The following is a 55,469-nucleotide window of genomic DNA, read 5'->3' on the forward strand; positions in this document are numbered from 1 at the left end:
GGGCCGAACATGCCACTTTACATGCAGGTGTCGCGCTCCGGCTTGCAGCTCCACCTCTCCGAGCATCACGGCGATGCCAGCCCTGGCTCGACCGTCTTCGTCTGGATGGAAGGTGTGGATTTCTTTCATGGGGAGCTGATCGGCAAGCGTTATGCGTATTCCAGGCCGGGCATCGAGGAGGACGGGCCCGGCGGCCGGACTCTCGAAGTGCCCGACCCGTTCGGCAACAGAATCCGCTTCTGCGAGAAACGCGACTAAATCCTAGCCGGCGCATGATCTTTCGCCGCTGACCCGTTCACGGTCGGGCGTGGATCGGCCTTGCAAAAAAATGCGGCTCCGGGTGCACAAAACACTTGTGATCCGGATTCGTCATCCGTATATCGCGTTCACCCAATTCGCACGTGCCTGTGGCCGCGTGCTGGTCGGTGGGCATCCGGACAAGAGGCCGGACAGCCGCCAGGGGTTGGAGGACGGATGGAGGGGATGGACATCCCTCGAATCACGCCTCCCAGTCTCCGCAAGGAGATTGTTCCCCGACAACGACCGGCAGCCGGAGGCGAAACCGGCGAACCCCGCATCTCCACGGGGGACGCAGCTTAAAGCAACGACGGAGCGGGCTTTTTTGGTCTCGCCGGCTTTCCACAGGCCGGCACCGAAGAGGCTTGTCCTTCATTGCCGGCCGTGCGGGGGCTTCCCCAATCGAACGGTGTTTCGGGTCCGGACGGTTCGTCCGCTGTCGCAAGCGTCTCCACAGCGCCTCGCGAATGCGACGACTCTTCCGGCGATGCATCGCACCGACGCCGCTTGCGTCGTAGGGGAGTCGCGCCGATGACCGAGCGCATCCGTGAGTTTCTTCGTGCCCGCCGTGAAGACGGGCCCTGCGTCGTCATCGACACCGATGTCGTGCGCGAGAACTATCATGCCTTCGCCCGCGCTTTGCCGGACACCCGCGTCTTCTACGCGGTGAAGGCGAACCCGGCGACGGAGGTGCTTGCCCTGCTGGCCAAGCTCGGCTCCTGCTTCGACTGCGCTTCAGTCGTCGAGATCGAGCTCGCGCTCGCGGCCGGCGCGACGGCGGACCGTATCTCCTTCGGCAACACCATCAAGAAGGAGCGCGACGTCGTGCGTGCGATGGAGCTCGGCGTGCGCCTGTTCGCCGTCGACTGCACGGCCGAGGTCGAGAAGGTCGCCCGCTCGGCGGACAAGACCGGCACGAAGGACGCGCGCATTTTCTGCCGCATCCTGTGCGACGGTGCCGGCGCCGACTGGCCGCTTTCGCGCAAGTTCGGCTGCGTGCCCGAAATGGCCGCGGACGTGCTCGAGCACGGCCATCGCCTGGGCCTGCTGGCCTATGGCATCTCGTTCCATGTCGGCTCGCAGCAGGCGAACGTGAACGCTTGGGATTCGGCCCTGGCCTCGGCCTCGGCGATCTTCAAGGAATGCGCCACCCGCGGCATCTGCCTGTCGATGGTCAACCTCGGCGGTGGTTTCCCGGCGCGCTACCTGAAGCCGATTCCGGGCGTCCCGTCCTATGGCGACGCGATCTTCCGGGCGCTGTCGAAGCATTTTGGCAACCAGCTCCCCGAGACGATCATCGAGCCGGGCCGCGGCATGGTCGGCGAGGCCGGCCTGATCGAGGCCGAGGTCGTGCTGATCTCGAAGAAGGCCGAAACGGACGAGGTCCGCTGGGTCTATCTCGATATCGGCAAGTTCAACGGTCTCGCCGAGACCATGGACGAGGCGATCCGCTACCCCATCCGCACGACGCGCGATGGCGATGTGACCGTCCCGTCCGTGCTCGCCGGCCCGACCTGCGACTCGGTCGACGTCATGTACGAGAAGACCCCGTACATGTTGCCCCTCTCGCTGGAGATCGGCGACAAGGTGCTGATCGAGGGCACCGGCGCCTATACGACGACCTATTCGGCCGTCGCCTTCAACGGCTTCCCGCCGCTGAAGCAGTACGTCATCTGACGCGGAGGGCCGGCAGGCCCTCCCTGTTCAATCGGGTCCGGCGAAGCGCCCTGTCGCATGGCAGGCTGTCCGACGTCCGTCGGGTGGAGCGTTCGTGCCTCCAGAATGGAGGTATGGACGTGGCTCCCGCCGGACCCCCTTCCACACAACCCAATCTGCTTGTGGCCGCGTTCGCGCGGCGCCGGGAAGGTCTGCGTGAGCGCAGGCGCTCCGGCAGGAGGTGCGTCATGATCACGATCCGCGACGAGATCGCCCACGACATTCCCGGCCGCGAGGCGCTGCTCGACCGTTGCCTCGGCGAGCGCCGCACCGCCAAGTCGAGCGAGCGCCTGCGCGAGGGCCGCCTGCCGGCCAAGGGTCTGGCGCTCACCGCCGAGCGCGATGGCGAACTGCTGGCGACCGTCCGCCTCTGGCATGTCGAAGCCAATGGCGTCCCGGCGCTGCTGCTCGGTCCGCTCGCGGTCAAGCCCGAACTGCAGGGCGCGGGGCTTGGCAAGGCGATGATGCGCGAGGCGCTCTGGCGCGCGGCCTGCCGCGGGCATGGCGCCGTGATTCTGGTTGGTGATGCGCCCTACTATGCCCGGTTCGGCTTCGATCCGGCGCTGACGCGCGATCTCGCCATGCCCGGCCCGGTCGAGCGCGAGCGCTTTCTCGCGATCGAATTGCGCGAGGGTGCGCTCGACGGGGCAAGTGGTGTGCTCGCTGCCGCAGGCGCAGTCCTCCCCGTGGGCTTCGAAGTGGACGAGGTGGCGCAGGCCGCCTGACGCTTCAGAACCATCGTCATCGCGCCGTCATCGCCGGACACTTTCCATGCGCACACCCGCATGGGAGGCGTCCCAGGCGATTGACGGCGCGATTTCGCGCTCATACGACCCTTTCGACTTTTTACCCCCGGAACCCAGGAGTTACAGAGAATGACGAATTGGCCCGTCTACGGCGAGATCACCGGCCCGATCGTGATGATCGGCTTCGGCTCGATCGGCCGCGGTACGCTGCCGCTGCTCGAACGGCACTTCAAGTTCGACAAGAGCCGCTTCGTCGTCATTGCTCCCGATGATTCCAACCGTCACCTGCTCGACGAGCGCGGCATCCGCTTCATCCAGGAAGCGTTGACGCCCGCCAACTACAAGGAAATCCTGGAGCCGCTGCTGACCGCCGGCGGCGGCCAGGGCTTCTGCGTGAATCTGTCCTGCGATACCGGCTCGCGCGATCTGATGGAGTTCGCCTCCAGCCTTGGCGCGCTCTATATCGACACGGTCAACGAACCCTGGCTCGGCTTCTATTTCGACGAGAGCAAGGGTCCCGCGGAACGCTCGAACTATGCGCTGCGCGAGATGACGCTAGCGGCCAAGCGGGCGCGCCCGGCCGGCACGCCGACGGCGGTCTCCTGCTGCGGCGCCAATCCCGGCATGGTCTCCTCGCTGGTGAAGCGGGCGCTGACGAACCTCGCTGCCGATATGCGTCTCAACGCGACGCAGCCGCAGACTCGCGAGGAATGGGCGGCCCTGATGCAGCGCGTCGGCGTCAAGGGCATCCACATCGCCGAGCGCGACACGCAACGCTCGAAGAACCCCAAGCCGCCGGGCGTCTTCGTCAACACCTGGTCGGTCGAGGGTTTCATCGCCGAAGCCGTGCAGCCGGCTGAACTGGGCTGGGGTACGCACGAGAAGTGGATGCCGGCGAATGCCCATGGCCACCAGACCGGCTCGCAGGCGGCGATTTATCTGATGCAGGCGGGCGCCGAGACCAAGGTCCGGAGCTGGTGCCCGACGCCGGGCGCGCAGTACGGCTTCCTGGTCACGCATAACGAGTCGATCTCCATTGCGGATTACTTCACCGTGCGCGACGAGACCGGAAAGGCCGTCTACCGGCCGACCTGCCATTACGCCTACCATCCTGCGAACGATGCCGTGCTCTCGTTGCACGAGATGTTCGGCAATGCGGGCCAGCCGCAGGAAGAGCACCATATCCTGGAGGAGAAGGAGGTCGTCGACGGCATCGACGAACTCGGCGTTCTGCTCTACGGCCATGACAAGGGTGCGTACTGGTTCGGCTCGCAGCTCTCGACCGAGGAGGCACGTTCGCTCGCACCCTATCAGACTGCGACCGGCCTGCAGGTGACTTCTTCCGTGCTCGCCGGGATGGTCTGGGCGCTGGAGAACCCGCGGGCGGGGATCGTCGAGGTCGAGGAGCTCGATTTCGATCGCTGCCTCGAGATCCAGCGGCCTTATCTGGGGCCGGTGAAGGGCTACTATACCGACTGGACGCCGCTCGACGGCCGCCCGGGGCTGTTCCCGGAGGATATCGATACCAGTGATCCCTGGCAGTTCCGGAACATCCTGGTCCGGTGAAGCACGCTTTTTGAAGGGTGTCTTCCCGTGCACGCTGCGGCATGTGAATGCCGCTGCGCAGACACGGGACCGTTTTCCGCTAAGGGCGCCTTCTCATGCAGGGGCGCCCTTTCGCTTGAAAGGCGCCTTCTCGTCGCGCGGCCCCGCATCTGCGCAGCATCGCTGCCGGGCCGCAGCATGTGCGGGATGACACCCTAGTATTTACGGGTGGTCTTCACGCCCGCCAGCAGCGCCGCCCCCGCCAGGAAGAAGACGATCAGCACGGCGAGGCCCGCGCGCTGGCTGGCGAAGACGCTCGTCGCCAGCGCGACCAGCGTCGGCCCCAGGAAGGATGTTACCTTTCCCGATAAGGCGAACAGCCCGAAGAATTCGCCGATACGTCCCGCGGGCGCCAGTCGTGCCATCAGGCTGCGCGAAGCCGCCTGCATCGGCCCTGCCACCAGACCGATCAGCAGGCCAAGGCCCAGGTAGATCCGCTCTGGCAGCGAAGCGAAAAGGCCGTCACCGGGGGTGGGCGGGGCAGCCGGAATCACGAACAGGATATGGTCGGCGCTCAGCGAGAGGATGCCGAGGCAGGCGAAGAGCAGGCAGGCGATCGCGCCGAGCACGACAGGTTTGCCGCCAATGGCATCGTCGAGCTTGCCGCCGGCCCAGGCGCCCAGCGTGCCGGTAACCGTGAGCAGGATGCCGAAGATGCCGAGCTCGATGGTCTGCCAGCCGAAGACGCCGGCCGCATAGATGCCGCCGAAAGCGAAGAGCGCGACCAGCGCATCTTGGTAGATCATGTTGGCGAGCAGGAAGCGGCCAAGCGCGGGTAGCCTCGGCAATTCTGCCAGCGTGTCCTTCAGCCGTCCGACGCCACCCCTGGCCGCTTCCGCGAGGCTCAGGCCCGTCCTGCCGGAATCCGGGGTGAGCAGGAACATCGGTGTCACGAAAACGATGAACCAGAGTGCAGTCAGCGGACCGGAAAAGCGGTCTCCCTCACCCGCAGCGGCGTCGAGACCGAGGATCGGTGCAATGCCGGCGAGCGTCTTGCCGGTTCGCGGATCGGCTGCCAGCAGCCCCAGCGTGATCGCGAGTGCGAGAAGCCCCCCGAGATAGCCAATGGCCCAGCCGGTGCCCGAGAGCCACCCGAGCCGCTCCGGCGGCACCAGCCGCGTCATCATCGCATTGTTGAAGGTGGTGGCGAATTCGGCGCCAACAGTCGCGATGACGAAGCCGGCGAGCGCGATCGGTACCGCCGTAGCCGAGCCCGGCACGGCGAACCAGAGCATGGCGGAGCCGATGACCAAGAGCGCGCCGAAGGCAGCGATCCAGGGCTTGCGCGGCCCGGTCCGGTCCGCGATGCCGCCGAGCAGAGGGGAGAGCAGGGCGATGCACAGGCCGGCAAAGCCTGTCGCATAGCCCCAGAGCGCCTGGCCTTCGGCTGCGTCCTTCGCCAGTGCCGAGGCGAAGAAGGGCGCAAAGACGAAGGTGGTGATCAGCGTGAAGAAGGGCTGGGTCGACCAGTCGAAAAACAGCCAGGCGGTGACCGCGCGGCGGGGCGGCCAGACGGCAGGTGGCGCTTCGGCAGGCGGCGTCGCGGGGATCACTGCAGTGTCGTATCCGGGTCGCCGCCGCCGCGGGCGAGTTCGATCTCCGTGATCGCGACCAGCACTTCTGCTCGATCCTTCAGCGTCTGTGCTTCCAGCAGCGCCTGCTTCTCGCGCGGCCCGAACGGGCACATCATCGAGAGCGCATTGACCAGTGCCTCGTTCGGCGCCTCGTTGACGCCCTTCCAGTCGATCTTGAGGTCGTTGGCCTTGGCGAAGTCGCGGAGCGCCTTGAGCAGGCCCTTGCGGTCCACCTCTTCCTCGCCGGTGCGGGCGACGAAATCGGCTGCGAAGCTGTCATAGCCAACGCGACCCTGGCGATAGGGCGTCGTCACCGTCAATTCATCGAGCAGGCGGAAGCGGCTGATGCCGGTGAGCGTGATGATGTAGCGGCCGTCGCCGGTCTCGGCGAATTGCGTGATGCGGCCGAGGCAGCCGACCTTGAGCAGCGGCGGAATCTCGGGCTGCCGGCCGGTTTCAGGCTCGGGCTGGATGATGCCGATGACGCGTTCGCCCTTCAGCGCATCGTCGATCATCGCGAGATAGCGCGGCTCGAAGATATTGAGCGGCATCTGGCCGCGCGGCAGGAGCAGGGCGCCGCCCAAGGGAAAGAGCGGGATCGCCTCCGGGCAATCCCTGGCTCCCTCGTAGACGGCATTCATGCCCATGCGCGCCTTGTCCTTGTGCCGGTCAGGAGAACAGCAGGGTCGAAAGCTTGCGGCGCCCGGCCACGCTCGCCTCGTCCATCGGGCCCCAGGCTTCGAAGAACTGGAGGAGCTGCCTGCGCGCGCCATCGTCGTTCCATTGCCTATCGGCCTTGATGATGGCGACGAGATGATCGACCGCTTCATCGCGCCTGTCTCGAGCGTTGAGCGCCAGCGCCAGATCGAAACGGGCCTGATGATCCTTGGGGTTGGCGGCGACCTTGGCTTCGAGTTCGGCCGTATCGCCGAGTGAGGCAGCCTGCTCTGCGAGCTCTATTGCGGCGCGGACAGCTGTGATCGCCGGGTCGTTGGCCTTGTCCTGCGGCGCCATGCCGAGAATGCCCTTGGCGCCCTCGATGTCGCCGCTGTCGAGATGCAACCGCGCAAGACCTGCGATGGCGGCAAGATTGTCGGGCTCGATCTCGAGCGCGGCCGCATAGAGCTCACTCGCGCCGGCGGGGTCGCCGGCGGCGATGGCGGCTACCGCGGCTTCGATCAGTTCACCGGTTTCGCCCGGGCCCATCGGTCCGACGAGGCGTTCGATGAAGGCCTTGATCTGGCCCTCGGGCTGGGCCCCCATGAAGCCGTCGATCGGCTGGCCCTGCTTGAAGGCGATCACGGCGGGAATCGACTGGATACCGAGCTGGCCGGGGATCTGCGGGTGCTCGTCGATGTTCATCTTGACGAGCTTGACCTTGCCGCCGGCGGCCTTGACCACTTTCTCGATGACGGGGGTGAGCTGCTTGCAGGGGCCGCACCAGGGCGCCCAGAAATCGATCAGCACAGGCTGATTCATCGATTCGGCGATGACGTCCTGGCGGAAGCCCTGGGTCGTGGTGTCCTTGATCAGGCCGTTCGCTTCGGCCGCCTCGCCATTGACCAGCATGGCCTATCCTTCGTGAAATATCCTGGAGGCGCAGGCCGGCCTTACGGCTGTCCGCGCAGTTGCCCATAGATGGGGTGCTTCAACCGTTCTGTCCATCGGGCGGGACGGGCAAATCGACGATCAGGGGATCATGCCCCGTGCTTCGGAAGAAGGCGACAAGATCGTCGCGGCTGATCCGCAGCGTTGCCGTGTTGATCAGGGGGTGGAAGTTGACGTCCTCGCCGGTCATCAGATTGGCGTCGAGCACCATGGTGACGTCGCGGACGCGGTCGTTGATCACGGCGAAAGCCGTGACGGAGCCCGGCGTGACGCCGAGCTTCTCGTGGAGCAGCTCGGCCGAGCCGAACGAGAGCCGGCCGCTGGCGCCGATCCGCTCATGCAGGCGCTTGAGATCGATTCGGGCGTGTGCTTCGGCCGAAACCAGGAAAATCCGTCCTTTCTTGTCCTTGAGGAACAGGTTCTTGGTGTGATGCCCTACCATGTCGTCGCGATGCGGCGCCGTCTCGGCGACGGTGAACACCGCCGGATGGTCGGTGCGGTGGAAGGCGATGCCCTTCTCGGTGAGATAGGCACAGAGCTGGTCGGGCGTGACGGGCGCGGTCATGGCGAGGCGATCGGCAGGGGCGGTCGGAGTTTGGGCAACAATAAAAAAAGCACGGGCCTGAACGGCAGGAACAGGCCTGGCGATGCCTAGCCGGGGAGAGGGTCTGCAGCAAGATGGGCGGGGCGATTCCGGGCTTTTGTGAAAGGCGGCAAAAAAACTTTCGCTGGGGTGCTTGCGCTTCGCGGCGCTTTGGGGCAATAACCCGGCCGCGCCGCCAACACGGCGCGACTGTCTCGGATGCGGGTGTAGCTCAGGGGTAGAGCACAACCTTGCCAAGGTTGGGGTCGAGGGTTCGAATCCCTTCGCCCGCTCCAGACAATCTCAAGACTTGAGAAGCATGCAAGCGTCGGTTCGCCCGGCGCTTTTTGCTTTTTGGGCCTACGAGGCTCAGAGCGATTTCGGATGGGCTCCGAAAACCCGGGGTTACATCTCGGTTGCAAGTACGGCTCGAAGTCGTACAGGGCCTCTCAGGCACGCTCCCGCTAACCCTCACTGTTTGAAGCAATTCTCTCGGTGCCACCGCAGGAAATGCGGATGCGGGCGGTGATGGGCTCGCAGTGGCGGTAGTGCTCGACCTGTTTTGTTGATGAAGCTGCGTATCCCATCCGCGTCATTCGCATGCCGGGAGACCAGGATGTCGAGATCGTCGGACAGGCTGATCAAACCACGATCGAACATCCAGTGAGCGGTGCCTGACAGGGCGATGCCGTTGTTGACGATGTCAGGGCCCTTCGCCTCGACCGGACGAATGTGAGCCGCAGCGACCTCGGCACGGCCACCGCCATTGATCAGTTTGAGACCCGTGATTGCGCAGCGCTCGTCGTAAGCGCGCAGCACGACGCGGCGGAAGACACGGTCGCGGACAATCCGGGAAGCAAGGATTGTAGCCCGTTCGCGATCTTGCTCAAACACAAACGGAGCCTGCTCCTCTGCGAAGCCACCCAATGCCGCACTGTCGTCCAGGCGCGGCAACAGCGGAGCAGGGTCTTCCAGGCCAAGGCTAGTGATTCGATTGAAGTCTGCTGGCGAGAGCGGACGCACTGCCGCCTGGGCGCGACCTGAGATACGCCCCTCCTCATTCAGGACGCCGCGCTCGATCACCCCCTGAGCATCGGCGAAGGGCACAGGATTGGCGAAATCGAGATAGCTGCTCGGTTCGATGATGGCGAGGTACATACCCGGCGTGGCCGGATCGGGAATCACCTGCTGGACCTTGGCCACGGCAAAGTAGCCGCGCGTCCCGGTGACCTTTCGCGGCTCATAGTAGATGATCCAGTCGCCAATGCAGGCTTGCACGCGGCCGAGATATTGACGCGGGAACTGATACCGCTCAGCCGGGCTGTCGTCATAGATCGAATCCTGACGGTGGATGAAGACGCCGAAAGCCATGCCCGCTCAGATCTCGTCGATGTGAGGAACTGAGCAAGGTCGACCGTCCAGGTCAATCCTTCGGCAGTGCGCCGTAATCCGACGTTGGCCATTTTCCGAAACCTAACATTCCAAGCTCAATGAGTGCGGCGAAGTTGACCCGTTTTCGCGGCATGCTTGCAGCCACGACGGATGAGTTCAGTTCATGGTGGCGCTTTCGAATTCGATGGCTACATACAAACTAGCACCGAATGACGGCGTGATGGATCGTCGAAATCCTTATGCAACCTGCTATGGCAGCGTTTTCCATACGTCGAAGTTCGCCGGGCCGACGATTGATCTGATCCAGTCGGCATGGCTGGAAACGCGCGTGTAATAATCGCTCTGGCCGTCAGCGCCGCAAGCCCGGGGGCCGCCCCCGACAATCCCGGCAAGCGCCATGATATCGCCTTCGACCTGCCCAGCAAAACCACCGCTATCGTTACCGCAGATCGCGCTGTCGGAAGTTTTCTGGCGCAGGCAGATCGCATCGAAGGTCCCGTCGCAAGTATTGCGATCCTGTCGGATCATCGTTGCCATTTGAAGGGACACCCGGGGTGCTGCACCATCGGAAGTTCCGCCCCAGCCGGTTGCGATCAACTCCGATCCGATCGGCATCCGGAGAAGCTCCTCTTTGGCGTCGGCGGGAAGAGCGACGATCGGCCGGTTGCCGCCTCGGCTCCACGCCCAACTCGGTGCCCCATCCTCGATCTGGACGATCGCTATGTCATGGGGGCCGGATGTGTAGCTTCCATCCCCCTGGCCTTTCCAGCCCCGATGGCACTCGAAACCCGTGACGCGCAGCTCGCGATAGTCCACGTCACTCTGACCTGTCGCGTCCAGTTTCCGATTGCGGCTGATCACGACGCGAAGTTCGTCGGGTTTTTGGATGATTGCCCGCTTGGCGCCGTCAACCCAGCCCAGACAATGCGCGGCCGTGAGAAGGCGCCGGCTCGACAGGAAAACCGCTCCGCAGAAATGGCGTTTGGCTGCAAGATTGTTGCCGACATAAGCCAAGGAAGCCTGTGCCGGCAATTGCCCAGCCGGAACTTCGGTGGCGTTAGGCATCATCTTCGGCTGGAATGCGAGAGCCTGTCCGCTTCGGCCTGAGACCTTCAATTCGCCGCAAATCAGATCCTGGCTCCATACGGGGCTGATGGACATGCAGCGGAGGCCGACGACGATGCTTGCGATGACTGCTCGATGAAGCTTGGAGAGCATCGTGCAAGTACCTTGCTATCATGATGAAACACGAAGACAATTACTCTTGATGCTCAGGCGTTCCAAGGAGCAATTCATGCATTCCTTTACGAAGCTGCGCGTATCTCTGGTCGGCATGTTCTGGCTGAGCTCGCTTGCGCTGGGCTTCAGTCAGGACATCCGCGGGGTCGTCACACGCAATATCGCCGGCGATATCGCGATACGGCGTCAGGACGGAACCGCGACGGCCTTGCCGGGCCTGGATCCTCGCGCGAAATACGTGCTTGAGGAATTGGCCGGCCGGCCGATACAGTTGCCGAGCCTATCGGTGCAGAATCCTGCCGCCATGGAGACCTGGTTCGGCCAGGCGCGGCTCCCTGCCCCCGCTCCGCCGAGCCTGCCCATCCCGTCGAGCCTCGCGCCAGCGCAGCGAGCCAAGGCCGAAAGTTTGCGCAAGGAGTTCCTGGCGATCGGCAGCTCGGCCAACAACCAGGTCAACAAACATTTCTCCAACCTGACGAAGATCGCCATCGCCACCGGGGGGGAGGCCACGAGCAATCAGCTGAAGCTGGCTATGGATACTTTCAAAGCGAGCGTGGACAGCACCGCCGAGGCCGGACAGCAGAGCGCCCAAGAGATTTGTCAAAGAGAAATCGAGCAGGGCAAAACCAACGAGATGATCGGCTATCTCATGGGCTTGGTGCGGGAAAATACCGGCGAACGCGATCAAAAATCCGATATGAGCACGCGCGTGCGTGTCAGTGGACGCGCGCTGTATGGCAAGAATGACGGCTACCCGCTTTGTGTCTACGAGAGAATCGTCAAGCTCGCCGATTCAGCGGTGTCGCTCAAGCGCGGCGGCAGGCGATTCTGTTCGGGCTTTCTCGTCACCAAGGATCTGGTCATGACGGCCGCCCATTGTCTGACGCGGACCGAGGGTGGCAGCCCTGACGGGCCGAAATCCTATCTGGACGCTGCGGAGCTGGCTGGCGTGAAGGTGCAGATCAACGGCTTCGCCCGGCCGGGTCCGCGCATGCGGGAAGTCGCGATCGCCGAAGTCATTCTTCCGGCGAGCCCGGATGCGACGGCGCAGCAGCGCATCGGCGACATGAACTTCGCCAGCGATCTGCTCGATGTCGCGCTGTTGCGGCTTGCCCCCAATGACGCCGAGATCAGGCCGGCACGGTTATGCAATGAAGCAGCTGCGGAAGAAATGGGTGAGCCGTATGTTCTCTTCGGCCATCCGGGCGGAGGGCGGGGCCAGATTCTCGACAACGCGCGAGGAATACTACCCTACCGCGTCTCCAGCGCGGTCAAGCGCGAGGTGCTCTGCAAGCTCGCGGCGCCGATCTGGAACGCTGCCAGCCAGGTGTCGCAGCCGGCCGCGCAATCCGAGGTGATGAGGATCGCAGGGCGGATCATGAAGGCCATCATGGACACCTATGTCGATAATGGCGCCGGGTCGTTCACATTGCGCCATCGCGGCTATTCCCCAAGCGGCATGCCGGCCTTCATCCTCGATCCCGATGCTGAGAGCGGTGCTTCCGGCGGCATGGTCGTGCACCGGCGTCAGCTTTGTGTCGCCGGTATATTCTCGGCTGGCGTCGATTCGAAGCAGGTGAGTCACGCCAACTGGTTCGTGCACGAAATTGCGGTGCCGACCAGCGAGATCCTTTCGCAGCTTAAAGCCCTGAAGGCGGCCGGCGGCGCGGTGGGCAAGGCTTATGATGATATCGAAGAGGCTCGGGCGCGATTGGAGGAAGATAACAAAAAGGATATTTGCGAAAATGATTGATGATATTAATGTTTATTGGTTTTCTGGAAGTTTTTCCCAATATTGAATCAAGAAACTGAATTTAACGCCATGGGTAGATAGCCAGGACATTACAGAATTTCGTGAAATAATTGTATAAATACCGCCGCCGCCGCAATGTTGATCGGAATAGGGCTGTGCGAAGGGCGCTGCCCGCGATGTCACGCCGACCAACACTAAGGCAGGGTCGTGAGAGACCTCACGGGTCACGTTTGTTATCTTTGGTTCCGACATCCACACCTGAGCGATCACCGGCCCGCCGCTATCTCCGCCACAGCTGTCGCTGGGGCGACTCGACCCTGCGTCGGCGGCCAGCACGAACTCCTCGAAGGGCGCGCAATAGCGCCACCATATCCGCTCCGCGCAGTCGCGTGTCACGACCGGGACTTCCGCCTTCATTCGTCGACCGATCTCTCCCGTTTCGGTATAGCCATAGCCGACTGCGACCAACCCAGCTCCGACCCGCGTTTCGGTCGTCAGATTCGACCAGGGCAGCGTCCCTTCCTCAGTCCGCGTTAGCTTTGTATCGCCGCGCGGCGGCAGGACTTTCGATGTTCTGAGCAGCGCAAGGTCCTTGCCGAAAGCGCCGCCGCCACTGCACCAGCGCTGATCGAAGAGAATGGGTACGCCGATGATGCCGACCTCTACCGCAGAAGCTTGCTTGCGCTGGCGCAGATCGGGCGAATTACTGAGCACGTAAGTGCTGGGATCGCCGCAGCCGCAATGTCCGGCTGTCAGCACATGCTGGCTGTCGAGCTGCGTCCCGGTGCATAGTTTCGTTTCGCCTCCGCTCGTTTTGTAGCGTATCGCGTAGACGCTCTCGAGCTTCACCTCGGGAAAGGCATGGGTCATTCGAGTGCGGGCCGTGCCCGTGCGCGAATTGAACAGATCCGAAACCTGCTTGCCTGTCGCGCGGTCGAAACCTTGCGCATGCGCCGCAGCCGCAGCCAGCAGTGCGGCGGCAAGGAACGACAGGAAGATGCCGCACCATCGCATCATCGGCTCTCGTTCTGCCAACGCTCAAGGCATTTATCCGATGCCGTGCCGTTGTCGATGCAGGAATTGACGAAAGTCTCCATCGCATGGTTGGCAAGCGCGCTGCGGCCGGAGGCGCTACGCGACGGCTCGACAGTCGCATCGCGTTGAGCTTCAGGCGCGAGCGCGCGCTGCCGTGCCAGCATGAACGCGGTCTGCGCTGCGATCAGGTCGCCCTGCGCCTTGATCTTGTCGGATTGCGCGACCAGCAACTTGCTCTCCTGGCTGGCCTGAATAATCCGCAAGGTGATGATCTGGCCGGGGATATCGACAACGGCCCGCGCGAAATCGAGCGGGATCTGCGACAAGCCGAGCAGCTCGGATTTTTTATCGACGCTCACATCGGTCAGGACGCCATCGTCGAACTTGAGCTGTGTCGTGCGTGTCGCGAAGGCCGCCCGCTCGACGCCGATCGACACGACCGGCGCGAGATCGGGAAAAGCATGTGCCTCGCGTTGATGTAGCGACCAAGCCCCGCGGCCATAAGGATCGGCCTTGCGCAACACCGTAACCATGTGAGTCAGCAGCGGGCGATACAGCACTCCGCGCGCGGCTTCCGCCTGCGGCACCGGCTGCAGGCGCGCAGTCTCCGCCTCCGGCATGAAACTGGGGGAGCCTCGCCTGTCGCAATAAGCCTCGGCTCCGGCGCCCCCGACCGGGACATGGACTCCTTCGACGACGATGCAGAGGCCATAGTCCCGCAAGGCCGTTTTGATCCGGCCATAGGCGAGCGGATCGAACGGATCGAAGCTGAGCGGCTCAGGCGGTGCAAGTTTGCGGCCCAAGGTCGCGTTTCGCGCGCCGGCTGCGATGGCGACGTTCTTGCCTGTCTCGATCAGTTTTTTAGCGATCTCGACGGATTGGTCTTCAGCCACCGTTCCGATCGATTGAAGTAGCCCCGTCGTGCTGATCTTGGCGACCAGCTGGTCGTTCGACGTCGCCAAGGATACGTAATCGAGGCATTGCACCGGGCCGCGCCCCATCGGCACCGGGCTGATTTTCGTCACGGCAAAGCCGCCCCCGGCTGCCTCGGTGATCGTAACGCGCAGATCGCGACCCGGCAGGCGATAGCCGGGCATGGCGCCCGAGCAAGAGATCGTGTCGTCCAGCCTGGCCGTGCGGGTCTCGACCATGCTGGCGCAGCCCGCGACGCTCAGGGCGAGCAGTGCGCCAACATGGAAGGAGTGCCGTGTTCTAGGCGGGAGCATGCGCTGATCCATTCTGAGTTACGGCTCTCATGTGCCGCATGCGGCTTTCTGGAGTTGCGAAAACTCGGCAGGCTTGGCTGACACAAAGTTGAGCCCATTGCCTTCCCCTATCGGCGTCGAAGTGAACTCTTTGGGGTTCTCGCCGACCAGAATTGTCGCGTCGTTCATCTCGATGATTTTGCGTTGCAGATCGAGAACCTGCTTCTCGGCGAGCGCCAGGGTCTTGTCGCGCTCCGCCGCGCCGATCCGGATCGAGATGATGCGCTCCGGCAAGGAGACCAGGCTGCGCGATATCTCGAGCGGGATCTCGACGAAGCCGGCGACCTCGCTGGTCGTGGACAGACAACTCGTGACCAGAGCGCCTTCGTCGAACAGGAAGGCGGCGCGCCTGCCCGCGAAGATGTTGCGGCCGATCTGCAGAGACAGCACGGGCGAGAGGTTCTCGAGCTCCTTGACCTCGGTCGTCCAAAGCCGCCATGGCTCGCGGCCGCCGCGATCGGGCTTTGCGTAGAGGGCCGCGGTGTAGCTGGTGCGCGGCCGATACATCAGCCCCGAAACCGGCAGTGGCTGCTTCTGCTCGCGCATCGCAACATAGCTTGCCGCGACGGCCGGGGGATTGGCCGCCGCGCTGCCGGGGTTGTTGCAATAGCGCTGCAGGCCGTCGGGATCGTGGAAGGTGTACCCGTCGATGACCAGGCAATAGCCCGCTGCGGTGAGCCGGGTATTGGCGCGCGCCGAATCATGCGGGTCGAACGGGTCGAACGTGAGCGTTTCGGTGAACGCCGCCGGCGCTGTCGTTCGTAATGCCCCGGCTCTGGATTTCGGATCGAACCTCGGATCGCCCGAGATCGCGATGAACGCGGTTCTGATCAGGCGCGCGGCGATCTCCCCGCTGCGATCGATGCTGTTGGCCAGCACCGCCCCGAGGAAAGGCGTCTGCTCGGGCAAAGCCTTGGCGTTCAGGTCCAGGGGAGCTTTGGCCTGGGCAAGCCCGGTCTGTCCGCGGACGGCCTTGAGAATCTGGATATTGTCTTCGGCCGTCGGCGAGGAAGTGAAATCGAGACAGACCTGCTCGTCGGGAACGCGAACCGTACCGATATAGCGCTTCGGATCATCGGCCGTCGCGCCGCCGGATGAGGTGAGCGTGGTATTGCCCTCTACGTTGGTGGTCAGGGTGAGCGTCAGCAATCCCTTCGGCAGGGCGTAGCTGCCGAGCTGAGAGCGGCAATTCGTACCGCCTGCCAATCCGGTATAGGCGACAGGTTCGATCCGCCGGCTTTCTGCGACATTGGTGCAACTGCCCACCGCGAGTCCGAGAAAGGCGATGACGAGGGCGCGCGTATCGCGCCTCGCCCAAGTGCGATGCTGTGCCGTCCCACTCATTGTGGGGCGCCCACAGCAAGGGGCGTGGATGATTTCTTGGCGTCAGGTTCGTTGACCGTGCACTGCAAGGTCTGCGTACTTCCCGCACCCGACATCAGAACTGCGCGCTGGAATGTGCCGACTCTTCTTCCGCCCTTGCCTTGCGCCTTCCCGTCATAGGTCGTCGCGAGGACATCCCATTCGTCATCCGTGGTTCTGAGGCATTCGAAATGGACAACGGTCCCCTTGATGCTCGCGTCGGCATGCGGAACCGGATCGTAGCCGCACAGGTCACTGATACTGGTTCCGAGGGAGCAGATCTGTTTGCCCATGCATTTCGCCCGGACTGCGCGGGTCGAAATGCAGGATCGGCTGGTGCGGCGCTCGAAGCCCGCCGGCGATGAGTGTTGATAAGCTGCCAGTCGAGGAAGCAGCTGATCGATATCGCCCGTCCAGGCATCGAGGATATAAAGTCGAGGTACGTTCGGTTTGCGCAACAGGGTAGAAAGCTGGTCATGAATCGCCAGCAGCGACGCCAGCAGCGCCTTGTCGGCGTTCGCATCGAGGCGCATCTTCGTGGCTGCGTCTTTCAGCAGTTGCTCCAGTGGCTGAGCGATGCTTTTCAAGGCGCTTTCCTGTTGCCGCGCCTTCAGTGCTTCGGACTGATACTTGGTCAGCAGCTCCTGTAGCTGGCGATGCAAGTCGGGACCGACATTTGTCGACGCATTGATCGTGCTGGCGAGATGGCCCGCGAATGCTGCAGCCGCGGCATTGTCGCGCGCTGCGTAAGTCTTCGCCAGTTCGCCAATGACCTCCCGCAGAGCTGCATTGCCGAAATCGGAAGTGGGCATCGTTTTGGTCGCCTGTTCGACGAACTCCGCGAACAAGGCGGGTCTCGCTGCGTCATTCAAAGTGAGGATGAGGCTTTTGATCAGTGCCCGCGCGTCCGTAGCGCGCCGTCCCTCGAGCAGGCCGCAAGGTGCTTGGTCGCAATTCGCTTCGACGACGATCTTGGCGCGACTGAGCCAAATCTCGAGCCACGCTGCTCGTTCCGCGTCCAGCGTACCTGGGCGCTTGTCGAGTGGTGCAAGACTTGCGATGAACTCGCGCGCAGCCTTCAGGAGCGCCATCTCCGGGACGAGCCTCTCGTCCTTGAGCAGGGCTTCAAGCTGGCTGCGGGCATCGATCAGCTGCTTCTCGACCGAGGCTTGCGTTGGCGGGGTTTCGCCAAGGACCGAGGGCGTCGGTGCGATCAGGGCTGCCGCGATCAGGAAGGTCCTGGCAGCTTTGGCGAGCCACTGACACATGTTGCCGTTGCTGCACGCTATACCGCCGCCGGGCATAAGTGCTCTCCTCATTTAACGTAAGGTGATATCCTTTCATCAACTCGCTCAATCGGCCCGTGATCGAGCCAGGGGTTGTCCACAATTTATGCATCGAGAATCAACAGGCCGCGATGCAAGGTTTCTGCGCGCATTTCATCAGAAGCGGCCTTCGGCAGAGGCGTGTTCGTGTTAACGGCGATGAGGTCGACTTCCGACCGTCGTCAAATTGTTCCACTCGTGCGACGCTGGAACATGACTCCTGACCGAATTCGGCCCCACTGAACCCGATATCGCCATCGGGTTTTGAAGCCCAGTGATCGATAAACTGACTTCGGTGTCGTCCGCGTTTTCGAACTGACTGCAGGCGAAGCTGCATATGCGGACGCTCTACGAACCTGTCGCAAGGCAGGCATCGTAAGCGTCGGAGATGGGCCATTCGCGGCCCTATTTGGCTGGCGGAACTGCTCCCTCCGCCCCCTGTATTAGCTCGTATGGCTCAGCCCCTATTGCCCTCGCAATGGCGATGTACTCGGCCACGTCGAGCCGCCGTCCCTCCAGCCCGAGCAACTGCGTGAGCCGCTTCAAACCTTTGCCCGTGCCAGGACGAGGTAGCGCACCAAAGCCCGACGGGCGACGAAAGCGGACATGATCGGCTCGACCAATCGTCCAACCGGAGCGTCTGACCAGGATGCGGTCTCCGTTCGGCCAGCAGGGGTCCAACACCAGCTGATCGTTATCCCTCGCCCAGCGCAGGTGGATCGAGACCGGCGACAGGGTGTGCAGAGCGTTCGCCTCCAAATTGTCGAGGAGCTCTGTCAATGGCTCATGCTTGAGCGGCTTGCCGGTGCCGCGAAGCACCATCAGGCGGAAGAACGCCTTGCTCGGCGTCGACCTGAGCTAGTGATAGATGACACCACCGCCCGCCTGCGGGATGCCGACGAAGATTTCGCCGTTCTGGTCCGCGACGGCTTCGATGCCATTGCGCTGAACCCCCTTGAGAGCGATCGCCGACTGCGATTGAGGCTGTCCGCGTTTGGTTGGCTTGTCGAAATCCTTCGACAAAGCACCGGAAACCATCCCCTCCACTTCGTCGAGGGTATCACCCTCGTAGTCGGTTGGCAGGGCAGCTGCGATCAGCTCTCTAATGTAGTCGAAATTCTGGCTGAAACGCACGATCCGGGCGACAAGGTCGCGCGTGGGGATATGCGTGCCGGTTGCTCGCATCACCTCCAGCGTCAGCTCTGACGTGAAAAGAAGGTCGAGTAGCCCGATCGGAATCGGGCGCTGTCCGCGCAATTGCATTTATCAGTCCTCGATCAGAGGGAGGTTGGTGTATTCGACATCGAGCAAGCTCGACCCGACCCAGCGATAGGGCCTGCCGTTAGGGTGGATCGTCGGTGGCAGGACACAGAACTTCTGGTCGACAAGCAGTTCGCCGACCTTCACGGTCTCGCCGCCGACTTTGACCGAATAGGCCCGGTTGGCATTCTCGGCCGTCACCCGGGCGAAGTAGACGATGCCGCGAGCCCCGATCCGTCCGCTCGGCGGATTCATCAGCACCGCTTGCGCCAGCCTGACGAAGCGGTCGTCGTCGATATCGAGTGCGCCGAGCCGCTAGCCGTCGGGGAACAGCGAGCCCATCACAACGCCTATCCCCATCCCGGCGTAGTCACTCAGCCAGCGCCGGAATGCCTCCGATGAGACCTTGGTGTCCGGCACCTGCCAATTTTTCATCGGCGGCCGCTTCTGGCCAAGCACAACGGGCCGCGGCCAGAAACCCGCCTCTCGGTAGGCTTGGACGTTCTCTGCAAAGATATTCACGGGGCTGTTCATGGGAAAATTCCAATGGGAAGCCGCCCGCGCGCTCGAGGAGCGACAGCTAAAGGACGGCGAATTGCGGAAAGGGGTGATCGGACTTGGCCGACGGAAGCTTCGCCCCGATGACGGGGCGAAGTTGTTGTGGTCAGCGGCGATAGCGGCTGGGGAGGATGATTACGAGATCGTCTTCCGGGCGCCGCGGCTCGATGACGATGTAGCCACTGGCATAGTAGGTCGCACGCCGTCCCTTGGCGGCGTCCAACTGCTCTTCAATCGGAGGAACATAACCGGGGAGGGCCCGGAGTTCCTCATCAGTCATGGAGTCTTCAGGTGAGTACGGAAATTCGTTCACTGGAAGTGCCTTTCAGATGAGTTTCCCCGATCGCAGAAGCTGTTGCTTCCACGGCAGGGAGTGCAGATTTTCGGGAGTGCTATTTGTGGACGCGGATGCGCGCTTCGATGTCGCGCAATTTTACGTATTTTCGACCATTGAGTAGCGAATAGGTCGGCAGTTCACCGCGCGCCGCAGCACGCTGGATCTTGAAGTAGGGCAGGCCGAGTGCGTCAGCGGCCTGCTTATATGTGATCAGGCGGTCGGGCGGGTGGTCGCGAACTTGTCCCATCTTTCGTCTCCAGAGAGGCACTGGTTGGTGCCGGCGAGACGACATTGGACACATGCGACGACGAGCATCTTCAACGTTTGCCGCTTAGGAGAGAAGATTCTTTCGTCGGCGGGATATCTTCGACGCCCTCGGCTATCGCCTCCTCCATCTCTTTCACGCTGAACTTGTTCTGCCGGAACGTGCTCTTGAGCTGCCGCTCACCGTCACCTGCCTTCTTGGGTGCGAGCATTGCCTCAAACCATTCCGGCCCGAATTTGTCCCAGCCGCCCTTCGCGATGACCTTCTCGATCAAATCGACAGCGAGTTCCTCGGCCCTACGCCGTTTTCCCCCCTTTGCGTAAGGCCACATAACGTGGGCGAGCCAGACGCGTTGCGGCATGAGGTTGCGCTTCTCCGCACTGAAAGCGGCGCCCCGTTCTGCGACGAGCACCCGGCTGTCATCCATGAGATAATTTAAGGTGTGGCCGTAGCTGCACATCAAGACCCCCAACGATGGACAAATTCTGGTGTGAGGGAGCGTTCTCGAATTAAGTTTTTCAGAGGGACAATCTGCGCATTCCCAAGATCATAAAAATACTTGCGTTGATCGTTGTCGTCTGATGCTCCGCGGTAAGAGACGTAATATGGGAACATAGCGTCAAACGGCTCATCAGCCAGCGCTTCTGCTTTGGTTTGGAGACGGGGCGAGAGAATGACTTTCGCATGGTCGAAATTTTCCTCGACCATTTTCCAGAGATGATCCGCACTGGTCGGTTGATCGGTCAGACCCTCATGAAACATTGATCATGGCTCGCGGTGCATCGTCGGCTGCTGGCTAGTGTACCACTCTAATCATTTCTCGATACTGCCGCAGCTCTCTCACACGCATGCGCGGACGCGTAGCTGCCGCGGTCGGAATATTCCGGTACGTGTGCACGGGGCGTCACGGGTATTTAACGACAGTACGCCGACGATTATATTTCCGCATGAGACAAGGGCTCGGCTGAAGGCGAGGCCTAGCCTGCTTTTGGCGGACTATGAGACTTTGCTGCGGGGCCGCTGCTAGCCGGCCCCGCGCATTCTTTGCTTAGAGGAAGCCAATACTGAGCCAGGGGAACGCTGCGATGAGGACGATTGCGGCGAACAGGGCGGCGAGATAGGGGACCATGTTCCACATTGCGTCGTCGGGCGAGACTTTCGCGATCGCGCAGGCGGTGTAATAGCCGTAGCCGAATGGTGGCGAGAACAGGCCCAGCCCCATCGAGAGCAGCACCACCATCGCATACTGAACCGGGTGGACGCCGAGCGACTGGGCTACAGGTACCAGCAGGGGTCCAAACAGGACGATAGCGGGAATGCCTTCGAGGATGCTGCCGAAGACGATGAAGGCGAGGATCGAAACTGCCAGGAATGTCACCTTCCCGCCAGGAAGGCCCGTCATCAGCGAGACAAGGGTGTCCGCGAAGCCCGACTGCGTCAATGCCCAGGACATGGCGCCGGCTAGCGCAATGATGATCATGATCGTCCCCGTAAGCGCGACGGTTTCGACCAGAATCTCGCCCATACGGACCAGCGAAAACCCTCGCATCATGACGGTGCCAACGACGGCGACGTAGGCGACGCCGATAACTGCGACCTCTGTCGCCGTTGCTACGCCTTCCAGCACGGCCGCCCGGATGATGAGGGGCAAGGCCAGCGCGGGAATCGCAATGATGAAGGTTTTCCCGATGAGTCTGAGGTCGCGCTTCTCCTCGCCACGGCGTTCATGTCGCGAGCGGAACCAGACGGCGACCGCCAGTGCCAGCATGCACACCACCGCGGGTACGAGACCGCCGATAAACAGCGCGGCGATCGAGATACCTGTGACGGACCCCATGATGATTAGGACGAGACTCGGTGGAATCGTCTCCGCGGCCGCAGCTGAAACTGCCAACAGCGCTGCGATGTCGCCTTCCCTTACGCCGCGCTCCTTCATCGCCGGGGCGAGGATCGGCCCGATTGCCGCCATGTCGGCAGCTTTCGCGCCGGAGATTCCGGAAACGAGGTACATCGCGCAGAGCATGACGTAGCTCAAGCCGCCGCGCGCCGAGCCAATTAGCGCCACGACGAAGTTGATCATCGCTCGGGCCATGCCGGTGTATTGGATCTGGATGCCGAGGAAGATGAAGAGCGGGATCGTCAGCAGGATGAAGTGCGACATGCCCTCGTTAATGCGCCCGACGATCACCGTCAGGGGAAGATCGCTTGTCAGCGTGAAATAGCCGACCGTCGCTGCACCGAACGCAAAAGCGATCGGTACGCCGATGATGATGAGAGCCATCACGCCGACGCCGAAGAACAGCAGCAGATTGATGTTCCCGAACTCCGCGAGCAGCGGTGGTGTCAGTTCGAGGCCGATCGCTACCGCACTCGCGATGATGGTCTGCACTAGCACGATCCTGGCCGACGATGCGCGCCACATCTGGATCAGCAGGAAGACCATCATCAGCATGATGCTGACAAGGGTCGCCAGCACGGGGATCGAGCCGGGGATCGAGAGATTTGGCGTGGTCACGATGTGGTTGAGCTCGACGAGCGCGATCGTCGGCGCGATCAGCTTGAGCAGGAACACCAGCAAAACGACATGAGCGACCCGCTCGAAGCGAGTGCGCCGATCGGGGGCCATTTTCGAGAGCACGAAGGTGAGGCGGAGGTGGATCTTGCGCCGCAATGCGCTGGCCACCCCCAGCATCCCGAACCACAGGAAGACGAGCATCGCCACCTCCTCGATCCAGGTGACTGGAATGTTGAGGAGGTAGCGTGCCGTCACTGCCCAGCCGAGCAGCACGATATCGACGAGCAGGAGAGCGGCTGCGACGAAGTCGACGAGCTTGCCGAGTCCAGATTCAATCCGGTCGAGCGCTCCGGGGCTCGCTTGTCCGGGGATGTCGCTGGCGGACGCTGCCGCCGGAAGATCGGTCGCAGCCATCATCTCAACCCAGCTTGCCCGTGTAGCGTTCGAGCGTGCCCCATGCCTCGGCGCCGAACTTCTCCTTCCACTCCTTGTAGAAGGGCGAAGCTGCGAGCACGTCGCGGAACGCTTGGCGGTTCGGCTCGACGATGGTCATGCCCGCGCCGGTTAGTTTGGCGCGGAGGCTTTCGTCGAGTTTGACCAGATCGGCCCGCTCCGCGATGGCAGCCTCGGTGAAGCGCTTGTTGATGATGTCCTTGACCTGCTGGGTCTGGCGTTTCCAGAACGCCCCGTTGGCCAGCATCCAGAGCCCGTCCCACATATGGTTGGTGAGGCTGACGTATTTCTGGACCTCGTAGAATTTGCCGCTGTCGACGAGCGGGAGCGGATTTTCCTGGGCGTCGACGAGTTTGGTCTGCAGTGCGGTGTAGACTTCACCGAAGCTGATCGACTGCGGAGCGGCGCCGAAGGCCTTGAAGAGGGATGTTGAGAGCGGGCTGGGTGGGACGCGGATGTGTACGCCAGACAGGTCAGCCGGCTTCTCGATAGGCTTCGAACCGCTGGTTATCTGTCGGAAGCCGTTGTCAAACATCTTGTCGAAAGTGTGCAATCCGGTTTGCTCGAGGCCTTTACGCACCAAGCCGCCAACATCGCCATCCATTGCCTTCCAGACTTCGTCCAGGCTGTTGAACGCGAAACCAACACCATTGAGGGAGGATGCCGGAGCAAGATTGGAGAGCTGTGCGCCGGCCAGCGGATAGAACTGGATCGCTCCCTGACGCAACTGGGACAAGACCTCCAGGTCTCCGCCGAGTTGGCTGTTGGGAAAAATGCGGATGTCGAATTCACCGTTAGTGTCCGCCTTGATGTTCCTGGCCGCCTCCTCGATCCGCGTGATCATGGGATGGCCGGCGGGCATGTTGGTGGCGAGCTTGTAGGTCGCAGCTTGAGCTGGGCGGACAATAGAGAAGGTCGTCGCGACAAAAGCTGTCGAAGCGATGAATGATCTGCGTGTGAACTTCATGGTTCCCTCCAGTTTATTGTTGTCTATCGAGCCCCTGGACGCGGAGGCCTCAGGCTAGGATCAGTCCTCCGGATACATCGAGGATGGCGCCAGTCATGTAGCGTGACGCGTCAGAGGCCATGAATAGGACGACGTCGACGATGTCAGCCGATTCAGCTAGGCGGCCGATGGGGATTTGGCCGTTGAGAGCCCTGCCTTCCTCGTCGTTGCGCAGCAGGCCGCTCACGCGTTCGCCCGAGACCGGTCCGGGAGCGATAGTGTTCACTAGGATGCCGTGTCGGGCATACTCGCGCGAGAGATGGCGGGTCATGCCGATCACCGCCGTCTTGGCGGCCGTGTAGGAGCAGCCGAGCAGTGGGCTGACCGAGCGCCCGGCATTGGAGGCGAAATTGATGATGCGGCCGCCGCCGGCCTCGATCATGTGCGGTAGAACTGTCTTCGCGCACAGGAAGCTGCCGCGCACATTCGAGGCGAAGACGGAATCCCATTCGTCGACCGGCGTCTCGTGCGTGACCCGGTAGGCGGCGCCGTAGCTCCCCGCCATGTTGACGAGAACATCGATCCTGCCCCAACGGACGAGCACGGCATCGACGGCCGCGCGCACGTCGTCTTCCTTGGAAACGTCTGCGACGAGAGGCAAGGCCTCCCCGTTCGCGTCCGTGATAATCCGAGCCGTTTCGACTGCGCGCTCCTCTACGAGATCGCAAAGGGCGACGCGCGCGCCGAGTTCTGCCAGCCGCTCGGCAAGCAGTTTTCCGATACCTCGCCCGGCGCCGGTGACCAGAATGACTCGGCCGTTGAATATCCCAGGCGCGAAGGCGTCACGCGCAGCTGCCAGTGAAATCTGGTTCATGGTTGTTCCTGTGCCACCTCGATGCCGCACGGTGAGATACCGGCGGGCAGCGGCAGTGGTGGATTCGCGCTTTCAAGGTGCTCGACTGTGACGAAGACGAGCGGCGTGTCGCCGACGTTGTGAAGGTCATGAACCATGAACTCGCCCGGACCGAAGCGCATGTGGCTGGTCTGGCCGGCGTAGTACGTCGCTTCTTTGGGCGCCCCGCCATTGATATGGGATACGGCGCGGCCCGGGCTCAGCGCCGTCCAGAAATAATCGAGCACGTGACGGTGAAAACCGATGCGCTCGCCCGGTTCCAGGCGCATGTACCAGACTCGTGCGCGATCACTCTGGGAAAGCAGGATCTTGCCTACGCAGGGATTTTGCGCATTGCGCTCGAACTCCGCCTGGAGCTCTGCACTCAGGGAGACGGACATTCTCTCACTCATGTGATTGGGTTTCAGGGAAGGAGGGCAAAGCTTGGCCCTTCGCTCAGGGTATGATCCTGTTGCGCTGTAGGTCCCGGAAGAGGTCCAGGAACATCTCCTCACTGTCTATGAATTCCAGGAAGCCATACCGTCGACATTTGGTGGTGTCGGACATCACGTCCCAGTCGTTCGAAAACGCGTAGTTGGCAAAATTCCAGTTAACCAGCTGCGAAAGCGGGTGCTTCTGGAGGCCATCACGTGCAACGATTTTGTCCCACAACGCGTCTGCGCCAGCCATCCGGGTCGGCATATCGACGGTCTCGACACCGCCTGCCTCAAGGCCGAAGAAGCGTGCGAAGACCGGCCACAGGTTCTGGTAACGGAAGAAATCGCCGTTGGTGATGTTGAAGGCCTGATCAGCGCACTCCGGCTTGGTCGACATCCAGACCATGGCCCGGGCCAGCAGTCCCGCATCCGTTGCCTGATAGACGGAGCTGAAGGCGCCCGGCTTGCCGGGGAAGGTGAAGGGCTGCCCCATCTCCTTCAGCAGCGTCGCATAGGTGGCGATCGTCGTAATAATGTTGAGCGGATTGCCCAGCGCGAAGCCGCAGATCACATGCGGCCGCGCGGCCGACCAGGACCAGCCCTTTCCGGCGCTGGCTTGTTCGGCCAAATCCTGCTGGTCGTAGTAAAAATGAGGCACGTCGATCCGCGGATCCGTTTCCTTCGCAGGGGTTTTAAACGGGCCGAGATACTGTCCGTAATACTTGGTGCCCTGGAGCAGGCAGACATGCTGCAGGTTCGGTGCAGCCGCCTCGATCACCGGCAGGACATTCGCGAACATCTTCGCATTCGGCGCGCGCGTTTCGGCAATCACCTTGTTGTCGAGATAAGCGCAGTAAAAGACATGCGTGACCTCGCTCAAGCTGCCGAGATTGTCCTTGCAGCTTTGCGGATCCATGAGGTCGGCGTGAACGAACCGGGCCTTCGTCTGGAAATAGGGAGGCTTGCGCGACACGCCGATCACGTTCCAGTCCGGCTGCTGGTCGAGATGCTCGATCAGCGCGCGCCCGGAAACGCCGGTTGCGCCGATGACAAGGGCGGTCTTCTGCATCAATTCTGTCCTTCCTCGACTCCGTAGGTAGGAGGTGGCGGCGGCACCACCACATGTTCGCGCAACAGCGCGTCCTCCCACCGAGCGATACCGTCATGACCGAAAACTCGGTCCTTCCAGGCCCGCAGCTGATCGCGACCCTGTGCGGCCGCATCCCGTTCGGTGAACCAGAGCTCGACAAGCGCGTCGTAAGGAGCCTCGCCCGTCACGAGCGTCAGGTCGCCTTCCACCCTGGAATTCAGCAGCTGCCCGGCCTCGTCGAGGCTCAGGCGTGCCTGCATGGCTCCCGTGACGTTGCAAATGTCGGCCGTGGCAACCGCGTCGATGTGGCCAATGAAGGCCACGCGCGTTTGATCGGCGTGCCTCTTCAGGCAGAGCAACACCTTGAACGGCGTTGACGACAACGCGCCTGTCCGCTTCAGCCAGCGCTCGCTGGCTAGCAGATGCTCGCGCCGTGCCAGCCAGGCGGACGCGTCCTTCGACCCATTGCGGCCGATCTCGGAAGCATAGGAAGCCTGGCAAGCCTCGCGCGTATCGAACCACAGCTGCGCGACACCATCAGCCTGCGGTTCGCCCTCATCCAGCGAGAACCCGAGCATATAGCCGCGTAAGCCGGGAAAAGCTGCGGCGATCGGGCCATGAATCGTTTCCCAGCGATCTTCGAACGCGGGGCGCGTCAATTGTTCGACGCGCTTCTGGAAGGTCACGAGCTTGATCATCGGCGGCGCGCCAAGCCCGCCACCTGTCCGGCGCTGGTATCCGTAATCACTGGTTCCTCCGACATCTGGCCGTCTTGTTGGCGTTGCGGCCTTTACCGTGACGTCAGGCTAGGCTCACAGGGGGTTGGCTTGGAACCACCGTTGATGGACACATACTGTTGAGTAAAACGCAACGATTGGACCGAGATGAATAGCGGCAGCGAGCTTCAGGTTTTTGCCCATGTTGTTGACAGCGGCAGCTTCGCAGGCGCAGCAAAAATGCTGAGCGTTACCCGATCTGCGGTTTGTCGTCGTATCGACGGGCTAGAGCGTCGCCTCGGCGTTCGGCTCCTTGATCGGACGACACGTCGCCTTTCGCTCACCGAAGCCGGTGAAACATTGTATCAACGTGCCCAGACGATTCTCAGTCAGATAGCGGAGGCTGAACTTGTTGTCAGCGAATACGGTGGGGAGCCACGCGGGACATTGCGGATCACCAGTCCGATCATGATTGGACTGCATAGGCTTATTCCGATCCTTCCCGAATTCCTGGCACTCCATCCAAACATCAAGGTCCAACTCGATCTGTCGGATGACATCGTCGATCCGGCTTTGGGCGACCACGATATCGGTCTGCGCTGGGGCTCTCCGAAGGATTCCGCGGCGATAATCACCAAGGTGGCGGCGAGCAGGCAGATCATCTGCGCGGCGCCGTCATACCTCGCTCGCCACGGAACCCCTGAAACGCCGCAAGACCTTCTTCGCCATAATTGCCTGCTGATGAGCCGACTGGGCTTATCTAGTAATGAATGGAGTTTCGTGGTGGAAGGCCGGCCACTTAAGCTTAAGGTACAGGGAAATTATGTGGTCAATGGCGGACATGGGAACTACGAGGCTGTCATCTCCGGCCTTGGCATCAGTCGAGTGACTGATCTGAGAGTGGCCGATGACATCCGTAGTGGCCGTCTACGTCCCCTTCTCGAGGCCTATGAGCCTGAAGAAGCTATGCCTATCTTCGCCGCTTACAAAGCTGGTGCTTTAGTGCCACCTAAGGTTAGAATTTTTCTCGACTTTCTCCGGCGTCGAATGCGTGGCTGATTATTAGAGGCGGGCGATTAAAATTGCCCGCCTCGAAATCAGATTTATTTCTTGGCGACCACCGTCTTGTTGAAGGCCTCGATAATCGCTGCGCGGTTTTTGTTGATCTTGTTCCAGTCGGGTAGTGCCAAGCTCTTGATCGAGCCATCCGCACCCCAGGGCATGCGCTGCTTGGCATTATCCGACAGCTCGATTCCGGCTGTTGCCGGTCCGACATAGATCTTCTCTGCCATACACTTGGCCGGCGTCTTGCCAATCGCGTAGTTCATGAATTTCTCCGCCAGCACCTGTTTCTTGCTATTGGCGACGAGATGCAGCCGGATGTCACCTCCGATGGCTCCTTCTTTCGGCACAACGAACGCGATCGGAAGCTTTTGATCACGCATGGCGTATGCGGAGCTTGCGTAATGGGCGCCGACGATGACCTCGTTGCTTTGGAACAGATTGGTTCCGGCGCCAGCGGTATCGAAATAAGCCGAAACTTTGAGCTGCTTCAGCTTATCGAATGCGGGCGTGACATTGTCCGCATTGCCACCGACTAGCCCCGCAAGGTGCACGATGAAGGGGACGCCCATGGCGTTGGAGGGGCTGGGAAAGGTGACCGCTCCGGCGAATTCGGGCTTCCACAGATCAAGCCATGAGGTCGGCGCCTGCTTGATGTCACGCGTATTGTAGGCGAGTCCAAGTGAATAGAAGCCGGTACTGACGGCGAAGGCCTTTCCATCAGAGCCCTTATAGACGCCCTCGGGCATCATTCCCGACACCGCGGGAACCCTGGCGGCATCGATCGGCGCGACGACGCCATCGGCCGCGGCGATCTCGGAAACGCCTCCGTCGAGCCAGACAGCATCCAAAGAAGGTGCCGCCTTCTGTTGACGCAGCTTGCTTAACGTCACGCCCGAGACGCCCGGCTCAGGTGTGACCTTCACCCCTGTATCCCGTGTGAAGGGGTCGATGATGCAGGCCTGCATCGCCGCGCCCCACTCTCCACCGTATGTGGCTACGGTGATGGAGTCCTCAGCCGCAGCTATATTCGCGAATGCTCCAACAGCCGCGAATGAAACCGCGCCAGCGAGCTGTTTTGCTTTGAAATTTGCCATGGTTTCTCCTCCGCCTCTGGCCTTTTTCCTTGAGATAGATATGAGGACCCGGCACAGTTCCAGCTTCAAATTGAAATCCGCGGGTCTGAGATAACTTTTCGCTATGAATATCCGGCAGCTCGAAGCGTTCAAGACCATCATGGAGATCGGCAGCTTCACCAGGGCGGCCGAGAAGCTCAATCTGTCGCAACCCGCCGTCAGCAAATTGATCTTTCTGCTCGAGCGGAGATGCGGGTTTTCCCTTTTCCATCGCCAGAAGAACGGCGTGGTGCCAACGGCAGAGGGACAGATGCTCTATTCGGAAGTGGAGCGGGTCTTCCTCAGCGTGGACTCCGTTTCCGCACGGGCGCGAGCCATCAAGCACTTCGACTATGGCGAGATCAATCTGGTCTCTTATCCGTCGCTCGCGGCGAGGGTCCTGCCACCGATCCTTGGCGGATTCCTGGCGACCAGACAGGGTCTGAAGATCGAGATGTCGAGCCGCAATTCCTGGCTGCTCGTCGAAGCGGTCGCGACTCAAGGGTTTGATCTAGGCTTCGGCATGTTTGCCCCGGACAGGCCGGGCGTGCGCTTCGACAAGCTGTGTTCGATGAAGGCGGTCTGTGCCCTTCCTCCCGACCATCACTTGGTCTCTCGATACGTGATCGAAGCGAAGGACTTGCACGGCGAGCGTTTCGTCGGGATGGTCGAAGAGGATCGCGCGCAATTGGAGATCGACCGGGTTTTTGCGGAATGCGGCTCCGATCGGAACATCGTGATCAAGGCCCAGCTCACCGAGGCGTGTTGCTCCTTCGTGGCGGCTGGCGTAGGCGTTTCCATCGTCGATCCACTCAGCACTGAAGGGTTCCCGCCAAACCAGCTCGTGATCAGGCCCTTCCGCCCTGTCGTGAATTTCAACGTTTGGGTCGTGACGCCTAGCTTCCGGGAGCCTTCGCTCGCAACCAGGGCACTGATAGAACACGTTCGGTCCAATTTGACGGCCAAGATTGCAGCCATGGCAACGGCTATTGGCGATCTGTCTTAGCGCTGAAACGCCCCCGCTTGGGAAGTACATATCCTGGAGTTATGACTGACCTGCCAGAAGAAATTTGACCCTTGGCTGCCCCTCAATCTGAATAGAGCGCGTCGAGACCGCGATGCCATCGCGGAACAGACAGCTTTTTGGATCGAGCGACGGATCAGGGTCAAAATATGTCCGGCATCACGGTGCTAACGCCTACGGGCACTCTGGGCTACGGCTTCGGTGATGAGGCTTTGGCACGGGGCATGTCGCTCAAACCGTCGGTCATTGCCGTCGATGCGGGCTCCACGGATCCAGGTCCGCATTATCTTGGCTCCGGTAAGCCTCTGGTTTCCGACGTCAGTATCAAACGAGAGCTGACCGCTCTGATCCAAGCCGGGCGGAATGTCGGCATTCCGGTGATCGTCGGCAGCGTCGGCGGTGCGGGATCAAGCGTCCAGGTCGATCGAACGGCGAAGCTTGTTCGCGAGATCGCAAAGGAAACCGGCCTCAAGCTGAAGCTCGCGACGATTCGCTCTGACATCCCGATCGAACGGGCCAAGCGCGCGGTTGCCGCCGGCGAAGTGATCGATTTCGAAGCCGGCCATATCCTGACACAGGAAGCTCTCGATGAGACTGTGACGCTCGTCGCCCAGATGGGCCATGAGCCGATTTGCGCGGCGCTCGATGCTGGTGCCGACGTGATCATCGCCGGTCGCGCCTGCGACGACTCTGTGATCGCCGCCTATCCCATCTGGAAAGGCGCCGATCCGGCGCTTGCGATCCATATGGGCAAGATCCTCGAATGTGGTGCTTTCTCTGCTGAGCCCTTCGCGATGGACGTGATGCTTGGCACCGTCCACGACGACAGCTTCGTGCTCGAGCCCGGCAGCATTAAGCGGCGTGCGTCGGTGAAATCGGTTTCCGCGCACTCTCTCTATGAGCGTGAAAACCCCTTCAAGCAGGGTGGGCCGGGCCACGAAATCGACCTCTCGGAGTGTTCCTTCGAACAACTCAGCGACAGACAGGTTCGCGTTACGGGTGCGAAGCTTTCCGAAACGGACGACTACTACGTGAAGCTGGAAGGCGCGCGACTCGCTGGTTATCGCTCGATCTCGATTGCTGGAATTCGCTGCCCAACCACCATAGCGGCGCTCGACGGCATCCTAGATCAGCTCAAGGTTAGGGCCATCGAGTACTTCGCACCCTCGCCCATATCGATGCAGTTCCATGTCTACGGTCGCGATGGCGTGATGAAGGAACTGGAGCAGGAGCACGGTCTGCAGCGCGAGGTGGGGCTCGTGATCGAGGTCACTGCCGCGACCCAAGAGCTGGCACATGCCGCGTGCCACCAAATCAGCGGCGCAATGCTGCACCATCATTACGAAGGCATCATCAATCCTTCGGGCAACCTCGCCTTCCCCTATTCGCCGTCCGACCTCGATGTCGGCCCGGTCTACGAGTTCAGCGCATACCATCTGATGAAGGTGGATACGCCCACCGAACTCTTCCCCATCAGCATCGAGGAGCTGTGAGATGAGCCCCCGCCCTCTGCGCGAGATTGCGGACATTGTCCGCAGCAAGAATGCCGGTCCCTATCGCATAACCTTCGACATCCTGTGCAAGGAAAAGTCGAATTTTGAACTCATCCGGTCATCCGGCGCCATCACGCCTCAATCGGTCGCGAAGGCCTATGGGCTGTCCGTCACCGACATTTCGTCTTTCTTCGAGATCGACATGGCTAACGCCATCAAGATCACGATCAAACGGCCAAGAGCCCAAGGTTCGGGAGGCGAAGGCGACATGTATGGCTGCCAGCAGCACGTTCCGCTTATGAACATGCTCATCCCCTTGCGTTGAAGAGACGCGTGAACAATCCGGATTGCACATGAACAACGGCTACATCAGGGTCGAGCATCTTACGAAGCGCTATGGCGACCTCGTGGTGTTGAACGACATCTCCCTTGATGTCGCCGAGGGCGAGTTCCTGGCGCTGCTCGGACCCAGCGGGTGTGGCAAGACGACTTTGCTGCGCGCGATCGCGGGATTCGTCGAGTTCAGCGAAGGCGATATCCGGATCGACGGGCGTTCCATGAAGCGCCTGCCGCCCAATCGCAGACCGGTGAATACCGTATTCCAGAATTACGCCCTGTTTCCGCACCTGACCGTCGCACAGAATGTCGGTTTCGGACCAAGACGTGCAGGCAAGGTCGCGGCCGAAGTTGCGTCCATTGTTGAGGAATGCCTCTCGACGGTCGGAATGGCTGCTTATGGGGAGCGCTTCCCGGCCCAGCTTTCGGGGGGGCAACAGCAGCGCGTGGCGCTGGCACGGGCAATCGCCAACCGCCCTAAGGTGCTGCTGCTCGACGAGCCGCTCGGCGCGCTCGACCTGAAGCTGCGCAAGCAGATGCAGATCGAGCTGAAGACGCTCCAGCAGAAACTGGGCATCACCTTCATCTTCGTTACGCATGATCAGGAGGAAGCCCTGGTCATGGCCGATCGCATCGCCGTGATGGATGCCGGCCGCATAGCCCAGATCGGCTCCGGCCGCGACATCTACCACGCCCCGGCCGAGCGCTATGTCGCCGACTTCATCGGCGACGCCAATCTGCTGGCTGCGACCGTCGCTGCCGATGGTTCTCTCGCCATTGGCTCGCTTTCGATCGCAGCCCGCCATGGCGCGGCGGCTGGCAGCAAGGCGACATATCTTCTCCGTCCCGAAGCGATTCGTGTCGACCATGCGCAGGATCCTTCGGCCGATTTCGTTTCCCTACCGGCCTGCGTCCAAGAGATCGTCTTCGCGGGGGGGATCATCAGGATCTACGCCGTTTCCAGTGACGGGCAGGAGATCGTCGCACAACAGACCGCGCTTGCGGGCGAGGCGCCGATCGCGGTCGGCGACGAGGTCGTGCTTTCGTGGCACCGCGACAGCGGTCGGGTCCTGACCAAATGAGCTCAAGTTCAGCTCGCTCCGAGGCAGGGGAGGCCTTGCCATGAGAATCCGCAACGGCTGGGCAGCTCTCCTCGTTGGCGTGCCGCTGGCCTTTATGGCCGCTTTCTTCCTTGTCCCGTTCTTCGTGGTCGTCATGGCGAGCTTCCAGACCAAGGACGGCGCGTGGAGCCTCGCGAACTACGCACGGATACTGGGGGACAGCTATTATCCGAGCATCCTCTACGTCACGTTCAAGTTGTCGCTGATCGCAACGCTCGTTTCCTTCGTCATTGGCTACCCGATCGCCTATTACATCGTGAATGTGGTGCGCAGCCGAATGGCGAGGCGCATCTGCTACATCCTCGTCATCATGCCGCTGTTCACGAGCAATATCGTGCGCTCGTTCGGCTGGATGATCCTGCTCGGACGCCAGGGCTTGGTGAACACCACGCTGATGACACTCGGTCTGACCGATCGGCCTATGCCGATCTTGTTTACCGAGCTCAGCATCATCATCGGCTTGACCTACATCCTCGTCCCCTTCATGGTGCTGACTGTCGCCGGCGTACTTCAGACCATCGACAAATCGCTGGTGGAGGCCGCGCTCGATCTGGGGGCGAACCGCTTCGTCACCTTCGCGAAAGTGACGTTCCCGCTCAGCCTTCCCGGCGTTGTCGCGGGCTCGCTGATCGTCTTCACGCTGGCGGTCAGCGCCTATGTGGTGCCGAGCATCATGAGCGGCGGCCGGACCGTTGTCATGGCCATGTCGATCTTCGAGCAGTACGGCTCGCTGTTCGACTTCAACTTCGGCGCGGCGCTTGCCGTCGGCCTGCTCGTCGTCACGCTTGTCCTGATCGCGCTTTATCTTTTCTTCATCGAACGGCAGCCGGCAGGCCGCCAGGCGGTGCGCTCATGATGACGTTCCCGGAACGAATTGGTCGCTTCCTGCTTCTTGCTTTCGTGTGGGCGGGCCTAGCCTTCCTGACCATTCCGCTCGCCATCATCGTGGCGGTCTCGTTCACTGAGACGGAATACCTGACCTTCCCTCCGCAGGGCTTTACCTTGCGCTGGTACGAGCAGTTCCTCGCCGACACCTCCTATCTCGATTCGATCGGGCTCAGCGCTTCGATCGCGGTGGCCTCGACCGTGATCGCGATCCTGATAGGCATTCCGGCGGCGCTCGCCATCACCCGCAGTCAGCTTCCGGGCATGAAGCTCGTCAATACGATCTTCCTGGCGCCGCTCATCCTGCCGACGATCGTGATCGGTGCAGCGTTGCTCCAGTATGCGAGCATGTTGGGCTTCGCGCGCAGCTATACGGCGCTGCTGGTCGGCCATGTCGTCATCGTCGTTCCCTACATCCTGCGTACGGTGCTGGCATCTCTGGCCCGCTTCGATCAGACGCTCGAGGAAGCCAGTCTCGATCTAGGGGCCTCACCCGTGTCGACTTTCTTTCTCGTCACGCTGCCGATCATCAAGCCGGGCCTCGTCGCCGGGGCGCTGTTTGCGCTGATCATCTCCTGGATCAACGTCGAGCTCAGCATCTTCAATGCGACCGCGGCCCTGATGCCGATCCCGGTCAAGATCTTCAACTACGTGCAATATGCGATCGACCCAATGGTCGCGGCGATCTCCGCAGGCACAATCTATGTCGCGATCGTCGCCGTGGTCCTGCTCGACGTCTTCGTCGGCATCGATCGAGTCGCTGCCCCATCCAAATAGCGGCCAAGGCCGCGCAATCCCATCAGAAAGCGAGCCATCATGGAAGCGCACGCCCGAACTACGCCTGAAGGAGCCCTCTCGGATCTCAAGGTGCTCGAACTCGGCTCGATGTTGGCCGGCCCCTTCGTAGGCTCGATGCTGGCTGATTTCGGCGCCCGGGTCATCAAGGTCGAGAAGCCCGGAAAGCCCGACGCGCTACGCGAGTGGCCGCCGCACAAGGACGGCGCGGCGCTATGGTGGAAGACGATGGCGCGCAACAAGCACGCGGTCACGCTCGATATTTCGCGGCCGGAGGCGCGGGAACTCGCATTGCGCCTGATCGGCGAAAGCGACATCGTCATCGAGAATTTTCGCCCGGGTACGCTCGAGCGCTGGGGCTTCGATCCGGCCGAACTTTCGCAGCGTTTTCCGCGCATCGTCTGGGTGCGCGTCAGCGGATGGGGTCAGACGGGACCCAACCGGGAGCAGGGCGGATACGCCACGATCGCCGAGGCCTTTTCCGGCCTCGCCTCCTTCACCGGTCATGCCGATAAAGGGCCAACGGTTTCGGCCTTTCCGATGGGCGATTATCTGGCCGGCATCTTTGGCGCCTTTGGAGCCCTCGCGGCTATTCATCGGCGCGAGCGCAGCGGCCGCGGCCAGGTCGTCGACGTGGCGCTCTATGAACCCCTGCTGCGCATCATCGAGTCGGTGGTCGTCCGCTACGACCAGACCGGAAGAAAGAAGCCGCTCCTCGGCAATCAGATGGAAGAGGACGTTCCGCGCAACGTCTACGCGACCGCCGATGGCGGCGCGATCGCGATCAGTTGCGGCTCGCAGAGCATCTATGACGGGCTCGTCGATGCCATGCAGAGGCCCGACCTCAAGAGCGATCCGCGTTTTGCGACCATGGCCGATCGCGTGATCCATCGCGACGCCATCGATGGTGAGGTCGCCGCCTGGCTGAAGACGCAGCCGACTGCCTCGGCGCTCGAAAGGCTCGTGGCCAACAAAGTCGTCGCCGGCAAGATCAACGACATCGCCGATGTGCTCGGCGACGCCCATATCGCGGCCCGCGAGGCAATCCGCACGCTCGTCGACGAGACCCTAGGGCCGATGCGCATGCCGGCGCCGGTCCCGAAGCTCAGCGAAACGCCCGGTGACATTCGTTGGTCGGGCCGCGACCCCGGCGCGTCCAACGACGAGGTCTTCGGCGACGGGCTCGGGCTTTCCGCCGCCGAGATCGAGGACTTGCGGCGTAACCACATCATTTGAGGCGGTCATGACAAGCAACATCGGAATCGCAGGTTACGGCCGCACCACCTATGAGAAGCGCACCACGCGCACGCTCTTTTCATTTCTGGCGGAAGCTGGCCGCAAGGCGCTGGATTCAGCCGGCATGAATTTCAAGGACGTCGACGGACTGGCCATCTGCTCCTTCGAGCTGCCGCCGGACAATACCGTCACGGCAGCGGAGCAACTCGGGATCTCTGTCTCCTGGGCCTATCTCGGCACCGCCGGCAGCGCTGGCCCGGTGGCCAGCATTATCAATGCCAAACACGCCATCGAGAGCGGCCAGGCCACGACCGTGCTCTGCATCGCCGGCGACAATTACGATGTCGGCGGTCATTTCAAGCTGATGGACAATTTCAGCCGCGGCCTGCGCAATTACGGCACGCCCCTCGGCTTCGGCGGCGCGAACGGCTTGTTCGGAATCATCCAGCGCAAGCACATGGAAACCTACGGCACGCGGCGCGAGGATCTCGGCCGCATCTCCGTCGACCAGCGCCGCAGCGCGCAGCGGAACGAGCATGCGCTTCTGCGCGGCCCGATGACGATCGACGATTACATGAACGCCCGCGTCATTGCGGACCCGATCTGCCTTTACGATTGCGTCTTACCCTGCGCGGGCGCCGAAGCGGTCGTCGTCACCACGCTGGATCGCGCACCGGCCGGGAAGGCTGTGCGCATCCTCTCGGGCTTCGAGCGCCATAATCATCCGCCAATGGAGATCGCCCCGCTGCGCGGTGGCTGGGAGACCTTCGCGGGCAAGCTGTATGACAAAGCTGGCTTCGGCCCGCGGGACATGGATTTCGTCCAACTCTACGACGACTATCCGATCATGGTCGCGATCCAGCTCGAAGACCTAGGCTTCTGCAAGAAGGGCGAGGCCAGCGCCTTCCTGGCCGCGAATAGCTTCTCCTGGGATGGCAGCCTGCCGCTCAATACCGGTGGCGGCCAGCTCTCCTGCGGGCAGGCCGGCATCGCAGGTGGCCTGCTCAGTGTCACTGAGGCGGTCTGCCAACTGCGCGCCGAGGCCGGCGATCGGCAGGTCGCGAATGCCAGGCGTGGTCTCGTCGCGGGTTATGGCATGGTCGGCTACGGCCATGGCCTTTCCGCCAGCAGCATCATCCTGGAGGCCGTGCAATGAGCGCCGAGATCGCCTATCCCCAACCCTACGAAGACGAGGATAACGCCCCCTTCCTCGCCGGCTGGCGCGAAGGCAAGCTGTTGCTCCAGCAGAGCCGCGATGGAGGCCCCCTGTTTTTCTATCCGCGCCCGATCTGTCCCTATACCGGCTCGACGGACCTAGTCTGGCGGGAGGTGTCCGGGCGCGGCAAGATCGTGTCGTTCTCGCTGATCACCCGTCCCAACCATCCTTCATTCAACGAGGAGGTGCCGATCATTCTAGCCGAGGTCGCGCTGGACGAGGGCGCGAGTCTCCTCGGCCGGATCATCGGCGCGGAGGCGGCGTCGATCGCGAGCGGAGCCAGGCTGGAACTGCTGCCGCCCAATGAGGCGCGGCGCTACCCGCTGCCGGCCTTCCGGCTTGCCGCGTGAGGCCTGGCAATGCTCCATCTGGATGACGAAGCGGTTATCGCGACGCTGGACTGGCCGTCACTTGTCAGAGCGTTGCGAGCCGGTTTCCGGAAGGGAGCCGAAAGCCCTCCTCGCCCGCATTATAACGTAACGGTACCGGGTGAGCGGGATGCGACCCTGCTGTTGATGCCCGCCTGGATGACCGGAGGCCATATAGGCCTCAAGACCGTAACGGTCTTTCCGGACAACGGGCGGCGCGCCTTACCGGCAGTCAGCTCTCACTATCTGCTGATGAGTGCTCGCGATGGCAGGATTGTCGCCAGCTTGGAAGCGGGGGAACTCACGTCCCGCCGGACGGCCGCCGCCTCGGCGCTTGCGTCGAGTTATCTTTCCCGGCCGGACGCCAGTCGCCTACTCATCGTCGGCGCGGGCCGCATGGCTCCGAACCTCGCCCTCGCGCATGCCTCCGTTCGCCCGATCGAAAATGTGCAGATCTGGGCGCGAGACATGGCCAAGGCCGAATATCTCGCGCTGCAGCTCGGGGATACGGGCCTGAAAGCCACCGCTGCGCCGGTGCTCGAAGCCGCGGTTTCAAGCGCCGATATCATCTCCTGCGCGACGCTAAGTGAGGCGCCGCTTGTGCTCGGCGAATGGCTACGACCCGGCTGCCACCTCGACCTCGTCGGCGCTTTCACACCCACAATGCGTGAGACGGATGATGAGGCTTTGCGGCGAGCGAGCGTCTTCGTGGATACGCGCGCCGGCGCGACGACTGAAGCGGGCGAGATCGTCCAGGCACTGGAAGGCGGCGCGATCGTCGCAGGCGACATCCAGGGCGATCTCTTCGATCTCGCCTCCGGCCAGGTTAAGGGCAGGCGCAGCACCGAAGAAATCACGCTGTTTAAATCGGTTGGTTGTTCGTTGGAGGATCTCATCGCCGCGGAGCTCTGCTTCGAGCGTTCCGGCGGCACGAATATCTGAACCGCTGCAATGCAGGCGCCGGCGAACCTCCATTCGAACGTGCGTTGGACTTTGGTGTCCGTCTACGCGATCACGGTCCTCGCGCGCACGATGGTGATCTCGCTCATCCCGGTCCTTGCCTACGGGGTTCTTGGAACGGCGCAGCGCGTCAGTGAAATGTACCTGATTGCGAGCCTGTTTGGTATAGCCGTTAGCATCGCGTTGCCGCGACTTCTGCATCGCCTGGGGCGGGAGCCTTTGCTGGCAGCCGCAGCGCTGAGCGGCATTGGCTCCGCATGCGCGTTGAGCTTGAACAACACCGGTGGGCTCGTCGTCGGGCTGATGCTGCATGTGCTGATGGTGCTCACCTTCGAGAATGTTATGAGCCTGTACGTCATGCAGCACGTTCCCCGGCGCGCGCTCGCTGGTTTCGAACCGCTTCGCATCTTCCTCGCCGGCGCAAGCTATGGGGCCGGGCCTTGGCTAGGGATCGCATTGGCGGAATCCGTCGCCTCAGGCATGCCTCTGGCCATCAGCGCTGGCTGCGCCGCGGCCGCGCCGATCCTCCTCGCATTTCTCCTGGACAGGACACGTGCCGCCGAGGCTGCACCGGCGATGACCGTTGCTAAGGGCACGGATATCCTGCGCTTCTGGGCGCAGCCGCGGCTTCGGCTGGCCTGGCTGCTCACCACGATACGCGCCGCATGGTGGGCCATGTACGTGGTCTACGTACCGATCTTTGCCATCCGGTATGGCTTGGGAGCTTCACTTGGAGGCGGCCTGGTGTCGCTAGGCTCCGCCTTTCTTCTCCTGGCGCCATTGTGGGGGCGTCTTGCCCGCCGGACCGGAATTCGACCGTTGCTCCTTGCCTCCTATGGGGCGTGCGGGCTGTGCACGATCCTCGTCGCTCTGCTCGCGCCGCAGAACGCCTACGCTGCCGCCGGCGCGCTCATGGCGGCAGCGTTCGCCATGAGCGCAATCGACGGCATGGGCAATGTGACCTTCCTGCGTGCCGTCCGCGCTCACCAGCGAACGAGGATGACGCCGATCTTCACGACCTATCGCGATGTCGGCCAGGTCGGAGCGGCAGGTCTTTTCGCCGTTCTGCTGATCTTCCTGCCGCTGCCCGCCGTCTTTGCCGCCGCTGGGGGCACGCTCCTCGCCGGAGCAGCGCTATGCCGATACTTGCCTCGACGCTTCTGAACCGGATCGGCGAATGCTTACTCCGGCATAAGAGCACGGACTGTGGGCGATGACCGCGCCCCGGCGGACTTCATTGAACTTGACGATGGGCGCTTGCCCTGGCCTTTGAGCTCCCACAGCCCGCAACCCCTAGGGCGCCTCGAGAGCACGATCTACGAGGTAGGGGCGCAATTGCTTCATTTTGGTACTGCGCGGTTTTGACGATGAGCCCCTAACACTGAGACGCAATAATTCTGAAACTGCTCTCGGGTTACCTCGCGGTTGCAGTCTCGCGGTTCCGCGCTATTCCACGGGTGTCCGCCGGCTTCACGCCAGTCGATCCAATGTAATTTGTACCGGTGCGAACTGGGGAAACTCCGATTGACGCCCGCACACGCCAGTGCAATGTAAGAACACTACAGTAAATCGCTTGCCAAGTTTGGGGTCGAGGGTTCGAATCCCTTCGCCCGCTCCAGACAATCTCAAGACTTGAGAAGCATGCAAGCGTCGGTTCGCCCGGCGCTTTTTGCTTTTCGGGCCTTATGCCGGGATTTCCCGGGGTGCCATCGGCTTTCGAACGCGAAAGGGCGCCGACTGGCGCCCTCAGCATCTGTGTCCGAAGCTTTCGTCCGGCTCAGGTCAGTTCCGCGCCGCGCTTCTCCGGGATGAGGAGCCACATGGCGAGGAGATCGAGGATGTAGAGTGTGGCCAGCAGGGCGATGGCGGTCTGGAAACCGTAGGCCGCTGCGATCGCACCCACCACGACGGGGCCGAAGCCGCCCACGCCGCGGCCGATGTTGAACAACACGTTCTGTGCGGTGGCGCGCGCCGCCGTCGGGAACAGCTCGCTGATCAGCGCGCCATAGCCGCCGAGCATGCCGTTGACGAAGAAGCCCATGACGGCGCCGCCGACCAGCAGCTGGAATGGGTCGGTCAGGCGCGAATAGACCATTACCATCACGGCGGCGCCGATCATGTAGCCGAAGAAGGCCGGACGGCGGCCGATCCGGTCGGCGATATGGCCGAACGCGAAGATGCCGAGCGCCATGCCGCCGATGGTCACCGCCGTCCACACCGCCGACTGGGTGAGCTGGAAGCCGAACCGCGTGGCGAGATAGTTCGGCAGCCAGATCATCACGCCGTAATAGCCGAAGTTCTGGACCGAGCAGAGGATGACCATGCCGAGGCTGAGCCTGGCGGTCTCGCGATCCTTGACCAGCAGGCCAAGCGCCGATTCCTTCGGCCGGTCCTTGGACCGGGCGACGAAGACCTCGGGCTCGTGCAGGGAGTGGCGAATGAAATAGGCCGCGACCGCCGGCAGGATGCCGATGGCGAACATGCCGCGCCAGCCGATCGAGGGCAGCAGCAGCGGGGTGGCGAGCGCCGCGGCGAGCACGCCGACCTGCCAGCCGAGCCCGACATAGGAGGAGGCGCGCGCGCGCTTCGAGGCCGGCCAGGCCTCGGCAACCAGCGCCATGCCGATGCCGAACTCCCCGCCGAGGCCGAGGCCCGCGATGGTGCGGTAGATCAACAGGTCCCAGTAGCCCTGGGCCAGCGCGCACATCCCGGTGAAGACGGCGAAGAGGACGATGGTCCAGGTCAGGACGCGGACGCGGCCGATGCGATCGGACAGCATGCCGAAACCGATGCCGCCGAGCACGGCACCGACCAGCGTGGCGGTGACGAGAGAGGCGGCCTGCGCCTGGCTGAGCTGCAGATCGGCCGAGATTGCGCGGAGCATGAAGCCGAGGATCAGCAGATCGAATCCGTCCATCGCATAGCCGATCGCCGCGCCCCACAAGGCCTTGCGCGCCTTGCTGTCGACTTCGGTGGGTGCGGCGGCAGCCGCCTGAAGATCGCTCATGGTGAAAGCCCCTTGCTGCTGCTCCGGCCGAGTCCGTCGAGCAGAGATGCCGAGACGGCACGCCCGAATTCGGATCATTTCGCATCTCATGTGGCCTGAGCCGGCGCAATGATCGCCGGCAGCCGAGCCTGTGGATGTCGTGGGAAACGCTGCAACGGTCGTTTTTCGGTAACGCCAGAGGTATCCTGCGGTCCTGGCGGCGGCTGGAGCGGGCAGCTTGCAAAACAGGCTGCCGGCCGCGGTAAAAATCGCCACGCGAAGGGATTGACCTGCTGGGAAAGGGCGATCAGAAGAGGCCGTTTGCCAATTCGACCAGCCCCAGAGCCCTTGCCGTTCCCGGCGAGCGGCGTCGCTCAGCCCGGAGACACCGCGCCATGTCCAACCTGTTCACCCCCACCGACAGGACCGTGATCGCGCGTGAAGCGGCCAAGATGTTGCTCGAAATCAAGGCGGTGCATTTCTACAGCGACAAGCCATTCTTTTTTACCTCCGGCTGGGCGAGCCCGGTCTATATCGACTGCCGCAAGATCATCTCTTATCCGCGCCTGCGCTCGACCCTGATCGATTTCGCTGCGACGACGATCGTGCGTGACATCGGCTACGAGTCGCTCGACATCATCGCCGGCGGCGAGACGGCGGGCATTCCCTTTGCCGCCTGGATCTCCGACCGCCTGTCGCTGCCGATGCAGTACGTTCGCAAGAAGCCGAAGGGCTTCGGGCGTAACGCCCAGATCGAGGGTTCGGTCGTCGAGGGTGCGCGCACGCTGCTGGTCGAGGATCTCGCCACCGACGGGCGCAGCAAGGTCAATTTCGCCGAGGCGCTGCGGAATGCCGGCGCCGACGTGCAGCACTGCTTCGTGCTGTTCTACTATGATATCTTCCCGAAGAGCCGCGAGCTGATGAACGAGATCGGCATCAATCTGCATTACCTCACGACCTGGTGGGATGTGCTCGCCGTCGCCAAGGAGAGCGGCCATTTCGAGCCGAAGATCCTGGCCGAGGTTGAGAGCTTCCTGAACGATCCGGCGACCTGGTCGGCCAAGCATGGCGGCATCTCCGCCTTCGGCGAGGAAAAGAAGCCGGCCTGAGCCGGCGCTTCATGGCCAGCAGCCCCGTCCGAGCGCGAGAGCGCCGGTTGCGTGACGGTGGCACGATGCTGAAGCGAGGCGATGGGAACAGCGTGGGAAGGGCCGGCCTGGCCGGCCCGCGCCCTGCTGCGGCTTCAGCGTGACAGCCGCCCTACGGCTTGACGGGGCGACTCGGTATCGCGTTGCTGCGCGCCTCGAGCGCCTTGCCGACGCGGCGCATCGCCTCGCCCGCGGCATCGCATTCCTCGTCGGTGAGGACCTGCATCATCGCCTCGATCTCGGCGACATGGATCGCCATTGCCTTGCGGGTGACCGCCTCGCCGGGGGGCGTCAGCCAGAGGCGGCGCAGGCGCCGGTCGGCCTCGTCGTTGCGGCGCTCGATCAGGCCGCGCTTCTCCAGCACGGGCAGCAGCATGCTCATCGCGCTGCGTCCGACCAGGAGCTTCTCGGCCAGCGCCTGCTGCGAGAGGCCGGGAACATGGAAGATGTTGGCGAGCACGTCGTAATGCGCGAGCTGGATGCCGAGCGGCGCCAGCGACTCGGTCAGCACCTTCTCCCACATGTTATGGGCGCGGGCGATGGAGACCCAGTTGCGGAAGCGCGGCAGGTCCCAGGGCAGGGTCTGCGTCTCGGAGATCTCTTGCTTTTTGTTCATGGCTGAACATAATAGTTCAGCGTTGAACAAAATCGGATCCTCGCCATGAGCGCTTCCGCCCTCCGTTACATGCGCCCGCTGGTCCGGGCCGCGAGCCTCATAGCTCCGCGCACGACCGGTTGGCTGGCCTTCCGTCTCTTCTGTACCCCGCCGCGGCCGGCAAAGCGAAACGGAAACGGCAGGATGGGAGAACAGGCGCTGCCGGCAAGGCTCCGGCAAGCGAGCCCGCGCGCGATTCCTTTTCCGTGCGGGAGCGTGCAGGCCTATATCTTCGAACCCGAGGAGCAGGCGTCGATCCGGACGGTGCTGCTGGTCCATGGCTGGACGGGGGATGCGGCTTCGATGGCGGGCTTCGTCGAGCCGCTATTGGCCGAAGGCAACCGGGTCGTCGCCTTCGACCTGCCCGGCCATGGGGCTTCGACCGGACGCGAACTCAATCTTCCGCTCGGCGTCGCTAGCCTGGCTGCGGTATCGCGGGTATTCGGGCCGTTTCATGCGATCGTGACGCATTCCTTCGGTGGTGCGATCGCGCTGGCCGCGCTGGCGGGCTCGGTGCGGGGGCAGCCGGTGGTGAGCGCCGACAGGCTCGTGCTGATCGCCGCGCCGTCCTCGATCACCTGGATCACCCGGCAGTTCGGCCATGCCCTCGGCCTCGGCCAGCGCGGGCAGGCAGCACTGGAGCGGCGTATCCATGTCGTCGCCGGCAATCCGGTCGCGGCGTTCGAAGGGCCGCTTCAGCTCAAGGCGATCAGGCTGCCGACGCTGGTGATCCATGACCGGCAGGACCGCGAGCTCGGCTTCCAGCACGCTCAGGCGCTTGCCGAGGCCGGGTCGTTCGTCCGGCTGGAGGCAACCGAAGGGTTGGGGCACCGCCGCATACTGCAGGCGCGGCCGGTTGCCGAGAGAGTCGCCCGCTTCGTTGTCGGAGAGGGCTAGCTCAGAGCCAGCCCATCAATTCGCGCCGGACGACCTCGGCAATCACGTCGATGCCTTCTCGGGAATCGTTGAGGCAGGGCAGATAGGCGAATTTCTCGCCGCCATTGTGCAGGAATATCTCGCGGTTCTCGCCGTCGAGCTCTTCCAGCGTTTCCAGGCAATCGGCAGAAAAACCCGGTGCGACGATCGCCATCGACTTCTTCCCGGCCTGGGCCAGCGCCTTCACCGTCTCGTCGGTATAGGGTTGGAGCCATTCGTCCGGCCCGAAACGCGACTGGAAGGTCAACGGGAAACGCTCCTCGGCGAGGCCGAGCTCGGCGCGCAGCAGGCGCCAGGTCTTGACGCACTGGCAGTAATAGGGGTCGCCCTTCAGCAGGTTTTCCTGCGGCATGCCGTGGAAGGAGCAGAGAATGACCTCGGGCTCGAAGTCGAGCTTGGCGAGCGAGGCGCGCATCGAGGTGGCGAGCGCGCCGATATAAACGGGGTCGTCATGATAGGGCGGCGCGACGCGAACCGCCGGCTGCCAGCGCATTTCCATCAGCGCCCGGAAGGCATGGTCGCAGGCGGTCGCCGTCGTCGGCGCGGCATATTGCGGATAGAGCGGTACCAGGAGGATGCGGTCGCAACCCTGGTCGAGCAGGGCTTTCAGCCGGCTCTTCACATCGGGGAAGCCGTAGCGCATCGCCCAGTCGAAGACGATGCGCTCGCCGGCGAGCGGCTTCAGACGTTCCGTGAGTTGCTCGGTCTGCGAGCGGGTGATCGTCTTGAGCGGACCCTCGTCGCGCTCGTTGTTCCAGATCGAGGCGTAATCCTTGCCCTTTCGGCCGGGGCGCGTCGACAGGATGATCAGGTTGAGAACCGGCCACCATTTCCAGCGCGGCTCCTCGATGACGCGGCGGTCGGAGAGGAACTCCTTGAGATAGGCGCGCATCGGCCAATAGCCGGTGCCCTCGGGCGTGCCGAGATTCAACAGCAGCACGCCGATACGCCCGTACCGCACCTTGGGATGATCCGGCGGCAGGGAAGCGGTCTCGCGGCTGGGCGCCGTGGCAATGTCAGCGGTCATGAGCGCAGGCTCTCCTTGCCCCTGTGATTTAGACGAGTTCACGCTTTCGTCCAGCCTCGAAACCGTCCGAAAGGCGAGGTGCGACATTGCTGCCATCGCCTTTGTCGCCGCGTCTTCCTCTGGCCAGACGGCCACCACTCTTGCTAGTCTGGAGCGGTTCTCAGAACATAAGGCTCGCGCCATGACGAAGCTCACCCGTCGCAAGGCCCTCGGCGTGCTGGCGGCCCCTGCGACGCTCGCCGCGACCGCGCCTGTGGCGATGGCCCAGCAGCCGGCGCCCAGCTTCACGCTGCTGCTCGTCAACGACATCTACAAAATGAGCGACGACAAGGGCCGCGGCGGCTTCGCGCGCGCCGCCGGCATCGCCAGGGCCGAGCGTGCGAAGGGCGTGCCGGTGCTGTTCTGCCATGCCGGCGACTGCTACTCGCCCTCGCTGATGTCGGGCTTCGACCAGGGCGCGCATATCGTCGCGATGCAGAACAAGATGGGCCTCGACGTCTTCGTGCCCGGCAATCACGAGTTCGATTTCGGCAAGGAGAATTATCTCAAGCTGACGGCGGCGCAGGCTTATCCGACATTCGCGGCGAACCTGCGCGACGCCGCCGGCAATATCCTGCCGCATCACAGGGATTCGCAGATCTTCGAGCTTGGCGGCATCAAGGTGGGCGTCATCGGCGGGGCCTTCGATTCGACGCCGCAGATCTCTTTTCCCGGCGACCTGAAATTCTCCTCGACCATGGAGGCGCTGCGCCGTGAGGCCAAGGTGCTGAAGGGGCAGGGCGCCGACATCCTCGTCGCCGTCGTCCATGCCGACCGCGCGATGGATTACGAGATCGTCCGCTCGCGCGTGGTCGATATCGTGCTCACCGGCCACGACCATGACCTCGCCATCGCCTATGACGGCAAGGTGGTGATGGTCGAGTCGAACGAGGAGGGCAATTACGTTACCGCGATCGACATCGCCGTCAGCGTCAAGGGTGAAGGCGCGGCGCGGCAGGTTTCGTGGACCCCGACCTTTCGCGTCAATGATTCCCGATCGGCGACGCCGGATCCGGACATCGCCGCCATCGCCAAGGGCTACGAGGCCGAGCTGTCGAAGGAGCTGGACGTCGATATTGCGACGCTCTCCGCCCCGCTCGATTCGCGCACTGGCGTCATCCGCACGCAGGAAACCGCGATCGGCAACCTGATCGCCGATGCGATCCGTGCCGCGACCGGTGCGCAGCTCGCCATCACCAATGCCGGCGGCATCCGCGCCAACAAGCAATATGCCGCCGGGCAGAAGCTGACGCGCCGCGACGTGCTGAGCGAATTGCCCTTCGGTAATGCCACGGTCATGGTCGAAATCACCGGCAAGGATGTGAAGGACGCGATCGAGAACGGTCTGCGTGATGCGCCGCAGGGCGCCGGACGCTTTGCGGTCGTGTCTGGGCTGACATTCGAAGCCGATCTCAAGCAGCCACAAGGCTCTCGCGTCATCGCCGTCACGGTCGACGGCAAGCCGATCGATCCGTCCGCAAAATACACGGTTGCTTCGAACAATTTCCTGCTGGAGGGTGGCGACGGCTACACCGCGCTCGGCCGTGGCCGGACGCTGGTCGGTCTCACCGATGGCAAGCTGATGGCGAACGAAGTCATGGTCTATGTCCGCAAGCTTGGCACGGTCGATGCCAGGGTCGAAGGCCGGGCGGTCCTGAAGTGAGTTGCAGGGAGGCGCTCGCTGCTTTCCTGGCGAGCGGGAATTCGGCGGGCTGGCGCGAGCTGTCGGTCTTTGCAGCGGGCGGAGCCGCGGCGCGCGCCTGCGCCGCCGTCGATGCGGAGCGGGCGGCGGGGCATGTCGTGGCGCCGGCTCCTGAACGGGTCTTCGCCGCATTGGCGCTGACGCCGCTCCACATGGTCCGGGCGGTCATTCTCGGACAGGACCCCTATCCGACGCCGGGCCATGCCAACGGGCTCGCCTTCTCCTATGTCGGCCCGCCACCCTTGCCGCGTTCCCTCGTCAATATCTACAAGGAGCGGACGGAAGATCTGGCCGAGCCCGCGCCAGCCGACGGCGACCTGACGCGCTGGGCGAAGCAGGGCGTGCTGCTGCTCAACACGGCGCTGACCGTGCGCGAAGGAGCGAGCAAGGCCGGCTCGCATCTCTCGCTCGGCTGGGGGCTGGTGACCGATGCGGTGATCGCAGCTGTTTCGCGCCAGAGACCGCATGTCGTCTTCCTTCTCTGGGGCAATCCGGCGCAGGCAAAGCGGCCCTTGATCGACGAGAGCCGGCATCTGGTCATTGCCAGCGCTCATCCCTCGCCCTTGTCGGCGCGGCGGGGCTTTTTCGGCTCGAAGCCCTTCAGCCGGGCGAATGCCTGGCTGGATTGCCAGCAGGAGGAGCCGATCGCGTGGTGACGCGCGGGTTCACCCCACCGGGCGCTCGTCGGCAATGACCTTGCCGTCGTTCGGCAACGCGCCGAGCGGCAGGATTTCCACGGCGCCCTTCAGCTTCGTCACCTGCTGCAAGGTCGAGGAGACCGCGTCGACGAAACCCGCGGGCTCGGCATAGATCTCGGCCTTCAGCGTCATCGTGTCGGTCTCGTTCGTGCGGCCGACGACGAGGCGCAGCTTGGCGATCTCGGCATGGCGCTTGGCGATCTCGGCGACCTGCTCGGGCCGGACGAACATGCCCTTGATCTTGGCGGCCTGGTCGGCGCGGCCCATCCAGCCCTTGATCCGGGTGTTGCTGCGTCCGCAGGCGCTCGCGCCGGGCAACACGGCGGTGAGGTCGCCGACGGCGAGCCTGATCTGGGGATGATGCGGGTCGAGATTGGTGATCACGACCTCGCCGACCTCGCCTTCCGGGACGGGATCGCCGGTGCCCGGCCGGACGATCTCGACGATCAGGTTCTCGTTCAGCACCATGCCCTCGCGGGCCGGGGTCTCGTAGGCGATGACGCCGACATCGGCGGTGGCATAGAGCTGGTAGGCGTCGATGCCGCGCTCTCTGACCCAGGCCTGAAGCGAGGGCGGGAAGGCGGCGCCGGAGACGACGGCGCGCCTGATCGAGGAGATGTCGACGCCGCGTGTTTCGGCAGCCTCGATCAGGATCTTCAGGAAATCGGGCGTGCCGACATAGGCGCTCGGTCGGTAGGCGGTGATCACCTCCATCTGCTGTTCGATATTGCCGGGACCTGCGGGGATCACGGCGCAATGGAGTGCACGGGCGGCGGAATCCAGGATGAAGCCGCCGGGCGTCAGGTGATAGCTCAGCGTGTTCAGCACGATGTCGCCCGGCCGAAAGCCGGCGGCGTAGAGGCCGCGTGCCGCTCCCCAGCTATCGATCGCAGTGCCTTCGGGCTCGAAGATCGGGCCGGGCGAGGTGAAGAGACGGCCGAAGGAGCCGGGCGCCTCCGCGACGAAGCCGCCGAAGGGCAGCGCCGCTTTCTGCAAGGCCGGGAGGTCCGCCTTGCGCAGGATCGGCAAGCGGGCCAGCGCCTTGCGGTCGGTGATGGTGGCGGGATCGATACCGGCGAGCCGTTCGGCATAGGCCGGTGCCTGCATGGCCGCGGCGAGCAGCTTCGGCAGGCGGGCGAAGAGATCGGCCTCGCGCGCGGCAGGCGAACAGGTTTCGAGCGCGTCGTGGTGCTCTGTCATGGCGGGGTCTCGTCTGTCGGGGGCGGTGCCGGATCGCTGGGGATCACGACAGCCAGCGCTTGCGGCGCTTGTAGCTCTTCACCTCGCGGAAGGACTTCTTGTTGCCCTCGGCGACGCCGAGATAGAATTCCTTCACGTCCTCGTTCTCGCGCAGCATCCTGGCCTCGCCGTCCATGACGACGCGGCCGGTCTCCATGATGTAGCCATAGGTCGCGTAGCGCAGCGCCATGTTGGTGTTCTGCTCGGCGACGAGGAAGGAGACGCCCTCGTCGGCATTGAGCTGGCGCACGATCTCGAAGATCTCCTCGACGATCTGCGGGGCGAGGCCCATCGAGGGCTCGTCGAGCAGGATCATCTTCGGGTTCGACATCATGGCGCGGCCGATGGCGCACATCTGCTGCTCGCCGCCGGAGGTGTAGCCGGCCTGCGACGAGCGGCGCTGCTTCAGGCGCGGGAACAGCGTGTAGATCTTCTCGAGGTCGCGCCTGATCGCGGCATTGCCGTCGCGACGGGTGAAGGCGCCGGTCAGCAGGTTCTCCTCGATCGAGAGATGGCCGAAGCAGTGCCGGCCTTCCATGACCTGGATGCAGCCGCGCCGGACCAGCTCGTTCGGGGACATCTTGTCGACGCGCTCGCCGTCGAAGACGATCGAGCCCTTGGTGACCTCGCCGCGCTCGGCCTTGAGCAGGTTGGAGATCGCCTTCAGCGTCGTGGTCTTGCCGGCGCCGTTGGCGCCGAGGATCGCGACGATGCCGGCGCGCGGCACGGTGAGCGAGACGCCCTTCAGCACCAGCACGACATGGTCGTAGATGACCTCGATATTGTTGAGCGACAGGATGGTGTCGCTCGCGGTCGTTGCTGTTGGCTTTTCGAGGGTGGCGGTCGACATCGGCCTCTCCCGGACAATCGGTATCGAAAGGGGTGCCGGCGGCGGGAGCCGCCGCCGGCTGCCGTCAGATCAGGACGACTTCTCGCAGGACTCGGTGCGCTTGGGCCAGTTGCCGGCCTTCTCGACGTAGTCCTTGGCGTTGGACTCGATCAGCGGCCGGACCTCGTCCTTCAGAGGCTCGACCCAGTCGCCCTTCTTGGTCCACTTGGTGCCGTCCCACTCGGAGACGAACATCTTGCTGTGGCCGGAATGGTCGGTGCAGGAGATCGTGGTCGGGGTGACGAAGCCGCCGAGACCGATCTCCTTGAGGCGGGCCTCGGTCAGGTTGAGCGATTCGAGGCCACGACGCATGTCCTCGGAATTTATCACCTTCTTGCCGGTGAGCTTCTGCGCGTTGCGGATGCCCTCGACGACGAGCATCGCGTTGTAGACGCCGCGATTGTAGAGCGCTTCGCCGACCTTCTCCTTCGGCGTCGTGCTCTTGCCCTTGTCGACGACGTGCTTGAGGATGTCCTGCATCGCAGGCGCCTCGGTGCCGGCGAGCGTCCAGCTCAGTGACTTGTAGCCCTTGGCCTGCTCGCCGCCGGCGCGGGCATCGTCATCGCCGCCGGCCCACCAGACGCCGACCAACTTGTTCATCGGGAAGTTGTTCTTGGCGGCTTCCTTGACCGCGGTCGGGTTCATCGCGCCCCAGCCCTGGTTGTAGAGATAGTCCGGCCGGTCGCGGCGGATCGAGAGCCAGAGCGAGCCCTGGTTCTGCATGTCGGCGGCGGCCACCGGATAGAGCTTCAGCTCGAAGCCGTATTTCTTGGCGAGGTTCTCGAGAACCGGGATCGGCTCCTTGCCGAAGGGCGCGTCGAGATGGATCAGGCCGAGCTTCTTGCCCTTGAGCTTGTCCATGCCGCCGAGCTCGGCCGCCATGTGCTTCACCATGACGGAGGCGCCGTCCCAATAGGTGAAGGGCGGGATGAAGACCCAGGGGAAGTTCGTGCCGTCGGCCGAGGAAGACAGGCCATAGGCCATCGACAGGATCGGGATCTTGTCGACATGGGCGCGCGGGATCGCGGCCAGCGTCGCGCCGGTCGACCAGGGCGAGTAGACGATGGTGTTCTTCGACTTGGCCTGCTCGTAGCACTCGATCGACTTCTTGGTGTCGTAGCCGGTCTCGCATTCCTCGTAGATGACCTTGACGCCGTTCACGCCGCCGTCGCGCTCGTTGATCATCGCGATGTAGTCGCGCATGCCGTCGCCGATCGGGATGCCCGAGCCTGAGAACGGGCCGGTGCGATAGGCGTTGTTGGCGAAGTAGACGCTGTCCTGCGCCATCGCCGGGGCGAGGGCGCCGGCGGCGAACAGGGCTCCGAGCGCGGCACCCTTCAACAGATTGCTGGTCTTCATGGACTTCCTCCGTTCGTTTCCTCCGAGGCCGGTTCCAGCCGGTCCCGTCTTGTTTTCGCCGGCGCTTCTATCGTGCCGGTCGTTTCTTGGACTCTCTCCCGCGTCAGTACGGGAAGGGCCACGTCCGCAATTTCTGCTTCCCGATCTGCCAGAGCCTGGCGAGGCCGTGCGGCTCGACGATCAGGAAGGTGATGATCAGCGCGCCGACCAGCATGAAGGTGACATGCTCGGCAGCGGCGCCCTGGATCGGGATGCCCAGCGCCGGCAGGCCGAATTTCAACGCCGTCGGCAGGATCGAGAGGAAGGCCGCGCCGAAGAAGGAGCCGATGAGGGAGCCGAGGCCGCCGATGATGACCATGAACAGGATGTTGAAGGAGAGGCGGATCGAGAACACGTCGGCCGCCTCGCCGCCGCCGTACCAGAGGAAGATCATCATCGCGCCGGCGACGCCGCAGAAATAGGAGGAGACGGCGAAAGCCATCAGCTTGGCGTTGAGCAGCTTGATGCCCATCAATTCGGCGGCAATGTCCATGTCGCGTACCGCCATCCAGGAGCGGCCGAGCTTGCCGTGGACGATGTTGGAGGCGAACCAGGTCAGCACCACGACAAGGCCGAGGCAGACGAAATAGCGCGTTTCGGGCGTGGCGGAGGCGCCGGTCAGGGGAATGTCGAAGAGCGTGCGCTGTGGCACCTCGATCGCGCCCGAGGCGTTGTAGTTGAACAGCCAGGGCACGCGCACGAAGGCCCATTGCAGGAAGAATTGCGCGGCGAGCGTCGCGACGGCGAGGTAGAAGCCCTTGATGCGCAGGGAGGGCAGGCCGAAGAGCACGCCGATGCCGGCCGAGAACAGCCCCGAGAGCAGAATCAGGACGATGATGTTCACGCCCGGGAAGAGGGTGGTGAGCTTGTAGCAGCTATAGGCGCCGACACCCATGAAGGCGGCGGTGCCGAGCGAGATCAGCCCGGTATAGCCGGTGAGGATGTTGAGCCCGATCGCAGCCAGCGAAAAGACGAGGAAGGGGATCATCACCGAGGCGATGAAGAAGTCGCTGCCCAGGAAGGGGATCGCGACCAGGGCGATCGCCAGGATGACGGCGATGCCGATCCGGTCTTCCTTGAGGGGGAAGACCGCCATGTCGCTGGCATAGCTGGATTTGTATTGGCCGGCCTCGCGGTAGAGCATGTCGTCCGGCTCCTCAGATACGTTCGATGATCTTGTCGCCGAACAGGCCCTGCGGCCGGAACAGCAGGAAACCCAGGGCGATGAAATAGGCGAGCCAGCTCTCGATGCCGCCGCCGATCAGCGGGCCCCAGTAGAACTCGCCGAGCTTCTCGCCGATGCCGATGATCAGGCCGCCGACGATGGCGCCGGGGATCGAGGTGAAGCCGCCGAGGATCAGCACTGGCAGGGCTTTCAGCGCCACGATCTCCAGCGCGAAGGAGACGTCCGAACGGGCACCCCACATGATGCCGGTGATCAGCGCGACGATGCCGGCGGTGAACCAGACGATGACCCAGATCTGGTTGAGCGAGATGCCGACCGAGAGCGCTGCCTTGTGGCTGTCGGCCACTGCTCGCAGAGCCCTTCCGATGCGGGTGTACTGGAAGAAGGCGGCAAGCGCGGCGATCATCAGCGAGGCGATCAGGGCGGCGGCGATATCGATCTTCTGCAGTGAGACCAGCCCGCCTAGGATCTGCAGATCGACCGCGCCTTTCGGCAGGTAGAGCTGCTCGGCGATCATCTGCTTGGGATTGCCGCCGAAGAGCGATTCACCGAAGCCGATCAGGAAATAGGTGATGCCGAAGGTCGCCATGAACAGGATGATGTCGGGCTGGTTGACCAGCGGGCGCAGCACCACGCGCTCGATGGTGACGGCGAGCGCGAACATCACGCCGAGCGTCAGGATGACCGCGAGGAAGGCCGGAACGCCCTTCTCATAGAGGCCGACCAGCGTCAGCGCCGCAAATACCACCATGATGCCCTGGGCGAAGTTGAAGACGCCGGAGGCCTTGAAGATCAGCACGAAGCCGAGGGCGATCAGGGCGTAGAGCACACCGGAGACGAGCCCTTCCCAGATCGTCTGCACCAGCAGGTCGGGCGCCTGGACCATCTGCTGGAACGGGTCGACGAAGATCGCATAGAGCGTGTTGGAGGTGTCGAGCCGGACGCCGATCGCGAGCGCGGCGACGATGGCCGCGACGATCAGGCCGGCCTTGACCAGCGGGTTGGCGAGAAGGTTCGGGGCGGGGCGGGTGGCGATGTCGCTCATATGTCCACGCTCCTCAATGTGCCACGCCGAGATAGGCATCGATGACGCGCTGGTCGGCCTTGACCTCGTCGGGCGTGCCGTCGGCAATCTTGCGGCCGTATTCGAGCACGACGACGCGGTCGGACAGGTCCATCACCACGCCCATATCGTGCTCGATCAGGGCAATGGTGGTGCCGAACTGGTTGTTCACGTCGAGGATGAAGCGGCACATGTCCTCCTTCTCCTCGAGGTTCATGCCTGCCATCGGCTCGTCGAGCAGCAGCAGTTCCGGTTCCATCGCCAGCGCGCGGCCAAGCTCGACGCGCTTCTGCAGGCCGTAGGGCAATTTGCCGACCGGCAATTTGCGGATGTGCTCGATCTGCAGGAAGTCGATGATGTCCTCGACGACGCGGCGATGCGCGATCTCCTCCTGCATCGCCGGGCCATGGCGCAAAGCCTGCCAGAAGAAGCCCTTCTTCATCTTGAGCGTACGGCCGGTCATGATGTTGTCGAGCGTCGACATGCCCTTGAACAGAGCGACGTTCTGGAAGGTGCGGGCGATGCCGCCGGCAGCGGCGCGGTGCGGGCGCATCTTGGCGCGGCGCTCGCCCTTGAAGACGATCTGGCCTTCCTGCGGCTGGTAGAAGCCGTTGATGCAGTTCAGCATCGAGGTCTTGCCGGCGCCGTTCGGCCCGATGATGGCGCGGATCTCGCCCTTGCGGATGTCGAAGGAGACATCGGTGATCGCCTTCACCCCGCCGAAGCGCAGCGAGATGTTCTCGACCGAGAGCAGGACCTCGCCCTTGTCGCGGATGGGTGTGCCGGTCACGTTGATCGGTTCCGCGTTCATGCCGCCTTCGCCGCGGACGGCGCCTCCTGCCCGGCGACCGGGTAGATCTTGGCGTCGCGCACCTTGACGCGGGCCGCGATCACGCCCTTGCGGCCGTCCTCGAAGGTGACTTCGGTCGAGATGTCAGCGGCGTCCGAGCCGTCGTAGAGCGCGGTGACCAGCGGGGCATAGCGCTCGGCGATGAAGCCGCGGCGGACTTTCTGGGTGCGGGTCAACTCGCCGTCGTCGGCGTCGAGCTCCTTGTGCAGGATCAGGAAGCGCTTGATCTGGGCGCCGCCCATCATCGGCTCGGAGGCGAGCGAGCGGTTCACCTCGTCGACATGCTTGGCGATCATGTCATAGACGAGATCGTGGCCGGCGAGTTCCTGATAGGAGGCATAGACCACGTTGTTGCGCTCGGCCCAGTTGCCGACGGCGATGAGGTCGATGTTGAGCGCCACCGTCGCATGGTCGCGGCCCTGGCCGAAGGCGACGGCTTCCTTGATGTTCGGATAGAATTTCAGCTTGTTCTCGATGTATTTCGGCGGGAACAGCTCGCCATTGGCGAGCTTGCCGACATCCTTGGCGCGGTCGATGATCTTCAGGTGCCCGCCGTCGTCGAAGAAGCCAGCATCGCCCGAGCGGACATAGCCGTCTTCGGTCATGGTCTCGGCGGTCTTGTCGGGGTCCTTATAGTAGCCGCCGAAGATCGAGGGCGAGCGGTAGAGCACCTCGCCATTGTCGTCGATGCGGATCTCGACCATCGGCGCGGGCTTGCCGACCGTGTCGGCCTTGATCTCGCCGTTGGGCTGCATGGTGATGTAGACCCCGGCCTCGGTCTGGCCGTAGAGCTGCTTCAGGTTGACGCCGATCGAGCGGTAGAAGCGGAAAAGCTCCGGGCCGATCGCCTCGCCGGCGGTGTAGCCGACCTTGATATTGGTCAGGCCGAAGCGGTTGCGCAGGGGGCCGTAGACCAGCACGTCGCCGAGCTTGTAGAGCAGGCGACCCTTCAGCGGCACGCTCTCGCCGTTCAGGATCTGCTCGCCGTAGCGCTTCGCGACGTCGAGGAAGTAGTGGAACATCTTCCGCTTCAGCGCGCCTGCATCCTCCATGCGCACCATGGTCACGGTCAG

55 protein-coding genes and 1 tRNA gene (2 of these 56 cut by a window edge) are annotated in these 55,469 nt (G+C 63.0%); 22 read left to right on the plus strand and 34 right to left on the minus strand.

Translation table 11 applies throughout. The features are described from left to right. The 4 genes from J0I42_RS07335 to J0I42_RS07350 all read left to right on the plus strand — a co-directional run. Nucleotides 1–258, plus strand: the 3' portion of a protein-coding gene (locus J0I42_RS07335; protein WP_291654257.1) for a glyoxalase superfamily protein. The gene continues 291 nt to the left of window position 1, outside the view; only the last 258 of its 549 coding nucleotides appear in the window; its start codon lies beyond the left edge, outside the window; its stop codon occupies nt 256–258. Nucleotides 259–828: 570 nt separating this feature from the next. Further along, complete coding sequence (locus J0I42_RS07340) at nt 829–1,974, plus strand: type III PLP-dependent enzyme (RefSeq protein WP_291654164.1); 1,146 nt, start codon at nt 829–831, stop codon at nt 1,972–1,974. A 227-nt stretch (nt 1,975–2,201) separates the two neighbouring features. Further along, a complete protein-coding gene (locus J0I42_RS07345) occupies nt 2,202–2,738 on the plus strand; it encodes a GNAT family N-acetyltransferase (protein ID WP_291654165.1) in 537 nt (178 codons plus the stop codon). A 150-nt stretch (nt 2,739–2,888) separates the two neighbouring features. After that, the gene (locus J0I42_RS07350; protein ID WP_291654166.1) at nt 2,889–4,325 is read left to right on the plus strand and encodes a homospermidine synthase; all 1,437 of its coding nucleotides are present in this window, start codon (nt 2,889–2,891) and stop codon (nt 4,323–4,325) included. 194 nt (nt 4,326–4,519) lie between these two features. Here J0I42_RS07350 and J0I42_RS07355 read toward each other — a convergent pair whose 3' ends face one another. From J0I42_RS07355 to J0I42_RS07370, 4 genes are all read right to left on the minus strand, one after another. After that, a complete protein-coding gene (locus tag J0I42_RS07355) occupies nt 4,520–5,914 on the minus strand; it encodes an MFS transporter (protein ID WP_291654258.1) in 1,395 nt (464 codons plus the stop codon). After that, the gene (locus tag J0I42_RS07360) at nt 5,914–6,585 is read right to left on the minus strand and encodes an LON peptidase substrate-binding domain-containing protein (protein ID WP_291654167.1); all 672 of its coding nucleotides are present in this window, start codon (nt 6,583–6,585) and stop codon (nt 5,914–5,916) included. The genes J0I42_RS07355 and J0I42_RS07360 overlap by 1 nt, the downstream gene beginning before the upstream one ends. A 22-nt stretch (nt 6,586–6,607) precedes the next feature. Next, the gene (gene trxA, locus J0I42_RS07365; protein WP_291654168.1) at nt 6,608–7,507 is read right to left on the minus strand and encodes a thioredoxin; all 900 of its coding nucleotides are present in this window, start codon (nt 7,505–7,507) and stop codon (nt 6,608–6,610) included. A 79-nt stretch (nt 7,508–7,586) separates the two neighbouring features. After that, on the minus strand, nt 7,587–8,111 hold the full coding sequence (locus J0I42_RS07370; RefSeq protein WP_291654169.1) for a prolyl-tRNA synthetase associated domain-containing protein: 525 nt from the start codon (nt 8,109–8,111) through the stop codon (nt 7,587–7,589). A gap of 239 nt (nt 8,112–8,350) precedes the next feature. On the opposite strand from J0I42_RS07370, the gene J0I42_RS07375 reads away from it, so the two are divergent. Continuing rightward, nucleotides 8,351–8,425: transfer RNA gene (locus tag J0I42_RS07375), tRNA-Gly, on the plus strand. A 175-nt stretch (nt 8,426–8,600) separates the two neighbouring features. On the opposite strand, the gene J0I42_RS07380 is transcribed toward J0I42_RS07375, so the two are convergent. Together J0I42_RS07380 and J0I42_RS07385 are read right to left on the minus strand one after the other, a co-directional pair. Next, nucleotides 8,601–9,500 (minus strand): HNH endonuclease, encoded by a 900-nt coding sequence (locus tag J0I42_RS07380; protein ID WP_291654170.1) that lies wholly within the window; start codon nt 9,498–9,500, stop codon nt 8,601–8,603. Nucleotides 9,501–9,770: 270 nt separating this feature from the next. Continuing rightward, nucleotides 9,771–10,739 (minus strand): S1 family peptidase, encoded by a 969-nt coding sequence (locus J0I42_RS07385; RefSeq protein WP_291654171.1) that lies wholly within the window; start codon nt 10,737–10,739, stop codon nt 9,771–9,773. A 76-nt stretch (nt 10,740–10,815) separates the two neighbouring features. On the opposite strand from J0I42_RS07385, the gene J0I42_RS07390 reads away from it, so the two are divergent. Beyond that, complete coding sequence (locus J0I42_RS07390; protein ID WP_291654172.1) at nt 10,816–12,513, plus strand: trypsin-like serine peptidase; 1,698 nt, start codon at nt 10,816–10,818, stop codon at nt 12,511–12,513. A gap of 12 nt (nt 12,514–12,525) precedes the next feature. Here J0I42_RS07390 and J0I42_RS07395 read toward each other — a convergent pair whose 3' ends face one another. The 17 genes from J0I42_RS07395 to J0I42_RS07475 form a co-directional block, all read right to left on the minus strand. Continuing rightward, nucleotides 12,526–13,530: a trypsin-like serine protease gene (locus tag J0I42_RS07395; RefSeq protein WP_291654173.1), complete on the minus strand. Its 1,005-nt coding sequence runs from the start codon at nt 13,528–13,530 to the stop codon at nt 12,526–12,528. After that, nucleotides 13,527–14,549: a hypothetical protein gene (locus J0I42_RS07400; protein WP_291654174.1), complete on the minus strand. Its 1,023-nt coding sequence runs from the start codon at nt 14,547–14,549 to the stop codon at nt 13,527–13,529. Before J0I42_RS07400 ends, J0I42_RS07395 begins: the two co-directional genes overlap by 4 nt. Nucleotides 14,550–14,801: 252 nt before the next feature. Beyond that, the gene (locus J0I42_RS07405; protein WP_291654175.1) at nt 14,802–16,157 is read right to left on the minus strand and encodes a hypothetical protein; all 1,356 of its coding nucleotides are present in this window, start codon (nt 16,155–16,157) and stop codon (nt 14,802–14,804) included. Next, a complete protein-coding gene (locus J0I42_RS07410) occupies nt 16,154–17,479 on the minus strand; it encodes a hypothetical protein (protein ID WP_291654176.1) in 1,326 nt (441 codons plus the stop codon). Before J0I42_RS07410 ends, J0I42_RS07405 begins: the two co-directional genes overlap by 4 nt. Nucleotides 17,480–18,358: 879 nt before the next feature. Continuing rightward, nucleotides 18,359–18,763 carry a hypothetical protein gene (locus J0I42_RS07415; RefSeq protein WP_291654177.1) on the minus strand — a complete coding sequence of 135 codons (405 nt, stop codon included), beginning with the start codon at nt 18,761–18,763 and terminating at the stop codon, nt 18,359–18,361. A gap of 3 nt (nt 18,764–18,766) precedes the next feature. Beyond that, nucleotides 18,767–19,057, minus strand: a complete 291-nt coding sequence (locus J0I42_RS07420) for a bifunctional DNA primase/polymerase (RefSeq protein WP_291654259.1) — start codon at nt 19,055–19,057, stop codon at nt 18,767–18,769. Between the two features lie 18 nt (nt 19,058–19,075). Next, nucleotides 19,076–19,294, minus strand: a complete 219-nt coding sequence (locus tag J0I42_RS07425; protein WP_291654178.1) for a bifunctional DNA primase/polymerase — start codon at nt 19,292–19,294, stop codon at nt 19,076–19,078. A gap of 130 nt (nt 19,295–19,424) precedes the next feature. Continuing rightward, a complete protein-coding gene (locus J0I42_RS07430; RefSeq protein WP_291654179.1) occupies nt 19,425–19,598 on the minus strand; it encodes a hypothetical protein in 174 nt (57 codons plus the stop codon). Nucleotides 19,599–19,710: 112 nt separating this feature from the next. Beyond that, on the minus strand, nt 19,711–19,902 hold the full coding sequence (locus tag J0I42_RS07435; protein ID WP_291654180.1) for a hypothetical protein: 192 nt from the start codon (nt 19,900–19,902) through the stop codon (nt 19,711–19,713). Nucleotides 19,903–19,972: 70 nt separating this feature from the next. Further along, complete coding sequence (locus tag J0I42_RS07440; RefSeq protein ID WP_291654181.1) at nt 19,973–20,380, minus strand: hypothetical protein; 408 nt, start codon at nt 20,378–20,380, stop codon at nt 19,973–19,975. Next, nucleotides 20,380–20,682 (minus strand): hypothetical protein, encoded by a 303-nt coding sequence (locus J0I42_RS07445; protein WP_291654182.1) that lies wholly within the window; start codon nt 20,680–20,682, stop codon nt 20,380–20,382. The genes J0I42_RS07440 and J0I42_RS07445 overlap by 1 nt, the downstream gene beginning before the upstream one ends. A gap of 286 nt (nt 20,683–20,968) precedes the next feature. Further along, the gene (locus J0I42_RS07450; RefSeq protein WP_465247653.1) at nt 20,969–22,849 is read right to left on the minus strand and encodes a TRAP transporter large permease; all 1,881 of its coding nucleotides are present in this window, start codon (nt 22,847–22,849) and stop codon (nt 20,969–20,971) included. A gap of 4 nt (nt 22,850–22,853) precedes the next feature. After that, nucleotides 22,854–23,855, minus strand: a complete 1,002-nt coding sequence (locus tag J0I42_RS07455) for a TRAP transporter substrate-binding protein (protein WP_291654184.1) — start codon at nt 23,853–23,855, stop codon at nt 22,854–22,856. A gap of 49 nt (nt 23,856–23,904) precedes the next feature. Then, complete coding sequence (locus J0I42_RS07460) at nt 23,905–24,708, minus strand: SDR family NAD(P)-dependent oxidoreductase (protein ID WP_291654185.1); 804 nt, start codon at nt 24,706–24,708, stop codon at nt 23,905–23,907. Next, the gene (locus J0I42_RS07465) at nt 24,705–25,127 is read right to left on the minus strand and encodes a cupin domain-containing protein (RefSeq protein ID WP_291654186.1); all 423 of its coding nucleotides are present in this window, start codon (nt 25,125–25,127) and stop codon (nt 24,705–24,707) included. The genes J0I42_RS07460 and J0I42_RS07465 overlap by 4 nt, the downstream gene beginning before the upstream one ends. A 55-nt stretch (nt 25,128–25,182) precedes the next feature. Further along, complete coding sequence (locus tag J0I42_RS07470; protein ID WP_291654187.1) at nt 25,183–26,232, minus strand: SDR family oxidoreductase; 1,050 nt, start codon at nt 26,230–26,232, stop codon at nt 25,183–25,185. Beyond that, nucleotides 26,232–26,951 (minus strand): EthD family reductase, encoded by a 720-nt coding sequence (locus J0I42_RS07475; RefSeq protein ID WP_291654188.1) that lies wholly within the window; start codon nt 26,949–26,951, stop codon nt 26,232–26,234. The genes J0I42_RS07470 and J0I42_RS07475 overlap by 1 nt, the downstream gene beginning before the upstream one ends. Nucleotides 26,952–27,137: 186 nt before the next feature. On the opposite strand from J0I42_RS07475, the gene J0I42_RS07480 reads away from it, so the two are divergent. Continuing rightward, nucleotides 27,138–28,028: a LysR family transcriptional regulator gene (locus J0I42_RS07480; protein ID WP_291654189.1), complete on the plus strand. Its 891-nt coding sequence runs from the start codon at nt 27,138–27,140 to the stop codon at nt 28,026–28,028. A 44-nt stretch (nt 28,029–28,072) separates the two neighbouring features. Here J0I42_RS07480 and J0I42_RS07485 read toward each other — a convergent pair whose 3' ends face one another. Beyond that, nucleotides 28,073–29,128, minus strand: a complete 1,056-nt coding sequence (locus tag J0I42_RS07485; protein WP_291654190.1) for an ABC transporter substrate-binding protein — start codon at nt 29,126–29,128, stop codon at nt 28,073–28,075. A 103-nt stretch (nt 29,129–29,231) separates the two neighbouring features. Here J0I42_RS07485 and J0I42_RS07490 point away from each other — a divergent pair, with 103 nt between their 5' ends. The 11 genes from J0I42_RS07490 to J0I42_RS07540 all read left to right on the plus strand — a co-directional run bounded on the left by J0I42_RS07490 (nt 29,232) and on the right by J0I42_RS07540 (nt 39,744). Further along, a complete protein-coding gene (locus J0I42_RS07490; protein ID WP_291654191.1) occupies nt 29,232–30,152 on the plus strand; it encodes a LysR family transcriptional regulator in 921 nt (306 codons plus the stop codon). Between the two features lie 167 nt (nt 30,153–30,319). Next, nucleotides 30,320–31,663 (plus strand): acyclic terpene utilization AtuA family protein, encoded by a 1,344-nt coding sequence (locus J0I42_RS07495; protein WP_291654192.1) that lies wholly within the window; start codon nt 30,320–30,322, stop codon nt 31,661–31,663. 1 nt (nt 31,664) lies between these two features. Next, complete coding sequence (locus tag J0I42_RS07500) at nt 31,665–31,988, plus strand: DUF4387 domain-containing protein (RefSeq protein ID WP_291654193.1); 324 nt, start codon at nt 31,665–31,667, stop codon at nt 31,986–31,988. A 28-nt stretch (nt 31,989–32,016) separates the two neighbouring features. Beyond that, nucleotides 32,017–33,081, plus strand: a complete 1,065-nt coding sequence (locus J0I42_RS07505; protein WP_291654194.1) for an ABC transporter ATP-binding protein — start codon at nt 32,017–32,019, stop codon at nt 33,079–33,081. Nucleotides 33,082–33,121: 40 nt separating this feature from the next. Then, nucleotides 33,122–33,976, plus strand: coding sequence for an ABC transporter permease (locus J0I42_RS07510; RefSeq protein WP_291654195.1), 855 nt, complete (start codon nt 33,122–33,124; stop codon nt 33,974–33,976). Further along, entirely contained in the window at nt 33,973–34,782 is an 810-nt protein-coding gene (locus J0I42_RS07515; protein WP_291654196.1) for an ABC transporter permease, read from the plus strand. The genes J0I42_RS07510 and J0I42_RS07515 overlap by 4 nt, the downstream gene beginning before the upstream one ends. A 39-nt stretch (nt 34,783–34,821) precedes the next feature. After that, complete coding sequence (locus J0I42_RS07520) at nt 34,822–36,036, plus strand: CaiB/BaiF CoA transferase family protein (RefSeq protein ID WP_291654197.1); 1,215 nt, start codon at nt 34,822–34,824, stop codon at nt 36,034–36,036. A 7-nt stretch (nt 36,037–36,043) separates the two neighbouring features. Continuing rightward, nucleotides 36,044–37,192 carry a thiolase family protein gene (locus tag J0I42_RS07525; protein ID WP_291654198.1) on the plus strand — a complete coding sequence of 383 codons (1,149 nt, stop codon included), beginning with the start codon at nt 36,044–36,046 and terminating at the stop codon, nt 37,190–37,192. Then, nucleotides 37,189–37,602 carry a Zn-ribbon domain-containing OB-fold protein gene (locus J0I42_RS07530; RefSeq protein WP_291654199.1) on the plus strand — a complete coding sequence of 138 codons (414 nt, stop codon included), beginning with the start codon at nt 37,189–37,191 and terminating at the stop codon, nt 37,600–37,602. Before J0I42_RS07525 ends, J0I42_RS07530 begins: the two co-directional genes overlap by 4 nt. 9 nt (nt 37,603–37,611) lie before the next feature. Then, entirely contained in the window at nt 37,612–38,562 is a 951-nt protein-coding gene (gene lhpI / locus J0I42_RS07535) for a bifunctional Delta(1)-pyrroline-2-carboxylate/Delta(1)-piperideine-2-carboxylate reductase (RefSeq protein WP_291654200.1), read from the plus strand. A 9-nt stretch (nt 38,563–38,571) separates the two neighbouring features. Then, nucleotides 38,572–39,744, plus strand: coding sequence for an MFS transporter (locus tag J0I42_RS07540; RefSeq protein WP_291654201.1), 1,173 nt, complete (start codon nt 38,572–38,574; stop codon nt 39,742–39,744). Between the two features lie 613 nt (nt 39,745–40,357). Here J0I42_RS07540 and J0I42_RS07545 read toward each other — a convergent pair. Further along, nucleotides 40,358–41,587 carry an MFS transporter gene (locus J0I42_RS07545; RefSeq protein WP_291654202.1) on the minus strand — a complete coding sequence of 410 codons (1,230 nt, stop codon included), beginning with the start codon at nt 41,585–41,587 and terminating at the stop codon, nt 40,358–40,360. A gap of 374 nt (nt 41,588–41,961) precedes the next feature. Between J0I42_RS07545 and J0I42_RS07550 the strand changes: the two genes are divergently transcribed. Continuing rightward, complete coding sequence (locus J0I42_RS07550; protein WP_291654203.1) at nt 41,962–42,675, plus strand: orotate phosphoribosyltransferase; 714 nt, start codon at nt 41,962–41,964, stop codon at nt 42,673–42,675. Between the two features lie 151 nt (nt 42,676–42,826). Here the strand turns inward: J0I42_RS07550 and J0I42_RS07555 are convergent, their stop codons facing one another. Next, nucleotides 42,827–43,330: a MarR family winged helix-turn-helix transcriptional regulator gene (locus J0I42_RS07555; protein ID WP_291654204.1), complete on the minus strand. Its 504-nt coding sequence runs from the start codon at nt 43,328–43,330 to the stop codon at nt 42,827–42,829. 255 nt (nt 43,331–43,585) lie between these two features. On the opposite strand from J0I42_RS07555, the gene J0I42_RS07560 reads away from it, so the two are divergent. Next, a complete protein-coding gene (locus J0I42_RS07560) occupies nt 43,586–44,266 on the plus strand; it encodes an alpha/beta fold hydrolase (RefSeq protein ID WP_291654205.1) in 681 nt (226 codons plus the stop codon). A gap of 1 nt (nt 44,267) precedes the next feature. Here J0I42_RS07560 and hemH read toward each other — a convergent pair whose 3' ends face one another. Continuing rightward, a complete protein-coding gene (gene hemH / locus J0I42_RS07565; protein ID WP_291654206.1) occupies nt 44,268–45,332 on the minus strand; it encodes a ferrochelatase in 1,065 nt (354 codons plus the stop codon). A gap of 181 nt (nt 45,333–45,513) precedes the next feature. On the opposite strand from hemH, the gene J0I42_RS07570 reads away from it, so the two are divergent. Beyond that, nucleotides 45,514–47,034 (plus strand): bifunctional metallophosphatase/5'-nucleotidase, encoded by a 1,521-nt coding sequence (locus J0I42_RS07570; protein WP_291654207.1) that lies wholly within the window; start codon nt 45,514–45,516, stop codon nt 47,032–47,034. Continuing rightward, the gene (gene ung, locus J0I42_RS07575; RefSeq protein ID WP_291654208.1) at nt 47,031–47,729 is read left to right on the plus strand and encodes a uracil-DNA glycosylase; all 699 of its coding nucleotides are present in this window, start codon (nt 47,031–47,033) and stop codon (nt 47,727–47,729) included. The genes J0I42_RS07570 and ung overlap by 4 nt, the downstream gene beginning before the upstream one ends. Before the next feature lie 9 nt (nt 47,730–47,738). Here ung and J0I42_RS07580 read toward each other — a convergent pair whose 3' ends face one another. From J0I42_RS07580 to J0I42_RS07610, 7 genes are all read right to left on the minus strand, one after another. After that, nucleotides 47,739–48,971, minus strand: a complete 1,233-nt coding sequence (locus J0I42_RS07580) for a phenylacetate--CoA ligase family protein (protein ID WP_291654209.1) — start codon at nt 48,969–48,971, stop codon at nt 47,739–47,741. A 43-nt stretch (nt 48,972–49,014) separates the two neighbouring features. Continuing rightward, nucleotides 49,015–49,860: an ABC transporter ATP-binding protein gene (locus tag J0I42_RS07585; protein WP_291654210.1), complete on the minus strand. Its 846-nt coding sequence runs from the start codon at nt 49,858–49,860 to the stop codon at nt 49,015–49,017. Between the two features lie 69 nt (nt 49,861–49,929). Continuing rightward, nucleotides 49,930–51,258, minus strand: a complete 1,329-nt coding sequence (locus J0I42_RS07590; RefSeq protein WP_291654211.1) for an ABC transporter substrate-binding protein — start codon at nt 51,256–51,258, stop codon at nt 49,930–49,932. 103 nt (nt 51,259–51,361) lie between these two features. Continuing rightward, a complete protein-coding gene (locus J0I42_RS07595) occupies nt 51,362–52,441 on the minus strand; it encodes a branched-chain amino acid ABC transporter permease (protein WP_291654212.1) in 1,080 nt (359 codons plus the stop codon). A gap of 13 nt (nt 52,442–52,454) precedes the next feature. Next, nucleotides 52,455–53,369 carry a branched-chain amino acid ABC transporter permease gene (locus J0I42_RS07600; RefSeq protein ID WP_291654260.1) on the minus strand — a complete coding sequence of 305 codons (915 nt, stop codon included), beginning with the start codon at nt 53,367–53,369 and terminating at the stop codon, nt 52,455–52,457. 172 nt (nt 53,370–53,541) lie between these two features. After that, entirely contained in the window at nt 53,542–54,357 is an 816-nt protein-coding gene (locus J0I42_RS07605; RefSeq protein WP_291654213.1) for an ABC transporter ATP-binding protein, read from the minus strand. Beyond that, nucleotides 54,354–55,469, minus strand: the 3' portion of a protein-coding gene (locus J0I42_RS07610) for an AMP-dependent synthetase/ligase (protein ID WP_465247658.1). 870 nt of this gene lie beyond the right edge of the window; only the last 1,116 of its 1,986 coding nucleotides appear in the window; its start codon lies off the right edge, out of view — the gene reads right to left on this strand; the stop codon is at nt 54,354–54,356. The genes J0I42_RS07605 and J0I42_RS07610 overlap by 4 nt, the downstream gene beginning before the upstream one ends.

The sequence above is a fragment of the Allobosea sp. genome (assembly GCF_017308015.1).
Taxonomy (GTDB): domain Bacteria; phylum Pseudomonadota; class Alphaproteobacteria; order Rhizobiales; family Beijerinckiaceae; genus Allobosea.

What these genes read in the sequence shown, in the direction of transcription:
- trxA (WP_291654168.1), bottom strand. Translation starts at nt 7,507, where the DNA reads ATGCTGGTCAATGGCGAGGCGGCCGAAGCGAACGGCCTGATCAAGGAC.
- J0I42_RS07360 (WP_291654167.1), bottom strand. Translation starts at nt 6,585, where the DNA reads ATGGGCATGAATGCCGTCTACGAGGGAGCCAGGGATTGCCCGGAGGCG.
- J0I42_RS07555 (WP_291654204.1), bottom strand. Translation starts at nt 43,330, where the DNA reads ATGAACAAAAAGCAAGAGATCTCCGAGACGCAGACCCTGCCCTGGGAC.
- J0I42_RS07405 (WP_291654175.1), bottom strand. Translation starts at nt 16,157, where the DNA reads ATGAGTGGGACGGCACAGCATCGCACTTGGGCGAGGCGCGATACGCGC.
- J0I42_RS07515 (WP_291654196.1), top strand. Translation starts at nt 33,973, where the DNA reads ATGATGACGTTCCCGGAACGAATTGGTCGCTTCCTGCTTCTTGCTTTC.
- J0I42_RS07595 (WP_291654212.1), bottom strand. Translation starts at nt 52,441, where the DNA reads ATGCTCTACCGCGAGGCCGGCCAATACAAATCCAGCTATGCCAGCGAC.
- J0I42_RS07490 (WP_291654191.1), top strand. Translation starts at nt 29,232, where the DNA reads ATGAATATCCGGCAGCTCGAAGCGTTCAAGACCATCATGGAGATCGGC.
- J0I42_RS07580 (WP_291654209.1), bottom strand. Translation starts at nt 48,971, where the DNA reads ATGACAGAGCACCACGACGCGCTCGAAACCTGTTCGCCTGCCGCGCGC.
- J0I42_RS07395 (WP_291654173.1), bottom strand. Translation starts at nt 13,530, where the DNA reads ATGATGCGATGGTGCGGCATCTTCCTGTCGTTCCTTGCCGCCGCACTG.
- J0I42_RS07480 (WP_291654189.1), top strand. Translation starts at nt 27,138, where the DNA reads ATGAATAGCGGCAGCGAGCTTCAGGTTTTTGCCCATGTTGTTGACAGC.
- J0I42_RS07495 (WP_291654192.1), top strand. Translation starts at nt 30,320, where the DNA reads ATGTCCGGCATCACGGTGCTAACGCCTACGGGCACTCTGGGCTACGGC.
- J0I42_RS07545 (WP_291654202.1), bottom strand. Translation starts at nt 41,587, where the DNA reads ATGAGCGATCTTCAGGCGGCTGCCGCCGCACCCACCGAAGTCGACAGC.
- J0I42_RS07510 (WP_291654195.1), top strand. Translation starts at nt 33,122, where the DNA reads ATGAGAATCCGCAACGGCTGGGCAGCTCTCCTCGTTGGCGTGCCGCTG.
- J0I42_RS07530 (WP_291654199.1), top strand. Translation starts at nt 37,189, where the DNA reads ATGAGCGCCGAGATCGCCTATCCCCAACCCTACGAAGACGAGGATAAC.
- J0I42_RS07605 (WP_291654213.1), bottom strand. Translation starts at nt 54,357, where the DNA reads ATGAACGCGGAACCGATCAACGTGACCGGCACACCCATCCGCGACAAG.
- J0I42_RS07410 (WP_291654176.1), bottom strand. Translation starts at nt 17,479, where the DNA reads ATGCCCGGCGGCGGTATAGCGTGCAGCAACGGCAACATGTGTCAGTGG.
- J0I42_RS07570 (WP_291654207.1), top strand. Translation starts at nt 45,514, where the DNA reads ATGACGAAGCTCACCCGTCGCAAGGCCCTCGGCGTGCTGGCGGCCCCT.
- J0I42_RS07450 (WP_465247653.1), bottom strand. Translation starts at nt 22,849, where the DNA reads ATGGCTGCGACCGATCTTCCGGCGGCAGCGTCCGCCAGCGACATCCCC.
- J0I42_RS07460 (WP_291654185.1), bottom strand. Translation starts at nt 24,708, where the DNA reads ATGAACCAGATTTCACTGGCAGCTGCGCGTGACGCCTTCGCGCCTGGG.
- hemH (WP_291654206.1), bottom strand. Translation starts at nt 45,332, where the DNA reads ATGACCGCTGACATTGCCACGGCGCCCAGCCGCGAGACCGCTTCCCTG.
- J0I42_RS07390 (WP_291654172.1), top strand. Translation starts at nt 10,816, where the DNA reads ATGCATTCCTTTACGAAGCTGCGCGTATCTCTGGTCGGCATGTTCTGG.
- J0I42_RS07350 (WP_291654166.1), top strand. Translation starts at nt 2,889, where the DNA reads ATGACGAATTGGCCCGTCTACGGCGAGATCACCGGCCCGATCGTGATG.
- J0I42_RS07470 (WP_291654187.1), bottom strand. Translation starts at nt 26,232, where the DNA reads ATGCAGAAGACCGCCCTTGTCATCGGCGCAACCGGCGTTTCCGGGCGC.
- J0I42_RS07485 (WP_291654190.1), bottom strand. Translation starts at nt 29,128, where the DNA reads ATGGCAAATTTCAAAGCAAAACAGCTCGCTGGCGCGGTTTCATTCGCG.
- J0I42_RS07475 (WP_291654188.1), bottom strand. Translation starts at nt 26,951, where the DNA reads ATGATCAAGCTCGTGACCTTCCAGAAGCGCGTCGAACAATTGACGCGC.
- J0I42_RS07445 (WP_291654182.1), bottom strand. Translation starts at nt 20,682, where the DNA reads ATGTTTCATGAGGGTCTGACCGATCAACCGACCAGTGCGGATCATCTC.
- J0I42_RS07520 (WP_291654197.1), top strand. Translation starts at nt 34,822, where the DNA reads ATGGAAGCGCACGCCCGAACTACGCCTGAAGGAGCCCTCTCGGATCTC.
- J0I42_RS07430 (WP_291654179.1), bottom strand. Translation starts at nt 19,598, where the DNA reads ATGACTGATGAGGAACTCCGGGCCCTCCCCGGTTATGTTCCTCCGATT.
- J0I42_RS07425 (WP_291654178.1), bottom strand. Translation starts at nt 19,294, where the DNA reads ATGAACAGCCCCGTGAATATCTTTGCAGAGAACGTCCAAGCCTACCGA.
- J0I42_RS07400 (WP_291654174.1), bottom strand. Translation starts at nt 14,549, where the DNA reads ATGGGGCGCGGCCCGGTGCAATGCCTCGATTACGTATCCTTGGCGACG.
- J0I42_RS07440 (WP_291654181.1), bottom strand. Translation starts at nt 20,380, where the DNA reads ATGTGCAGCTACGGCCACACCTTAAATTATCTCATGGATGACAGCCGG.
- J0I42_RS07590 (WP_291654211.1), bottom strand. Translation starts at nt 51,258, where the DNA reads ATGAAGACCAGCAATCTGTTGAAGGGTGCCGCGCTCGGAGCCCTGTTC.
- J0I42_RS07540 (WP_291654201.1), top strand. Translation starts at nt 38,572, where the DNA reads ATGCAGGCGCCGGCGAACCTCCATTCGAACGTGCGTTGGACTTTGGTG.
- J0I42_RS07370 (WP_291654169.1), bottom strand. Translation starts at nt 8,111, where the DNA reads ATGACCGCGCCCGTCACGCCCGACCAGCTCTGTGCCTATCTCACCGAG.
- J0I42_RS07465 (WP_291654186.1), bottom strand. Translation starts at nt 25,127, where the DNA reads ATGTCCGTCTCCCTGAGTGCAGAGCTCCAGGCGGAGTTCGAGCGCAAT.
- J0I42_RS07455 (WP_291654184.1), bottom strand. Translation starts at nt 23,855, where the DNA reads ATGAAGTTCACACGCAGATCATTCATCGCTTCGACAGCTTTTGTCGCG.
- J0I42_RS07340 (WP_291654164.1), top strand. Translation starts at nt 829, where the DNA reads ATGACCGAGCGCATCCGTGAGTTTCTTCGTGCCCGCCGTGAAGACGGG.
- J0I42_RS07525 (WP_291654198.1), top strand. Translation starts at nt 36,044, where the DNA reads ATGACAAGCAACATCGGAATCGCAGGTTACGGCCGCACCACCTATGAG.
- J0I42_RS07380 (WP_291654170.1), bottom strand. Translation starts at nt 9,500, where the DNA reads ATGGCTTTCGGCGTCTTCATCCACCGTCAGGATTCGATCTATGACGAC.
- J0I42_RS07385 (WP_291654171.1), bottom strand. Translation starts at nt 10,739, where the DNA reads ATGCTCTCCAAGCTTCATCGAGCAGTCATCGCAAGCATCGTCGTCGGC.
- J0I42_RS07500 (WP_291654193.1), top strand. Translation starts at nt 31,665, where the DNA reads ATGAGCCCCCGCCCTCTGCGCGAGATTGCGGACATTGTCCGCAGCAAG.
- lhpI (WP_291654200.1), top strand. Translation starts at nt 37,612, where the DNA reads ATGCTCCATCTGGATGACGAAGCGGTTATCGCGACGCTGGACTGGCCG.
- J0I42_RS07600 (WP_291654260.1), bottom strand. Translation starts at nt 53,369, where the DNA reads ATGGTCCAGGCGCCCGACCTGCTGGTGCAGACGATCTGGGAAGGGCTC.
- J0I42_RS07415 (WP_291654177.1), bottom strand. Translation starts at nt 18,763, where the DNA reads ATGCAATTGCGCGGACAGCGCCCGATTCCGATCGGGCTACTCGACCTT.
- J0I42_RS07435 (WP_291654180.1), bottom strand. Translation starts at nt 19,902, where the DNA reads ATGGGACAAGTTCGCGACCACCCGCCCGACCGCCTGATCACATATAAG.
- J0I42_RS07345 (WP_291654165.1), top strand. Translation starts at nt 2,202, where the DNA reads ATGATCACGATCCGCGACGAGATCGCCCACGACATTCCCGGCCGCGAG.
- J0I42_RS07505 (WP_291654194.1), top strand. Translation starts at nt 32,017, where the DNA reads ATGAACAACGGCTACATCAGGGTCGAGCATCTTACGAAGCGCTATGGC.
- J0I42_RS07585 (WP_291654210.1), bottom strand. Translation starts at nt 49,860, where the DNA reads ATGTCGACCGCCACCCTCGAAAAGCCAACAGCAACGACCGCGAGCGAC.
- J0I42_RS07550 (WP_291654203.1), top strand. Translation starts at nt 41,962, where the DNA reads ATGTCCAACCTGTTCACCCCCACCGACAGGACCGTGATCGCGCGTGAA.